Genomic DNA, 57,671 nt, shown 5'->3' on the forward strand with positions numbered 1-57,671 from the left:
AACCGATGTTTTATTGAACTGCATCGAACTGATTGACTTTCCAAGCGGAACCGGACTTATAGAAGGTAACCGTTCTTTTTACTGACTCACCGTCGACTGTAGGTACAGTTAAATTGTATGACCTAACGTTTTGTTTTTGATAGGCCAATTTAATTTTGGCTTTTTTCCACTCTAACATGCTAAAGCCATCTCCGACAGGACGTGCTAATTTCCCTTTATGGGTAATGTAATTATATTTAGTCAGTCCTTTTTCAATTGCATTATTAGTAAATGTCTCTGCTAAGTAGGCAGTCAATTTATCTTTTGTATTAAACTCTTGGCAAAGGTATGAATACTCTGTCCCTTTATAATTGAAAGTTTTTTGTGAACATGAACGGGTTTTGTATCCATGTAAAGCATTCCAAAAATGTTTGCTGGCATTATCGGCTATCTTTAATGCATTTGCGTCAGACAATGATGTCGTTTTTGCGGTAACCGGACCACTTAATGTGAAAAATAAAATGATAATGGATAATAACATACCTAAAAGTTTTTTCATATCATATCTCCCCAATCCCTAATAGGATACTTATGTAACGAAATTTTAATAAATATTACAATTGTTACATTTATATTACAACATGTTTGGCATAAGTAAAAGAGAAATTTTGTTAATTTTTAAATATAATTTTAGGTTTTATCAAATATTCATAGTTTGTTCACTATATTCTTTTTGAAAGGGCGTTCACAGATTTGCAATAGAATGAGGTTACATACTTCCTATTCCACGAACTGGCCTATTTAAAACCTGGCAGTTCATTCTTTCACTGGACAAGTTCATTCATTATATTTTCATTAATATCAAGATATGTTCAAAGAACTCGAATTACCCAGGCAGATCCGGAAAAAATAAAATATAAAGGTTTGACAAACTTTCTAATTCTACCGTATTATAAATTATATACTTGAATACATTCTCCAAAGGGGAGTAGCTTTTACAACAATGTCGTCATTACGGAGCTCTTTGCTCTCGGTGTTGTTGGCAGCATATCGTTGTTAGCCAGACCTTACCTATTGGTAAAGGTCTATTTTGTTTTAGTAAACCTTTACCAAAGTGGTAAAGGTTTTTTTTGTAGTCCCCTTAAGGAAATGTATAAACATGTAGGTTTTAATAGAAAAACAAATAAATATAAATGGAGTGTATTCTTTGATACTTAGAAAATCTTTGCTACTTTTAGGAATAGGTTCTGCACAAATAGATTTAATCCTTCCGAAAAATACGTATAAATCCGGTGAATGCATAAATGGATATTTTTTGATTAAGGGTGGTACCCTTGCGCAAAGAATAAGAAGGATTGAATGTGATTTGATCATGGATACTCATTCTACGGGAATGGAAGAGATCCTTAAAACGAGCACCATTTTGTCTACAAGGGAGATAAATTCAGGGGAAAGCAACGAAATTCCTTTCAACTTTTGTCTGCCTATTTTGAAGGAGCCTTATAAGCGAGGGGTATCCTATCGCCTTAAAACGAGACTTGTCCTTGATAAAGGGATAATCGGAAAGGATGATGACTGGATTTTAATCGAATCTGAATAAACGTGAAAATGGAGGTGAAAACATGAATATCTTGAAATTTTCTGAGCTTGCTGTGGATTACTGGGAAGAATTTTTATTATTGAGGCTTTTCATATTGGCTATACTGTTATTGGCTGTTTATTATATTTTGAATAAACTGGTTGAATGGTTCTTTATAAGATCCAATTTTTTCGACGAAGAAGTCGAAAAAACGATACAGGGGGTTACCCGTTCTTCTCTTAGGTACGGTATATCCGGGCTTTTCCTTATATATTTGATTGGACAGTTTATAGACCTAAAAGGAATTTTAGCCGGAGCTGGTATTTTAGGGGTCGTGATCGGATTTGCCGCTCAGCAAATGCTTAAGGACATCTTATTGGGATTTGTAAGGCTTTCGGATAATGAATTCCGAGTCGGGAATTTCGTGACATTCAACGGGACAAGTTCCGGGACGATTGAGGAAATCGGCATCCGGTTCATGCAGATCAGGGAATGGTCAGGAAAATTGCTGACCATCCCACATAGTGAAATCAGGACGATTCAAAATTTTAATAAAGGGAGAATGCGAATCATTGAACGAATTACAGTAAGTTACCAGGAAAATCCTGAAAAGGTAAAACGGCTGTTGGAGGATATATGTATTATCTGTAATGATAAGTATGGTGAAAGCCTTCTAAGGCTAGAAGATGGTACACCGGAAGAGGATTTTAGATACATAGGCATTACGGATTTAAATCCGAATCTAAAATATGTTGGATATGAACTATGCATAGTGGGACTTGTGAAACCTGATGATTACTTTGAAACATCGAGAAGCGTGAGGTTTGAAATGATGACTGCTTTACATGAGCATCAAATTCTAATGCCATCTTCCCATTTGCTTGTACAGGGCAATCCAAATCAAGAACGTTTATTGGAGAACTGAAAAGAAGAAACACATTCGCTTGAGATAATCCGGGAAAAGGTCATGAAAAAAATGATGGATAAGGTAACGAAGGGCAAAAGCCATATTCGGCGGCAGCCCTTTGAAGCTTAAGGATAGTAAGGGGCTTTCTTTTAAAGGAAGTCCATTTTTTATATTAGAAAAATAGACAAACCCATCCCAAAAAATAGTTTTATTTTATTAATTTCCCCCTTGATTTATCAGATTAAATAAATTATTATGAAAATAACATAAAATGGAAGGGTGACCTTTAAACAATGATCATTTAATCCTATTTTTTAAGAAAAAATGCGTGCTTAATACGAATTTTTTTTCTGGATAGGATTAGTCTGTACATTAAAATACAAACAGAGATCATTGTGTCCTTCGAATAGGGATATTTTGCCTTGTTAAATTTGTATTGTACTGCCTCCTGTCCAGATATTTCACAGGGGGTTTTTATATTGGCGAATAACACATCTGAAACATTAAATAATAAGGAACCTAACATTTTTAAAAATCGAGTGTTCCAGGCCATTATCTTCTCAGGGCTGTTTTTACAAATAGGGATATGGGTACGGAATTTTGCCGTTTTGTTATTCGTCATGGAGAAGACAAATGGAGATGCCTTTGCCATTTCCATGATATCAGTAGCAGAATTCGCACCCATTTTTATTTTTTCATTTATTGGAGGGACGTTTGCTGACCGCTGGAGTCCGAAAAAAACGATGGTTTGGTGTGATATTTTAAGTGCAATATCCGTATTTGCTGTGCTTATCTCACTAATCTTCGGCAGTTGGAAAATGGTTTTCTTCGCAACTTTAATTTCGGCGATACTTTCTCAATTTTCTCAGCCATCGGGCATGAAGCTATTTAAGATGCATTTGCCAGAAAGCCAAATCCAGACAGGGATGTCAGTTTATCAGACCGTCTTCGCAGTATTTATGGTTTTAGGTCCGATTCTCGGTACATTTGCCTTCCAATCTTTCGGGATAAACACCTCGATTGCGATTACTGGCCTGGCATTTCTACTTTCAGCTGGCGCACTCGCCTTTCTTCCAAAAGATCGCAAACTGAATGAGGGGACAGCAAAAACAACATTATGGCAGGAAATGAAAAGCGGTGTGAGCTACGTATTACGAAAAAAAGAACTGAGTTTGCTTGGTTTATGTTTTCTGGCTGCTGGGCTCGGACTGGGTTTCATTCAGCCGCTCTCGATATTCCTTGTTACAGAACAACTGGAACTGCCTAAGGAAAATCTCCAATGGTTATTTATGGTGAATGGGTTTGGTATGATTTTAGGCGGAGCCAGTGTAATGATTTTTGCCAAAAAGGTGGCACCTCAAAGATTATTAGCTTTCGGAATGCTTGTGAATGCCATAGGATTGGCGGTAATGGGGCTTTCAACAAATCTTTGGATTACACTTACTGCCGAGTTCTTTAATGGGCTAATGCTTCCTTGTATCCAAATCGGAATCAATACATTGATATTGCAGAGGACCGAGGGCGAGTTCATCGGAAGGGTCAATGGAATCTTAAGCCCATTATTCACTGGTTCGATGGTATTGACCATGAGTGCGGCAGGCGTGCTGAAAGAGCAATTTTCACTCGTCGCCATATTTGAAACCGCCGCTTTCTTTTTTATTCTAGGAATGTTTTTCATATTGCCATTGTACAATCAGAAGGCCGAAACGAAACCTCTGGAAGTTCAATCATAAGCATTTTGCGGTGTTCCAACACCTAAATACAGCTACAACCAAAAGAAAAGCAGCCAATTTTGGCTGCTTTTCTTTTTTTCTTTTTACTGTCATTAGAACTAACAAATTCTGGATTGACAATTATTTTGGGAGTACTGGTTCATACTAAAAATGGGCTTATTGGTACTTATGCAAAAATTAGTGAAAAGCTTACAAAGGAGAAAAGTTAATGATCCTTAAAGACATATTGAAAGAAGCGATAAACGGGGATTTGCCGAAGGACGTTGAACATATATCCATAACAGGTGTAACCGATAACTCTAAAGAAATAAAAAAAGGATTCCTTTTTGTTGCCGTAACCGGATATAAGTCCGATGGCCATAATTACATCAATGATGCAATTCGCTTAGGGGCATCGGCTGTGATTGGCAATCGCGATATTAAGGATTTGGAAGTTCCTTATTTAAGAGTGGAGAACAGCCGTAAAGCATTAGGACAAATCGCCAAAAGGTTTTATGGTGATCCCAGCAATCAAAAAATAATGATAGGAATTACGGGTACAAATGGAAAAACTACAACTAGCTATATGCTTCAGCAAATATTAGAAGAAAATGGAGTAACCTGTTCAGTCATTGGTACGATACAGCATATTATCAATGGAAACAAAGTCGATTCCCATAATACGACTCCAGGTACCATGGAATTGAATTCCTTGCTGGCTGAAAGTAGGGACATGGTTGTCATAATGGAAGTGTCTTCACATGGATTAGCTCAATACCGTTTAGAAGGAATTGAATTTGATTTCTGTGTCTTCACGAATTTGTATCATGACCATCTCGACTTCCATGGTACGATGGAGGATTATTTCCTGGCAAAATTACTGCTTTTTGAAAAATTGAAACCTAGTGGTCTTGCGATTATTAATGGAGATGATTTCTGGGGGGGAAAACTGCAAGAATACTTATGGGAGAAGAATGTGAGTGCCTTTGTTTTTGGAAAATCCAATCGCTGCGATTTAGCCATCACCAATTATAATACCGCAAGGAACCCCTTTATTTTATTGAATGAGAATCATGACTTTGTGAAAATTGAGTTACCTTTACCTGGACTTCATAATTTATATAACGCAACAGCTGCCTATTCCGTAGCGAAGATGTTTCCAATTTCAAAACAGGAAATTCTCACTTCACTGAAACGATTTTCCGGTGTACCAGGAAGGTTTGAAATATATAAGAAAGCTTCTGGGCCGACTATAGTCATCGATTATGCACATACTGCAGATGCCATTCATCACATGCTTCAAACGGCCAAAGAGTGTGGGGCCAAAAAGATTTTTCATATCTTTGGTTTCCGAGGTGGACGGGACACAACCAAAAGGGCTGAAATGGTTAAAGTATCATCGGAGCATAGTGATGTTTTGATTTTGACAATGGATGATCAGAATTCGGACGGAATTGAGGGGATGGAATCCACACTAAATAAACTGCTTAGCGATTACTCAGCTGGAAATGGGAAGGTTATTCCTGATCGTACCTTTGCTATCCAGGAGGCGTTACAAGCAGGAAAGGAAGGGGATTGGATTATCATTACAGGTAAAGGGATTGAGAGGTATGATCAGAAATTCGGACTGCCAACCATTTCTGACAAAGAAACGGTATTATATCTGCAAAATAAGGACCAAGGGGATTTTATCGGTTATTTTGATCAATAGTTGATTATAACGAAGAACTAATCCAACTTACATCGATTCCACAGCCATAAGCGATTTTAAAATGGTGATTATTAACATTGTAACATGTGAGTAATTCAGGTATTATAACAATACAAGCTGCACTGTTCGTAATGATAATAAAGTTTTAACCTTTAAGCTGTAATAGGGAGTTTTATATTGAAACAGGAATGTTATGCCTCGTCACTGACTTGGACAACAGGATTTTTTCTGCAAACACCCACTTTGAGGAGTGGTGGTTTAAAACTTTCTTACTGAATACGGCATTGGCGGCTTATATCTTAAAATGTTGAAGCCGGTCTCGTTCTGAGGCCGGTTTTTTGCTTTATTTAAAATTGCGTACCGAAAAAAAGTATGTACCGTTTTGCCGTCTGAAAATTCCCAAACCATATTGTGCAATTACATATTTTTGTAAACATTCACTCTTGTTTTGTATAACGGTTGGCATAACTTGAAGCTACGAAAGCATCCGGTTTGATTTTTGGTTCTACCCCCATGGATTCCATCCTGGCTACCATTTCTTTTACAAACTCACTGGTTTTGTTTCGCTTTCCAACCCCGATATCAATGTGACCTTCCATTGTGAACGTCGCACCTTGATATACAGCAGGCAGGACAATATCGATTAACTGATTTTTTCTTTCTTCCGTAAACAGTGATACGATTTCCTCTGTTAACGACAACTCTTGAGAAATACGTTCATGTAAATGCAGCATCCTTCTAGGGATCATCACTTTTCTTATACAACCCCATACACCATTTCCGACCTGCCGTATTACGATGCCTGTAATGAAAACCGTATGTTTTTTATGTACTTGCGAATCTGTCCCGACCATTAATTGATAGTTACCGGAAGGATTTAATTCCATAAACTCAACAATATGAACGAATACCTCTTCAAATGACATATCCTTTTTCTGAAGATTTTGAAATGGGGTGTTCTGAAATGGATATTGCTTCATATTATTGCACCTAACCTTTCCCTGGATAGAATCAGATTATTAAATATCTCATGCCGTTCATAACACATCATATGAAGGAGGTCCTTGTTTCGTGCCGTGGGAAGAACCCGCCTCTAAAGAAGAGGCAGTCATCATTTAAAGTTGATCTCGCTGAATGGATATCACCTCAAGTTTTATTTCTTCTATTTTAAACAAAGGCTCTTTTCGTAAAGATTGTTGTTTTTAAAACGAAACTATTTAAGGGTGATTGGAGCGGAAGTGCGAGACTCCTGCGGGAGCAGCGGGACAGGTGAGACCCCACAGGCGTTTACGCCGAGGAGGCTCACCGCCCGCCCCGCGGAAAGCGAGCATCTGGAGGGGAAATCAACCACACCGCACTACTTAGTAAATAGCAACAAAGTATGCGAAAAAAAAGACTGTAGGCAAAAGGAGTTCTATCTTATGTTAAACAAAGTTGTTTGGGAGCGGGTGGCTGGAATGAATTAACGGACAAATATAAAACTGGAAACAAACTCCATTATAGTCGGGTTTATCTACAGGCTGGAAGAGAAGCTTAAGCATTAGGCTTCTCTTTTTTTGTATGGAGAATATTTCAAAATGTTATTGGAGTTTATGCCGGCCATAACTGAAAAGTTAAACAAGCCTGTAACTTTACATCACCTAAGTAAACCACAATATCATGCGATTTATATAAGAAAAAGGAAATGAATTTATTAAATTTTGACCAATACCTACTTTAAAGTATTCACATTTAATAACTTACAAAAAAAGTGTGTGATGTTTTCTTACATAAACAAAGAAATCTTACTTTTATAAGAGTAAAATAAACGAATATTCAATTAATAAAGTATTGGAGAGATGAAAAATGAAAATATCTGAATTGAAAAAAAGCGGTCATGCTCCGTCATTATTAGCTTCATTCCTTTATTTTGATATCAGTTTTATGATTTGGGTATTATTAGGGGCACTCGGTGTCTATATTACAAAGGATTTCGGACTTTCCCCAGCTGAAAAAGGCTTGATTGTGGCTATTCCGATTTTGGGAGGCTCGTTTTTTCGAATCGTCCTTGGTTTTTTGACTGACCGCATCGGCCCGCGGAAAACCGCAATCGGCGGGATGCTTGTAACGATGATTCCACTTTTTTGGGGATGGTTATTCGGTGAAAGTTTAGCGGAGCTTTATTTAATAGGGATATTACTAGGGGTGGCAGGAGCAAGTTTTGCTGCAGCACTTCCAATGGCCAGTCGTTGGTATCCCCCGCATTTGCAGGGTCTTGCGATGGGCATTGCAGGTGCCGGTAACAGCGGAACTCTTTTTGCGACATTGTTCGGACCTCGTCTTGCAGAATCTCTTGGCTGGCATAATGTTATGGGATTAGCTTTGATTCCTTTAACCATCGTGTTTATCATTTATATTTTAATCGCAAAAGACGCGCCATCTCAACCGCCGGCAAAACCACTAAAGGAATATTTCAACGTATTTAAAATAACGGACACTTGGTATTTCTGTATTCTTTACAGTGTGACTTTTGGGGGCTTTGTCGGGTTCACTAGCTTTTTAAGCATCTTTTTTGTTGATGAGTATGGGTTAACACGAATAAGGGCGGGGGAATTTGTTACATTATGTGTCATCGCCGGAAGTTTCTTTCGTCCCGTCGGAGGATTTATTGCCGATAAAATAGGTGGAGTTAAACTGCTTATGTTTCTATTTATTGGACTCACTATATGTATGTTTGGGATTAGTTTTCTTTATTCTCTTACTGCCGTTACGATCCTTCTGTTCACCGGAATGCTATTTCTCGGTATGGGCAACGGAGCTGTCTTTCAGTTAGTTCCACAGCGATTTTCTAAAGAAATAGGTTTTATCACAGGGATTGTGGGAGCTGCTGGAGGTGTTGGCGGATTCTTGGTTCCAAACATACTAGGTACGTTGAAACAGATTACTGGCACATATGCTACAGGATTTTTAGTATTTTCCGCAGTTGGAATCGTGGCTTTGCTTATCCTAGGCCTAGCTCAGCTTTCATGGAGAAAAACGTGGGTACTCGGAAAGAATTCAGTTAAGATCTAGAACTTTGATTACTTAGTTTGGCTTTTTACAGTACTTGTTTTTGGGGGGGATAAAATGTATAAACAAAAACTGATCTTAGTAGGGAACGGAATGGCAGGATTACGTTGTGTTGAATCCATCATTAGTAAGGATCCGACTGCCTTTGAGATTACTATTTTCGGAAGTGAACCGCATGTTAACTATAACCGAATCTTATTGTCGACTGTGCTTCAAGGCAACACCTCTTTTGAAGATATTACGATAAATGATCGAGACTGGTATACGGAGAATAATATCCAATTGTTCACAGGTGAAACGGTAGTAAAAATCGATAAAGAGACTAGGAAAATAAAAACAGACAAAGAACGGGAAGTTTACTACGATAAGCTGATAATTGCCACAGGTTCTGTCCCGTTCATTCTTCCTGTCACAGGTGTGGATAAAGAAGGCGTCATTGCATTTCGGACGATTGAAGATTGCCAAAAGATGATTGAAACTTCACGCAAACATAAAAAAGCAGTCGTCATCGGAGGCGGTTTGTTAGGTTTGGAAGCAGCGAGAGGCCTGTTAAACCTTGGTATGGAAGTGCATGTCGTTCATATCGCAGACTATTTAATGGAAAGGCAGCTCGATTCAACGGCATCACTTTTACTGCAAAAAGAGTTGGAAAACCAGGGAATGAACTTTCTTTTAAAAAAGGAAACACAGGAGTTAATCGGTAACGAGCGTGTAGAGCGCGTCCGTTTTAAAGATGGAACGGAGCTGGATGCAGATTTGGTCGTTATGGCTGCGGGAGTCAGACCGAATATTCAGTTGGCCAAAGAAAGCGGAATTGATACAAATCGTGCGATTATTGTAAATGACTATTTAGAAACCAGCATCCAAGATATTTATGCGGTTGGCGAATGTGCTGAACATCAAGGCATGGTTTATGGGCTTGTTAAACCTCTATACGAACAAGGTGAAGTGCTGGCAAAGCATATTTGTGAGATGAAATGCAGCGGATACCAAGGCTCGGTCCTTTCGACCCAGTTGAAAATATCAGGAGTTGAGCTATTTTCTGTTGGTGATTTCCTTGGTGACGAAACAACTAAATCCATCACAACTTTTGACGAATTGGATAGTGTTTATAAAAAGTTGGTTTTTCAAGGAAGAAAAATCATAGGTGCTGTGCTTTATGGAGATACAAACAACAGCTCACGATTACTCGATATGATTGTAAAGCGGCAAGAAATATCATCAGAGGAAAGGCGTTCAATGTTCCAGTCACCAAAAACGGCTGAGGGATTAATCGCTTCGATGGCAAATCATGAAATCATTTGCCATTGTAATGCTGTTTCAAAAGGGAGAATCATTGAAGCGGTTCAAAATAAGGGATTAACGACAGTGGAACAAGTTAAACAATGCACAAAGGCTTCCGGTTCTTGCGGCGGATGTAAGCCGGCAGTGACCGAGCTTTTGACCTATATTCAAAGTAATCTTACTACTCAGGAAGAGAAACAAACTGCATTTTGCTCATGTACGAAATTAACGGAAGATGAAGTTGTGTATAAAATGCAACTCCAAGACGTATCGACTGTCCAAGAAGCGATGGATGCTCTTGAATGGGAAAATACAAAAGGTTGTTCAACTTGCAGGCCTGCATTGAGCTATTATTTAGGGATGATTCATCCAGAGTACGAGATCAGACAGCAAACTCTTTTCATAAACGAAAAAAAGAATGCAACAGTTCAAAGTGATAACCGATACTCAGTTATCCCGCAAATGTACGGCGGGATGACGAATGCAAAAGACTTGCGAAAAATTGCTAATGTTGCCGATAAATATAAAATATCCCAGGTTGCGATAACAAGTGAACAAAGGATTCATTTAATGGGGGTGAAAAAAGAAGATCTCCCAGGTGTGTGGGCTGATTTAGATATGCCGTTAAGTTCGAAATATGGTAACACCGTTCAAAACGTCAAAACATGTATCGGTGAACATGTTTGCTCTTGTAATAAACAGCAATCCCTATTACTTGCTGTAGATTTGGAAAAAAGATTGGAGCAAGTATCTACACCATACCGTATAAAGATGGGCATATCCGCTTGTATGCATAACGGTGCAGGATCAACAACGAAAGATATAGGTGTTATGGGCATTGACAGGGGCTGGGAAATATATGTGGGCGGAAGCAGCGGGCGTGATGCACGTGCAGGTGAACTGCTATGTGTAGCCGGCACAAATGAAGAAGCCATTGAAATCATCATCGGCTTTATTCAATATTATCGGGAAACAGCCAACTACTTAGAACGGACTTGGCAATGGATTGAACGATTGGGATTAATTCATGTTAGAGAAATATTGTTTGATAATGAACTTAATCAGCAACTATCTCAACGATTGGAACTGGCCTAGATCAGGGAATGAACAAAGGGGAAAACTAGATGCAAGACTTAGTAAGCGGTTAAATGTTTGTACCATGAAAAATCCATAGAAATCCATGAGTAAAGGGTGAGGAGCCTTGACCGAATTATTATTAAAGTATTTCCGCACGAAGCAACAAGAGGTCCAATCAGAAAAACGATATGATACACAATGTCCATTTTGCAGCATGCAATGTAAGATGCAGCTGCTGGAACAAACAATAGTAACAAGAAAAAAGTATCTGACGATTGGAAAAGATAATCCAACCTCAGAGGGGCGCTTATGCATTAAAGGAATGAATGCACATCAACATGCTTTGCATAAAGATCGAATTAAATACCCATTATTGAAAAAAAATGGGGAATTTGTTCGAATATCATGGGAGGAAGCATTAAGCCACATTAAGGAGAATTTCACTAAAATACAAGCAGAAGATGGTGTAAATGCATTATCTGTTTATGGGAGTGCATCCATTTCAAATGAAGAAGCCTATTTGCTTGGGAAATTTGCAAGGGTGGCTTTAAAAACAAAGTATATAGATTATAATGGCCGTTTGTGCATGTCTGCAGCTGCTTCGGCAGCCAGCCAAACATTTGGTATGGATAGGGGCCTGACCAACAGCTTATCAGAGGTTCCGTTCACAAAGTGCATAATCTTGGCGGGTACGAATATCGCGGAATGCCAGCCGACAATCATGCCGTACTTTGAGCAAGCGAAACAAAATGGGGCATATATCATTGCTATAGATCCCCGGGAAACAGCAACAACTAAAATGGCCGATTTACATCTAAAGGTGATACCTGGGATGGATGCCGCCTTGGCAAACGGATTATTGAAAGTGATCATTGAAGAGGATCTTATTGATGAAGCGTTTATCCGGGAACGTGCAAATGGCTATAAAGAAGTTAAAGAGTATGTTACATCTTTAGAGTTGGAGGAAATTGCAGAAATGACAGGGGTTCCAAGTGACCAAATCCAAAAAGCGGCTGCCATGTTCGGGAAAGAAGAATCAGGAATGATTTTTACAGCAAGGGGAGTTGAGCAGCAAACAGATGGTTCGGCCGCTGTCCGTAATTTTCTTAATATTCTTATTGTTACAGGGAAAATTGGAAAAGTGAATTCGGGCTATGGGGCCATTACCGGACAGGGAAATGGGCAGGGAGCAAGGGAGCATGGCCAAAAGGCAGACCAGCTGCCAGGGTATCGCATGATTGAAAATGAGGAACATAGATTACATATTGCAAGTATATGGGGAATTGATGAGGCTGAATTGCCACGTAAAGGTGTCTCGGCATACGAGATGATAGAGAAGATAAATGAAGGTGAAATTACCGGCATGTTTTTAATGTGTTCCAATCCCATTGTTTCTAATCCAAATGCTAACTTTGTCAAAAAGGCATTGAAAAAATTAAAGTTTCTTGTCGCGGTAGACATGTTCGTTTCTGAAACTGCTAGATTGGCTGATTTGATTTTACCTGCTTCGTCTTATTTAGAGGATGAAGGAACGATGACAAATTTGGAAGGACGGGTAACGTTGCGGGAAGCGAGTTTTTCATCACCTGGGGAAGCGAAGCATGATTGGCAAATCATTTGTGATATAGCTAAAGCTCTTGGGAAAGGGGAGCATTTTCCCTTTCAATCTGCAAATGAGATATTTGAAGAACTAAGAGTGGCAAGCCGCGGGGGAACCGCCGATTATTATGGTATAACGTATGATCGCTTAAGAAAAGAAGGAGGCATTTTGTGGCCATGTCCATCCATTGACCATAAAGGGACAAAAAGGTTATTCGAATCGTCTTTTGCCCACCCGGACGGAAAGGCGGCCATGGTTGTGGTTAATAACGTGCCCCATGTTCCAAAAGAAAAGCCATGTACGGAATTTCCGCTTTATTTAACAACAGGAAGAATCATGTCACACTATTTAACAGGAGTACAAACGAGAAAAAGCTCATCATTAGCCGCAAGAAATTTTGAATCATATATGGAAATCCATCCGGAAACAGCCAAGAATTATCATATTTTAGACAATACTTTGGTGAAAATTGAATCAAGGCGCGGAAGTATTGTTGTAAGAAGCAAATGTTCCGCAACGATTCGCCATGATACTATATTCGTTCCTTTTCATTGGGCAGACTCCCAAAATGTCAATCGCCTCGTTTCACAGGATTTAGACCCGACATGCAAAATGCCCGGGTTTAAAGTCAGCGCTGTAAAAGTACATCCTATATTAGAGTTAACGTCTCATTAAGGGGAGGGTATCTTCCCTTCACCATATTTTTTTTTGTTTCAATCATAATCGAAAAATGGAGCCTAATCACATTTCATGACTAAACAACAAAAGGGGATAAAGGATGGAAAAAGGTAAGGTCTATATTGTTGGTGCCGGACCTGGTGATCCGGACTTAATTACTGTCAAGGCAATCAAATGCATCGCGGCAGCGGATGTCATCTTGTATGATCGATTGGTAAATCGTGAATTGCTTTCATACGGCAAACCTGGAGCTGAATACATTTATTGCGGTAAAGCGCCTGGTATACATTGTGTCCCTCAAGAGGACATTCATCAATTGTTAATAAGTAAATCAATGGAGGGAAAAACGATTGTTCGTCTAAAAGGGGGAGATCCTTTCATTTTTGGTCGTGGCGGTGAGGAAGCAGAAGTGCTAGCAAAGCACGGAATTCAATTTGAAATAGTCCCTGGAATCACATCTGGAATCGCTGCGCCAGCTTATGCTGGAATTCCCCTGACTCACAGGGAATGGGGGAGTTCCTTCGCAATTGTCACAGGACACTGCGTGACCGGCAAACCTGATAACATCAACTGGCATCATTTAACACATGGTGTTGACACCATTGTTATTTATATGGGTATAAAAAACCTTCCATATATCTGTAGACAATTACGCACCTGCGGAATGAAGCCTGAAACTGCCATTGCAGTCATCGAACAAGGAACGACAGGTTTTCAACGAACTATTACAGGAACAATCGATTCAATAGTGGCGATCGTTACAAGAGAGCAGGTTGCCAATCCCGCCATGATCGTAATAGGAGAAGTGGTGAATTTATCCGAGAAATTATCATGGTTTTCCGAGAAGACAAAAGATAAGGAGTTCGCTTAGAAAAGGAATGATTACCTAGAAAACTTTTACTGTAATGAAAATGGAAAACTGGAAAGTCATCATGTCTTCAGTTTTTTTGCTTGTACAAATTTGGACGTTGATTTCCACTTCAGGCACTCGCTTTCCGCGGGCGGTCCGGGAGCCTCCTCGGCGCCTTTGCGCCTGCGGGGTCTCCCCTGGACTCGCTTTTCCCGCAGGAGTCTCGTACCTTCCGTTCCAATCAACTTGTTTTAACTTTTAGATAGTATCCTTTTGCCTAAAGTCTTCATTGTTTTAAAATAGCATTAATAAAACTTGAAGTGATCAGGATGCTTTCTTAACATGATTCTATTTAATGAGATCAACTGGTGCCAGCGAACCATTTGGTTCGTAAAATGGGGCTGCCATTGACTTTTCTTTCATTTATGATTTGGTGAAAGATATGTATTCAGAGGTAGGATGCTCAAGTATCGACCCGGTTATAGTAGTTAAACTGACTTCATTCAATATACCTTCGGAATTCGATCAATGCGTAAAACAATTATGAAGTTGAAACAAAAATGGCTTAACATAGTGGCTCGATGAGACCAAATCTCTTAACCTTTGGTCAAAATTCTAAGGGAATTTTAAAAGGGGTTCGGGATTTTTTAATTCCGAACCCCTTTTGTCTGCAAACTAACTGGACAAGAAAGTCATCATGTCCAGTTTAACAATGTTAACTACTATTTTAAAAAAGACAAGGGTTTATGGACAGTTAAAGTACATCGGTTAATTATAACGGTTGCTTAGAGAATCAATTACGCAGGCCAAAGTGTGCATTTAATTGGCCCTGCAGCATTTTTTTTCGCATTTTTTCCTGTTCAATTTTTCTTTTCTCTTTTAATTTTTCCTGTCTAATTTCATGGGTTTGCACTCCATCCTCTATTTTATCGGCGATTTCCACTAAAGCCTTGACGTCGGAAAAAGAGTATTTACGGTTACCACCCTTAGACCTTTCGGGGAAAACGAGTTTTCTTTCTTCATAATACCGGATTTGCCTATCGGATAGTCCGGTTAATTCTCTGACGACTCCTATGGAAATAACCTTTCTATCTATATAAGATTCTTTTTGCTGGACGATGAAAATCACCTCATTTTGGATTTATGCTGAATCAATAAGGATATTATATCCTAATTTTCTGAATATTTGTAATAAAAACTAACATTAAATATCAATTTTTAAAAACTATGTAAGATTTTATAACACACTAGTGGCAATAAAAAGTGACGTCACCTATAATCAATCATATCATCCTTTCAAAAAAATCTTATTGGAGGACAAAACATGTCTAAGCAGAAATTAGCACTAATTGGGAATGGTATGGCTGGAGTAAGATGTATAGAGGAAATTTTGAAAATTCAACCGGAAATGTTTGAGGTGACTGTCTTTGGTAGTGAGCCGCATCCGAATTATGATCGAATCCAACTATCGAATGTATTGCAAGGGGCTACGACGATAGATGATATTACAATAAATGATTGGAACTGGTATAAAGAGAACAATATTACACTTTTTTCAGGTGAAACAGTCACGAACATCGACACCACTAAGCAAATCATATATTCAGATGCTAATCGCGAAGTCGCATATGATCGATTGATTTTAGCTACCGGATCAATCCCATTCATTCTGCCGATAAAGGGGGCTGATAAAAAAGGAGTGACAGCCTTTAGAAATATTGAAGACTGCGAAGAGATGATTGAATATTCTAAAAATAATAAAAAGGCAGCTGTCATTGGTGGAGGATTGCTGGGTCTTGAAGCAGCAAGGGGGCTTTTGAATCTAGGTATGCAGGTAGATGTTATTCACCTTTCGGAATATTTGATGGATAGGCAGTTAGATCCAGCAGCAGGAAAAATGCTGCAAAGGGAACTTGAAAGCCAGGGAATGAATTTTTATCTCGGGAAACAGACTCAGGAGGTTTTAGGTGAAATTGATGTCAAGGGATTACGCTTTAGTGATGGCGAGGAAATCAGCGCTGACTTAGTGGTCATGGCAGTTGGGATTAAACCAAATGTTGCAATGGCCCAAAATTCCGGCATCCCTGTCAATCGAGGAATTATCGTGAATGATTATATGGAGACAAAGATCCCGAATATTTTTGCGGTTGGTGAATGTGCGGAACACCGTGAAATGGTGTATGGTTTGGTCGCTCCCCTATATGAACAGGGCAAAGTATTAGCCAAAAGGATTTGCGGACTGGAAAGCAAAGCTTACGAGGGGTCCGTGCTTTCTACTAAGTTAAAAATATCTGGTGTTGATGTATTTTCGGCTGGAGAAATTTTCGAGGATGAACAAGCCAAATCAATCAAGGAATTTAATGAATGGAATGGTACTTACAAAAAAGTAATGATTCGAAATGGGAAAATTTCTGGTGCGGTATTATTCGGGGATACAAAGGAAAGCAATATCCTATTGAGCATGATCAATAAAAATGCCGACGTTTCGGAATACTTGAATGCTGGAACAAGTGAACCCAGTGTCAGCCTTGTCACTTCGATGTCAAATGAAGAAATCATCTGTGGTTGTAATGGTGTAACGAAGGGTGATATTGTGACGGCTATCGAATCTAACGGTTTAACAAGCATTGAGGAAGTAAAAGGCTGCACAAGTGCTTCGAGATCATGCGGTGGTTGTAAGCCGTTAGTCGGTGATATTCTCGAGCTGACATTAGGCACTGATTTCAGTAAGTCAAACCAGAAGGAATCCATATGTACGTGCACCACTTTATCAAGAGATGAGGTTGTTGCCGAAATACGCGAAAAAAATCTGACACATACTCGTGAAGTCATGAATGTTCTCGGCTGGAATACAAGTGATGGGTGCTCTAAATGTAAACCGGCACTGAACTATTACTTAGGCATGATCCATCCTGTTGACTATGAAGATGAAAAAGAATCCCGCTATGTCAATGAAAGGCTTCATGCAAATATTCAAAAGGATGGTACATTTTCCGTTGTGCCAAGAATGTATGGCGGCGTTACAAATCCCGATCAATTACGGAAAATAGCAAATGTTGCCGATAAGTATAATGTTAAGTTACTTAAGGTAACAGGCGGTCAAAGAATAGATTTGTTCGGCGTTGAAAAAGAGGACCTTCCAAGCGTATGGGCCGACCTGGATATGCCTTCCGGATATGCGTATGGAAAAACGCTTCGAACTGTGAAAACATGTGTCGGTGAAAACTTTTGCCGTTTTGGCACCCAAGATTCAATCGGTCTGGGTATTGCCATGGAGAAGAAATTCGAACGTGTTGGCACACCGCATAAGGTTAAGATGGCTGTGTCGGCATGTCCTCGTAATTGTGCTGAATCCGGTATCAAAGATCTTGGTGTTGTCGGTGTTGACGGTGCATGGGAAATTTATATTGGCGGTAATGGCGGTACTCATTTACGAGCTGCTGAATTATTATGTAAAGTGAAAACAAGTGATGAGGTAATTGAAATTACGGGTGCGTACATCCAACATTATCGAGAGACTGCCAATTATTTAGAAAGAACGTCGGTCTGGGTTGAGCGTGTCGGGTTCGATACCATTAAGGCGATTATTGGTGATAAGCAAATAAGGATGGAGCTTAACCAACGTTTGGATGAGGCCTTATCCGTATTGCAAGAACCGTGGAAAGAAATCATTGAGAGCAATGCGATCCAAACCGGTTTATTTCAAAAAGTGAAAATTCCGGCTATATCAAATAAATGAATATGGGGGCAGCCTAAATGGGGAAAACACTTCAAAAGATAAAGATCTCAACCGTAAATGAAATGCCAAAAAACCTGGGGAAAACAGTAACGATAGGATCTCATGAAATTGCTCTTTTTCATTTAGCAAATGGTGAATTCCGGGCTATTGAAAATCGTTGCCCACACAAAGGTGGTGTTCTGGTGGAAGGCATTGTTAGTGGTGATCACGTATTTTGCCCGATGCATGACTGGAAAATCAGTGTCAAAAATGGAGAAGTCCAAAAACCTGATAATGGTTGTGTAAAGACATTCCATGTTGAAATAGAAGATGGTAATGTTTATATAGTTTTATAACCAGCTGCTCTGGATAGTCTCTTAGACTATCCATTTTTTCTTTGTCGATTTTTAAACTAAATTCCTCCGATGAAATAATTGATAAATATTTCCATAACAAATATAATTCTAGTAAAGGAATGAATAAAAAACAAAAAGATGTAAGCGTTTTTGGTGATGAACCGAAATTTAAACAAATAAAGTTATAGGGGAAAGGTTGGCGTTTCATGAACAAATTATCTGTTGGCGTTTTTACCTTTATGCTGTATTTTGTTCCTTTATCAAATACACCTGGAATGGCAGAAGTACAACCAGATTACAAGCTTTATGTGATGGCCCCATTGGGTGAAATAACAGATTGGGAGGCATTTAAAGCAGAGCTGACCCAGTTGAAGGAAAATGGAGTATATGCAGTTACGACAGATATCTGGTGGGGATTGGTCGAGAGTAAAAAAGATAATCAGTTTGATTGGTCCTATTATAAAAAATATGCTGAAACCGTGAAAGCTTCCGGTTTAAAATGGGTGCCCATTTTATCTACGCACCAATGCGGCGGTAATGTGGGGGATGATTGCAACTATCCCATCCCGAGTTGGCTCTGGAATAAAGACACTGCCGAAAACATGGCTTTCAAAAGTGAAAGTGGTTTCTGGAATAAGGAAGTACTTGCTCCTTGGTGGGAAGGCACAGCCGGTCAGTATAATGAATTGTACAAGTCCTTTTCAGAGAACTTTGCTGATAAGAAGGATTTAATAGCAAAAATATATCTAAGTGCAGGACCGGCAGGGGAATTAAGATATCCCTCCTACCAGAATGCAGATGGCTGGGGTTATCCCGAGAGGGGACAGCTTCAAGTTTATACAGAAGGAGCAAAACGGGATTTCAGGCTTGCCATGAGAGAAAAATATTCCACGATAAAAAAATTAAATGCTGCTTGGGGCAAAACGTATAAAAACTGGAATGAGATTCAGCCGCCAGCAAATGGGGATGAATTTTTCACCAGGGGCGGAGCAATCGACACTAGATTTGGATACGATTTTATGCAGTGGTATCAAGGAGCACTCGAAAAGCATCTTGCAAAAATCTCGAAGTTTGCCCATAAACATTTTGATGAAGTCTTTGGCGTGCCAATTGGAGCTAAAATCTCAGGAGTCCATTGGAAAATGAATGATCCAGTAATGCCGCATTCTGCAGAGTATAGTGCCGGGTACCATAACTACTCCAAATTATTGAATCAATTTAAGAAATCGAATATGGCCCTCACATTCACCTGTCTGGAAATGGGAGATCAAGACGCACATACTGCACCGTCCTATAGCGCCCCTAAGACTTTGGTGACCCATATTGCCTCTTTAGCTAATGAAAAAGGAATTTCTTTAAACGGGGAAAACGCACTCCCTCTCATCGATAATGAATGGGGCTTTGACAATGTGGCAGAAATGGTTTTTAACCATGGTTTTGAGGGATTTACATTGCTTAGGATGTCTTATTTATTCGACGATGAAGGAAATCCAACTAATGAGTTCAGGATGATGGCTGATAAATTGGAAGGCAAGTCGATTCCCGTTACATTCACAGTTGAAAATGTACCTGCCACACAGGGAGTTTACTTAATTGGGGACAGAGGGGAAATCGGCCGATGGAATCCTGAAGATTACGAATATAAACTCACTCAAAACACAGAAGGCAGCTGGAGTGGAACATTTCGCTTAGCTGCAGATCGATTCTATGAATTCAAGTTCGTCTTAAAAGATGAAAATGGCACTATTACTTGGCAAGATGGCGAAAATAATAGGTATAAAACTCCTTTGAATGGAAAAGGAAACTATAAAACTTCATGGTAGATGGGTTAATAGGGCTATTCAGACGACAAAAGGTGGTTCGGAACGCTCTCACAACCATGATTGGTAAACGTAATATCCTTCTGTTTTTTTACTGCTTTGTATACATCAATCCCTGAATAGATTAAAGAAATTTGCGACAATCCTGCCGAATAACTGTTTGCCAAGCCGCTTTGCTTTGATGCGGCTTGGCAAACAGTTGGCGGAAAGGGAGCGGATTTCTGAAATCATCTGGAATATTTTTTTAGGTTTTAAAGCCTGAAGAGGTGATCAACGTTCAAATTTTACAGTATGACTAACTAAGCAGGACTTGTGGGAAGAATATAAGGTATGGAAAATCATCACAAGTTAGGGTATAAAAAATCCAGAATCCAAGTGATGTATATTTGCATACTGACCCCATTACGGCAATATTTTTTAATACTTAAATGATATAAATTTACATTAATTGAAATGTGGTCCATTTTTAGAACAAAACAACAAGAAAGGGAGGAATCGAAATATATGAAGACAATGATTACATGGACAGGGGAACTGGCCTTTTCTGGCACAACTCCGTCGGGACATGAAATAAAGATGGATGCCGCCGAAGAAGCAGGAGGAAAAAATAGTGGAGCAAGACCCACAGAATTACTTTTACACTCTCTTGCCGGCTGTACAGGAATTGATATTGTAATGATTTTAAAGAAAATGCGATTTGAAACAAAGGCCTTTCAAATAGAAATAGAGGGGGCACGGTCAGAAAATCATCCTAAACGTTTTACCGATTTTCATATCCATTATTTATTAGAGGGAGATCTACCTGAAGATAAAGTCGTCCGTGCGATTCAATTATCCAAAAATACGTACTGTTCTGTGTATCACTCATTAAATGCCAACATTAAAATCAGCTATTCAATAAATGGTGTTAAAGGAAAACAAGACATATAATATGTAATTTAAAGGACTATTGTTTAACAGGAAGTTGTTTTACATCCGTATAATAAAAACAGCCCCATTTTTGAAAATGGGGCTGTTTTGACTGAAATGAACATCCTCATTTCACCAAAACGTGCAAACCACAGAAAATAATCCCTCTCATGTTAATCCAAGGGTATTCTTTCGAAAATATCAATCTAAAATTGGTTTTCAAGGTTAGCGAACTCCATTTTACGGAAGGAAAGGGATAATTCAGTAAGCAAGTAATCAAAATGTAATGGTTTGTCATTGGAATGCCCTTGATGTTAGGAGTTTATCCATATAAACTTTAGATACTATTGAGGAGTGGTTAAGTTGAAAGAGATAACAATTGACAAATTAATTTTTAAAAATCATTTATCGATGATTGAGCAATATTCATTGAAAGATTTCATGTTTAAGTGGCTCGGCAGCCCCGAAGAAGGTTTAGATGATCTTCTCCCGCTTACATACACAGATCAAGTTTTTGCAAAAATGGAAACGACATTGGAGACTAAAATCAAGATTCATGGAGAAGAAATTTTCAGATATGTCACCATTACGGAAGATAATCAAATTGTAATAGGGGGCTTGGACTCGAATCAAGAGTTAAAGTTTAGAATTGTGTCCCTGGAAGAGCGTTTGAAAAGCTACTAAAACTGAATCATAATTTTCAAAAATAAAAAGGCCGTTCCTGTGGAATGGCCTTTTTATTTCATCACGTTAAGAGAGTCGTCAATACCACATGTTAACTGTACTCGAAAGTAATTGATAGCCTTATCTTATGCAAGCTAAAAAGCGAGTAACTCTTTAAACTCGCGATGTTTTTGGATTAATTTAACAAAATATAAATGTTTATTGGTTTGTCTTAGTATATTATAGAGTAATGAAGTCGACTAAACATTTGGGGGGAATTGAGATGAGCGAGACGTTGGCAAGTTCAATAAAAACGCTTTTGAAGGAAACGTTTGAAGGACCGGGAAATGAAGGGAGCTATTATACTGATTCAAAACCGAATACCGGGGTTTTTGGTACACTTGATGGCTTAACCGCAGAAGATGCTTCACGTTCCATAAACGGATCGACAATTGCGGCACACTCAGACCACACCCGGTATTATTTATGGGTGATCCGATCGATGATCAATGGCACAGACTTTGAAAAAGATTGGGAAGAAAGCTGGACCATTGCTACTGTTGATGAGGTGAAATGGGCTGAAATCAGAGAGGAATTACATAAAGAATATGTATCTCTTTTCGCAGAAATCGAAACAATCGATTTAGGAAAATGGCTGACAAATGTAAATGCGATCATTGCCCACTCAGCTTATCATCTTGGAGCGTTACGGCAAATGATAAAAAGCCTTGAAATAGAAAAATAATATAATATATTGAGAGTTTTTAAACTGATTGGAACGTATGGCACTCGCTTTCCGAAGGAAGTCCGCCCTCGGCACTCTTGCGCCTGGATTCTCCTTTCGACACGCTTTTTCCGCGGGATTCAGGTACACGCGTTCCAATCAACTTTGTTTGAAAAACCCAGATAGATACTTTTAGTCTTAGTCGATAAGAGGGGTTGAAATGATCTCATCCCTAAGTTGAGGGTTTATAATATCAGATAGTTTATTTCCTTTTTCATATTTTTGAATGAGTCATTATTGATTTATACTTACTTCGTCCGAATCTCGTGCCGTAATTCCTCTCCTTCAATTCCATTTGCCTGTCATTTGCTTTTTTACTTTCTTGCTCAGTCCATATGAAAGCAGAGTTAAAAATTGGGCCTCCTTATAAAATCCCAAGTAAACACCCATATCTCTGAATTTCCGCAATCAAAAGTGTCTCTTTTTTAAGTACCATACATAATATCTGAGTTAAGATCTCAAGTAATATACTTCCATTCTCCGAATGAATCATCATAATCCCTACCCAATCCGTCTAGTGAATCAAGGAATAGTAAACGCCTTCACGAATGATTAAGTGCATCCCTGATAAGCAAACCTGTAAAACTCTTTTCCGCTTTGCTTATCAATGAAGATATAATTCCAAAATACTCCTTTGCTGAAACACGAGCATATCCAATATTCAAAAATAGCAATTGATCATATATGAATCACTTTAACTAACGGGGCCAATTTAGTTGTAAAAGGATTTAATAATATACTTGATGATATTAGAATAAAACAAATAAAGTGTGTCAATAATAAAATTGACAGGACACCAATCAGTGTCATATAATAAAAGACACCAATTGGTGTCTAGTTAAAAGGGTGGGTGATTTTGAACGAGAAAAATCAAGAACGTGATATTTATGTAGCCATCGCTGACCCAACAAGACGTAAATTGCTACGTTTGTTGGCGGACGTGGAGGAATTGCCACTAAATGAGTTGACCGTACATTTTGAAATGGGCCGTACTGCGGTTTCAAAGCATTTGGCAATCCTTAAAGAGGCAGGTCTAGTAATCAGCAGAAAAGTCGGCAGGGAAACCCGTTATCGACTGAATGCTGGTCCGTTGAGAGAAATTGAGGATTGGGTATCGTTTTACAGAAGATTCTGGAGTGAAAGAATATCACTTTTAAATCAAATATTAGAGGAGGAATAAAAATGAGTTTAACAGTAACACAAGATTTTAATTTTAAGAGCCCGATCGAGAAGGTATGGCTTGCCTTAACGGATGCAAATACTCTTGGGAAATGGGTAATGGCTAATGATATTAAACCTGTCGTCGGACATAAATTCCAGTTTCGAAATGAACAGTGGAATTTAATTATTGATTCCGAAGTTCTTGAAGTCGAGGAGCCTTATAAGTTATCTTACACCTGGGTAGGTGGCGGTATAAACACTACAGTCACATGGACCTTAAAGCACGAGGATGGAACAACCCACTTACATCTCGAACAAACAGGATTCGAAAAAGAAGATCAAGCGTTCAATGGTGCGAAATATGGTTGGGCGAAAATGGGCGAAGAACTTAATAACGTGTTAGAGGTATTGTAAGACCAAACCTCTGCCTTGTTTTTTAGTATTTAGCTAACGTATAAGAAAAAAGCAAACTGCTCGGAAAGAGGAGTGTTCCGTGATGACAAAAAGTAGAACGAATCCTAAGGTTGATGAATTTTTAGGTAAAGCTAAAAAGTGGAAAGAAGAATATGAGACGTTAAGAAATATCGTTCTTAACTGTGAACTGACCGAAGAATTTAAATGGATGCATCCCTGTTACACGTTTGAGAATAAAAACATCGTTTTAATACATGGATTTAAAGAATATTGTGCGCTTCTGTTTCACAAAGGTGCCTTGTTACAGGATGCCCACGGGCTTCTAATTCAACAAACGGAGAATGTACAGGGAGCGCGCCAGATTCGGTTCACTAATGTTCAAGAAATAGTTGCAACGGAATCCATTCTGAAAGCCTATATTCATGAAGCCATTGAAGTTGAAAAAGCCGGGTTGGAAGTGGAATTTAAAAAGAACGAAGAATTCATAATTCCTGAAGAACTTCACAATAAATTCGATGACATCCCTGCCTTAAAAACTGCTTTTGAAGCATTGACACCAGGAAGGCAAAGAGCATACATCCTTTATTTTTCACAAGCCAAACAATCCAAAACCCGAGAGTCAAGAATCGAAAAATGCATGCAGAAAATTCTCGATGGGAAGGGTTTAAAAGATTAATATATTTGATGAGAAAATATATTAATTATGTTTTAGATTTCACCCCACTTTGCGTTCATTCGAACTCCTTTTTGGAACGCAAGTAACCACTCAACCGAATAATAAAATGGATAAAAAACAAAAAAGTGATCCATAGAGTGTAAGCGATCTGCCGTGAAAAAGCCTACTTGTTGCAGCTAAGGAAAGAAAAAAAAAAAACAAAGTGTACCTTGTTTTTTTGCTTAAAGGTCACTTTTTTTGAGCTAACGGGTGCTTATCTTAAGTAATGCTTTCAACATACCATTAATAAAATATGGTACTTTTAAGGAGTAGCAAAAAAGCCTAATTTCTCAATTTTATTACTGAGAAATTGGGCTTTTTTAGAATATTTCAATTCAGGAAAATGCTAACGACCATGGCCCACTTCGCGTATCATCTTGGACCGTTAAGACAAATGATAAAAACCCTTGAAATGGAAAAAAAGATAACAATTTGATGGTTAACATGATTGGAAAATTGGGCAATCTTTGTATTCTTGGGCACGCTTTTCCCGCAGGGTTCTCTAACACCCGCCCCAATCAACTTTGTTTTTGAATATAGAACTCGTCTTGTCTGCAGTTTTTTTAAAGTCGGTGTAAAAATTAGATCTCCACTCCTGGCACTCGCTTTCCGCGGGCGGTCCGGGAGCCTCCTCGGCGCCTTGCGCCTGTGGGGTCTCCCCTGGACTTGCTTTTCCCGCAGGAGTCTCGTACCTTCCGTTCCAATCAACTAACGTGTTTTAAATGAAAAAAATGCAGGCTGATCTTATGCCGAACCATGTTTAAGACTAGTTTATCCTTCATGTTTTTCTCCTGTAATCCTTAATGGATGGAAGAAATTTGCGACACTCCTGCCGAATAACTGGCTTGACGAGACTCCACAGACGCTTACTTTGATGTGGCTTGGCAGACAGTCGGCGGAAAGGGAGCGGATTTCTGAAATCAACTGGAACTTATTCAAAGAAAAAACTCCAGGCAAACGCGTTTTCTTCGTATATGTCTAAAAACAAGACAAGAGTAACCTTCATGTTTTTTTACTGTAATCCTTAATGGATGGAAGAAATTTGCGACACTCNGGCGGAAAGGGAGCGGATTTCTGAAATCAACTGGAACTTATTCAAAGAAAAAACTCCAGGCAAACGCGTTTTCTTCGTACTTATCTAAAAACAAGACAAGAGTAACCTTCATGTTTTTTACTGTACTCCTTATTGGATATGGCAGCTTATGCATTCAGAAACACACTCTTTTGTAGGTTATTGTTATATTGTGTCAGATTATACTAAGAATTCTTTACATATTAAAGGGTTCAAGTCTTAATTGGAGAAGTATATAATCATGATGTTTTTAGCAAAGGATTACTGACCGCAAGGATTTTGACGTAAAAGGAGGGCTCTTAATTAAAAGGCAGCTGTTTAAACTAAGTATATTTTGCTTTATAATCTTTGTTCAAACATTATGGTCTCCCGCTGTTTTTGCTGAAGAAAAAACATTTATAATTGCTGGAGAAAGTGCCCTTCCACCATTTTCATTTGAAAATGAAGCTGGTGAACTGACAGGCATCAATATTGATTTAATGGAGGAAATAGCGAAATATAATGACGTAGATTTCGAATATATTCCGATGAGGATGGAAGAAGCCGAAAAAGCCTTAAGTAACGGAACAATTGATGCAATTGTTGGAAGTACCTATAATACCGAAAAAGATAACCAATTTGATTTCACGCAATCCTATTTTACGATGTCCCAATCCATAATCATTCCTAGTAAAAGGAAACAGGATATTCATACGTTAACGGATCTACGTGATTCACATGTTGTCCTTGACCATAACACACCAGTTATCAGTACATTTCTCAATATGAGGAATACAAACTTAACGACCGTTTCAAATCAATACTCAGGAATTTTAACATTATTGAACAACCGAGCTGATGTGTTCATCGGAAACAAATGGACTGCTGATTTCTATTTAAAAAAATTCCACCAAGAAAAGAATTACATCATTCTTGATGAAGTCATTGAACCTGCGGATTATACGATTGCAGTGAAAAAGGGAAATCAATCGCTTCTTTTCATGATGGACAATGCACTCACAGAACTTAAGGCAAACCGAAATATCAATGGGATAATCGATAAATGGGTAATGCCGCAATCCAATCAGAAAATTGCCAGACTTGAACAATTCATATTTTGGTTGATCATAATCTTAACTGCCGTGGCCCTTATCCTTCTAATCATTTACATATGGAATCAAAAGCTAAAAAAATCCGTACATAACCAGACTTTGAAATTACATTTATTAAATAAGGATTTAGAGAAACAACGGCAAAACATCGCTAATGCTGAAGCGTTCAAAGATCAAATCTTAAACAATATCAATAATGGCATCATAACATTCGATCTAAATTTCATGATTACCAGCTGCAATTCAAAAGCATCGGACATTCTTAACATTTCCAAGGAAATGATTCTGAATCTTACGAATCATTCGCAATTGATGAAGAATTTCGAAGCTTTACATCAAGAACAAAATGATAATAATTGTATGGGTTCTTTTCGAATCTTGGTATTAAATGAGGAAAATGAACAGAAGGTGATTTCTTATTCGATGCATAAGATGTTCAATACTGAAGATATACAAACCGGATACTTACTTTCCATGAATGATGAGACGGAAAAGAAAACATTGGAGAAAAAATTGGTCACACAAGAAAAGCTGCACGCTCTAGGTCAACTCGTTGCAGGTGTCGCACATGAAATTAGGAATCCTTTAACATCGATTAAAACATTCATTGATTTACTTCCGAGTAAATATGATAATCCTCAATTCCGACAAGTTCTAATGGAACACTTACCTACTGAAGTTAACCGCTTGAATGGGATTGTTACCGATTTAATTGAATATGCACGTCCGCGGCCGCCAAATATTACAAATTGCCACGCTCATGAGCTTATATCCTTACTTGCTTTTCATAAGGTGACGATGGAAAAAAACCAAATAAATTTCGAGCAGATGATTGAGGAGGACATTATATTTTATATAGATTTACAACAAATTCAACAAGTACTTCTTAACTTGGTGTTGAATTCGATTCATGCCGTTGAAGAAACAAAGGAAAAGACCATTAAAATCACCATTGATAAAGTGAACGAAAAGACAGGGCGGATTGCCATATCGGATACGGGAAGAGGGATGAAGCAGGAAGAACTGAACCATATTTTTGAGCCTTTTTTTACAAATAAAGAAAAGGGCGTTGGTTTGGGACTTACGTTATCGTATAGGCTTATTAAAGAAAATAACGGAGATATCCATGTGAAAAGTTATCCTAATTCAGGAACGACATTCACCATTTTACTACCTATATATATTGAATAGAAGCCTGGAAAGAGGAGGAGTCATATGAAAATGCAAGTATTGGTGATTGATGATGAACCTGCTATTTGCACCGCTCTTAGCTTTGCATTGGAAGATTCTTATGATGTCATGACAACTACGGAACCGGATGAGGGTCTACGGAAAATAGACAATCAGCACTTTGATATTGTGTTACTTGATTTGAGAATAGGAAATAAAAGTGGACTTGATGTCCTACAGAAAATCAAACAAATATCACCTAACGTAACAGTCATCATGATGACTGCCTATTCATCCATTGAAACTTCCATTGAGGCCATAAAAAAAGGAGCCTACTACTATATTGAAAAGCCAATTAATATTGAAGAACTTTCTTTGTTGTTGATGAGGGCAGCCGAATTCAAACAGATGTCCAATCAATTGGAGACATTACATGAAGAATTAGAGATTCAAAAGGGGTTCGGTAACTTCCTTGGTAACAGCAAGGCGATGCAGCGTATTTTCTCAATGATCGAAAGAGTGAAAGATATTGATTCCAGTGTTCTCATCACAGGAGAAAGTGGTACTGGAAAGGAGCTTGTAGCCCGAAATATCCATACGTTGGGAAGAAGGAAAAACAATCCAATGCAGATCGTCAACTGTGCAGCAATTCCTGAGATGCTGCTGGAATCTGAATTGTTCGGTTATGAGAAGGGAGCATTTTCAGGTGCAACTCAGAGGAAGGAAGGGAAATTCGTTGCTGCTAATGGAGGCATCCTTTTTCTGGATGAGATCAGTGAAATGCCCCTTCCACTTCAAGCCAAATTATTAAGGGTATTGCAGGAACGGGAAGTGACGCCTCTGGGATCCAATACAAAAATCTCATTGGACGTCCGTATTATAAGTGCAGCCAATAAAAACCTGGAACAAATGGTGATGGAAGGGGAATTTAGGGAGGATTTGTTTTTCAGGCTAAATGTAATTCCCATCTCGATGCCGCCACTAAGAGATAGAAAAGAAGATTTACCGATCCTTATGGATTATTTTATAAAAAAACACGCGAAGGATATGAATCGTGAAGAAAAGATGTTCTCGGCAACTGCACGTCGGATTTTACTGGATTATCATTACCCTGGGAATGTCCGGGAGCTTGGAAACATTATAGAATATGCTGTTGCCCTATCAAACTCAAAAAAAATGGAAGAAACCGACTTGCCGCAATATGTTCAAGAACAGAAGTTCATTCCCCAGCCGGATGGCCCTGCCGATGATTTTAACAGTTTCAGGATTCCCATTGGGATTTCCATGAAAGAGATAGAAGAAAAAGTCATAACGGCCACACTTCAATATTGTAATAACCATCGGCAAAAAACAGCCCAAATCCTAAAAATTTCTGAAAGGAGCCTTCGTGATAAAATCAAGCTCATTTCAAAAGAAGAATAAAGGGTTCATCGTGTTAACCGGCAATTTTTTCTGGAAAACCGGAAAAAATTGCCGGTTTATCCTTGTATAACATTCTTGAAATCGGCAGGATTTGCGTTTTAAAGCAGAAAATCGACTTGGCATGGCATTTGCATCTAAATTCATTAAGAAAGGAGGATCACGATGAAAAATGGAGCACTCTTTATAAAAGTCGCTTTGTTATTTTGTTTCATGACAGGATGTTCTTTTATGAATGAGCAGCAGGAAATATCTAAACCTGCTACTACCTTGATCCAAAGGCAACTAACTTCTGAAGGACAGGATTTAAATAACAGGATGTTAATCATTGGAACCGGAGATATGACAGGTGTTTACTTTTCATTGGGACAAAGATTATCAAATATGTATGAAAAATACAACGGGGCTGTGTCAGGTACCCAAGTCACCGATGCTTCCATCGAAAATACTGAATTGGTTAGCCGTCATCGGGCAGAAATTGGTTTTACCTCAGTGGATGTACTGGATTTGCCTGAAACGGATAAATCCAAGTTAAGAGCTTTAACGGCCCTATATTCCAATTATGTTCAAATTGTTTCTACTAAACAAAATGATATTGATTCCTTGGAAGATTTAGTGGGTAAACGCATTAGTGTAGGGACGGCTGGAAGCGGTACAAGGCTTATTGCAGAGCGGATACTGTTAGAATCCGATTTACCGACTGATCAATTGAATTTATCCTATCTTTCTTTTTCTCAATCTGCAGAAGCATTACGAAATGGTACCATTGATGCAGCTTTCTTTTCTTCGGGAATCCCTAATAATGAAATCGCTTTCATATCCAAGCAGACGGAACTAACTTTCATTCCAATACCGGGAGACATCATTGAACGCCTTCAAAAACAATATGGAGTTTATACTCATAATGAAATTCCTAAAGATACATACAGGGGGATGAAAAAAAATGTCCAAACGATTTCAATTAAAAATGTCCTGGTAACCTACAAGGAAATGTCCGATCCTCATGCTTACAGCCTTGTGAAAACATTATATGAACATCTGCCTGAACTGCAGCATACACATCCAGCTGCTTCTGATATTTCAATAACGGAAGCAACTAAACAAGTTCCCTTGGACTTTCATCCAGGGGCCGTGAATTATTTCACTGAACAAGGAATTATTGGAAATCAATGAAAAACGGGAGGTAATGATTATGAAAAAGCTGATGAGTCTTTTATCAATAATAGTATTGATTGCTCTTGCGGGATGTGGTAATCCTACTCCGCAAAAACCGGGGGAATCCGTACAAACGGGTGCTGGTGAAAAAGGAGAGAAAAAAATAACGATAGCCGGTAATGGCGGTGTCATCGAAAGTGCCATCCGAGATGTGATTGCCCCAAAATTCAAAGAAGAAACGGGAATCACGGTTAATTATATTTCCGGTTTATCAGGTGAAATCCTATCCAAAGTGGAATTACAGAAGAATGCTCCGCAAATAGATGTTGCCCTTTTTGTACCGGTTGATGTTATACGCGCTAAGGAGAAGGAACTGATCGTACCAATTGATGAGTCCAATGTTCCCAATATGAAATCGGTGGATTCACGGTTCATTCCGGTTGAAAATGCCGCCGCTCCAGCATTTGGTTTGGTAATTGCACCAGCTTATAATACGGAAACCTTTAAAAAGGAAGGCTTAAAATCAATTGAATCATGGAATGATCTTGTCTCTCCTGATTACGAGGGTAAAACGGCATTTTCAGATATTACGAATGATTGGGGTTTCAATACCCTTAATGGTCTGGCGATTTCAAACGGCGGCAGTACGGAAGACATGGAACCAGGTCTCGAAAAGGCAAAAGATCTTGCAGCGTATTCCAATACATTTTATAAAAACTCAACGCAAATGATGCCAGCGATCCAACAAGGAGCTGCTGACGTAACGGTCATGGGAAGTTATTCCATCGGTGAATTAGCCGTTTCAGGTATTCCGATTAAGATGGCCGTGCCTAAAGAAGGCGTGCCGCTTCAAGCTTTCAGCGCTGGTCTAGTGAAAAATACGCCAAATAGCAAAGAAGCCCTAGAATTCATCAACTATGTAATCAGTGAAGAAGCACAATCATTAATTTCCGAAAAAGGATTTTATCCGACAGTGGAAGGCATGAAAATTCCAGAAAAATATGAAGAGTCAATCGGGCTTAAAGCAGGTGATAAAACATTCAAACCTGATTTCGCCAAGTTTGCCGAGATCCGCGCAGAGGTGTCAGACAGATGGGCGAAAGAGGTTACTCCTGAATTAGGGAAAAAACTCAAATAAAAAGGAGCGTGTTGATCACATGGAAGTATTAAAAAAAGATGTGGAAATTAATAAGCAACACCTGGAGGCAGTTCAGGGGGTTGGCTCAAATAAAAATGATGTAGAGATAAAAGGCGCGTTTAAACAATTTGGAGCGAATGTTGTCCTGAATGGCATTGATTTGGAGGTGAAACAAGGAGAGTTACTCACTCTTCTTGGTCCTTCCGGGTGCGGAAAGTCCACAACCTTAAACCTTATTGCCGGGTTCCTCGATCCGGATCGGGGCGAGGTCCATATTAAAGGCAATAATGTTACGAAGGTTCCGCCTTACAAGCGTGATTTAGGAATGGTTTTTCAAACCTATTCGCTTTTTCCCCATATGACAGTCTATGAAAATCTCAGTTTTGGCTTGAAACTGCGCAAAGTCGGGAAAGCTGAGCAAAAAAAGAAGATTAGTAAAGCGCTTGAATTAGTGAAAATGTCAGGATTGGAGAATCGTTATCCAAGGGAATTATCAGGAGGTCAGCGTCAGCGTGTAGCGATTTCAAGGGCACTTGTTGTTGAACCGGAGCTCCTTTTGCTTGACGAGCCGCTTTCAAACCTTGATGCAAAGCTGCGTCATGAACTAAGGGCCGAGATTAAGCGTTTACAAAAGGAAATTGGCGTAACGACCATTTTTGTGACTCATGATCAAGAAGAAGCTCTATCCATGTCTGATCGAGTCGTGGTCATGAATGCAGGTAAAATTGAACAAATCAGTACTCCGACTGAAATATACAATCATCCGAAGACAGAGTTCGTCTTTCAATTCATCGGGAAATCGAATTGTTTTGAAGGGAATGTGTCTGCTGTCGATAAGCGGAAAGTTGCAGTCAAGATTGGTTCTGATATCACTCATGTCGACACAAATAACGTCATGGGAAATGAAAGTGATCTGAAAACCGGGGATGAGGTAAAACTTTATATTAGACCGGAAAAACTGCAAATTGTTTCTCTCGATGAAAAATCTTCATCTCCATTGGATTTCCATCGTGCCAAGATCAGCCAAATGAACTATCTCGGTACCTCATGGGAAATCAATGTTCTGTTACAGGGGAAAAGTATTCAAGTATTGACTTCCGCTTTCGATTCATCATGGCAAAATGGAAGTGAGGTGTTGATTGGATGGAGCCCATCAGAAGTTATGCTAGTCAAGAAATAGAACAGCAAACGAGTCCTATTGAACCGCAAAAGAAGCCTAAAAGCAAGAAAAGGAAAGTCTGGGTGCCGGGATTACTTCTTTTAACGCCGATTCTACTTTTCATATTTGGTTTCTTTGTCATTCCGATGTTATACATTTTATATTTAAGCTTCATATCCACAGATAATCTTGGAGGAACGGAGGCAGTTTATAGCATAAAAAACTATACACAATTATTTTCCGATAGCTATTACTTATCTTCCTTATGGCTGACAGTGAAGATCAGTTTATATTCGGTCTTGGTTGCTTTATTTCTAGGATATCCAGTAGCTTTGACAATGGCCAAAAGTTCAGCGCGGATCAGAGGGTATATCACTCTCTTGATCGTGTCACCGCTCTTGGTGAGTATAGTTGTCCGTAATTTTGGCTGGTACCTTTTGCTCTTGCCTAATGGAACGATTAATCAAACCTTGATGGCCCTTGGCATAATAGATGCACCATTGAAACTATTGTTTTCGGAGATAGGAGTTGTGATTGGGCTTTCCAATGCATATCTTCCTTTCATGATCTTATCCATCGTAGCAAGTCTTTATAATATCGATCCTTCTCTTGATAAGGCAGGAGCCATTCTTGGGGCAAGCCCATTCAGAAGGTTCTTTTCCATTACATTGCCGCTAAGCATCCCAGGTATCGTATCTGGCTGCATTCTCGTATTCAGTTTGTCAATGAGTGCTTATGTTACGCCTGCACTAATGGGGGGAGCCAACGTGCCCGTGATGCCTGTTGTCATCTATGATCAAATTAATAACCTGCTGCATTGGACATTCGGATCTGCTCTTTCTTATATTCTATTAGCAACCACTGTCATATCGGTAGCCGTCTTTACCAGAGCGTTTGAAAAAGGGAAATTCAAGGAGGTATTCCGATGATGAAAACGTTTGGCGGCCTTCGGGTTGCAGTAGCCGTTTTGGCCATTATCTATATCTTGATCCCGCTCATTGTCGTTATTCCCGCTTCTTTTACAAGTGCCAATTATCCAAGTTTTCCGGCTGAAGGCTTTTCACTGCAATGGTATGCCAAGATTTTGGAGCGCCCTGAATTTTTGGAAGCATTTTTGAATAGTGCGAAGTTCGCAGCATTAGCTGCCCTTTTCTCCGTCATATTTGGTACTTTGGGTGCCCTTGGCATCGCAAAGTATGATATTCCGGGAAAATCGTATATTACGGCCCTTTTAACTTCTCCATTAAGTGTACCGCAATTAGTCTTAGGGATCGCACTCTTAATGTACTTTACACCAATGATGCTTGCCGGTACGTCTACAGGATTTTTAATTGCCCATATCGTGATTTGCATACCATATGTCATGCGGCTCGTATTAACCGGTTTAAGTGGATTTGATTATAATCTCGAAAGGGCTGCGGCCATACTTGGAGCCAATCCACTAACGGTATTCATGAAAGTGACACTGCCGCTAATTGGATCCGCGGCCATCTCAGGGGGATTATTCGCATTTTTGACATCATTTGATAATGTAACGGTCTCTCTTTTTATGGTATCACCTGAAATGAGAACGCTGCCGATCGAGATTTTCTCGCAAATGCAGGATGCCTACAATCCAATCGTCGCATCCGTGTCGAGCGTGGTTATTTTCATATCAGTCCTTCTGATTGTCATACTTGAAAAAATTCAAGGTGTAGGCAAAGTTTTTGGCGGTTCGCATCATACAAACGGTTAAAAAACGGTATATATGATGTGACATACGATCATGCTCGCAAAGTTATGATTTTTTCGAAGAAAACTCATGTGTACATTCCATTCAAATGGGCCAAACACCTTTTCGCAGCCAATAACGGCGCCGTTAGGACAGGGACAGAGGGATTAACCTGCTTTGCGATATGTTCCATACTATATTGTGAAAGCAAAATCACTTCTGTCTTTCCATCCAATTGTTCCACCATCTTTTTAACCCGATCGTCATGTTCCTTTCTTTTTCCTTGTGATAATAAATGGATGATTCCGGGATCGACCAATGACTCGATCATACAGTCCGGATTCTTATTTAATAGGTAATTTTGAAGGGCGATCGGCGTTTCTTTTACGGTGGAAACCAGGCCAATGCGAGTATAGCGAAGAGCTTCATCAAGCATGGCCTCATCTGAACGAAATAACTTTACAGAGTATATAGGCTGTAGAATTGCAGTGATGTCATTAAAGGCAGAGCAAGTAAGCTGGATGCATGAAACATCAGAATCATAAGCTAAATTCACTAATGCAGAAAAGCGGCGGATGATTTCAGGAGTTAACTTGCCGCTCTTTTCCATCAAGGAGAGAAGGGACGTGTCCATGAAATGAAGGAGTTCAATGTTCGGTGCAACCGTCTGAAAGGCAATTTCAATTGGTTTTAGTGCAGTTGTGGTTGCATGAATCAGTGCGATTTTCAAAAAAACCCTCCTTTTTTTTTCATCATTATACCTAGTAGAATCCTAAAATGCCATTATATTACATACGGGTAGACCTTACCATATTTCTATTAAGAAAGGAAGTGGGAAGCATGGAGAAAGAAGCCTTGGTCGATCTTCGACAGGTAATTCCAGGTGACAGAATGTTTCTTGATTTGGCAGAAAGGTATTGTTATAGCTATGACGCTTCTTTTGGGGAATATTTACCCGAAATCGTCATCCAGCCAAAAAACGCGGAGGAAATCAGTGCAGTGGTTAAATTGGCTAATACTCACAAAATACCTGTTTACCCTAGAGGATCAGGAACTTCGCTAAGCGGCGGCCCTTTACCTGTTAAAGGGGGTATGGTTCTTGATATGACCCTTTTGAGGGATAAATTGATCATTGATTGGGAAAATATGCTTGCTATAGTCTCTCCAGGTGTGATTACGGCAGATATTCATAAAAAGGCTGAAGAAGCCGGCTTATTCTATCCGCCGGATCCAAGCAGTTCCAATGTAGCCACTATAGGCGGGAATCTATTAGAAAATTCCAGCGGGCCAAAGGGATTGAAATACGGAACGACAAAAGAATACGTGATAGGTCTGGAGGTTGTCACCCCGACGGGAGATATCATTCGTACTGGCGGAAAGACCGTAAAAAATGTAACTGGGTATGATTTGACCCGATTGATCGTAGGATCGGAAGGTACTCTGGGCATCGTAACTGAGGCAATCATCCGCTTAATACCAAAACCTCAATCTAAACAAACATTTGTCGCCCACTTCAATCATTTGATAGACTCTGGACATGCCATTACCAGCATTTTATCATCAGGAATTCTACCCTCTGCCCTGGAATTGATGGATAATGCGTGCATCCGTGCTGTTGAAAGCTACCGTCCTTCCGGGTTGCCTCTTCAGGCAGAAGCGATTCTTATCATAGAAATAGATGGACACCCATTGGCGATTGAGGAAGAAATCAATAAATGCGCCGATATATGCAGGGCAGAGGGTGCTTCATACGTCAAGATAGCGGAGACAGAGGAAGAGCGCCAAACGATTTGGAGTGCGCGTAAATTGGTTTCCCCGGCCATTACACAAATGGGTCCTACAAAAATTTCTGAAGACGCGACCGTTCCACGCAGTCAAATACCGGCAATGATGGAGAGATTAAACAATATCAGGGAGAAATACGGGTTGAACTTGGTTGTATTCGGTCATGCAGGGGATGGGAATTTACATCCGAACATCATTACTGATAAACGAAATATTACGGAAATGAAAAAAGTGGAGCTTGCTGTCAGTGAAATTTTTGAAGCGGCAATCGAATTAGGCGGAACACTTTCAGGGGAACATGGAATCGGTACTTTAAAGTCACCATATATGGAAATGGAATTAGGAATAACCGGAGTGAATATGATGAAAAAAATTAAAGAAGCATGGGATCCCAATAATATCCTGAATCCAGGGAAGATTTTTCCTGACAAGGGACAGACAAGGGTCGTGTTGGTTCCATGAATCTACCCGCCAAACCGAATGAGTCAAATGCCGCGGTCCAAAATTTATATTCAGATGCCTATGATTGGACAAATCAATGCGTAAAATGCGGATACTGTTTACCTGCATGCCCTACATATGAATCAATGGGTGTGGAATCCGCCTCTCCACGCGGTCGTATCAATCTAGTGAAAATGGCAGCCGAAGGAAAAATAGATTTCCAAAAAGATTTAGCTGAACCAATCGACTTATGCTTAGGCTGTCGTGCTTGTGAAACAGCATGTCCTGTTGGTGTGCCATACGGACATATACTGGAAGCGGCTAAAGAAGCCATTGAAAACTCCCCGTCAGCAAACCAAAAAAACAAAATGACAAGAATCAAAAAACTGGCATTGGTTCATCTTTTTCCATATCCAAAACGAATGAACAGGATTGGAAGTGCAGTGCAGCTCTATCAAAAAACCGGCTTATCCAAGCTTATCCGTTCATCAAATATATTGCAGAAGGTTTCCCCTGCCCTTGCACATTTAGAACAGGCACTTCCAGACATCGAGACTTCTTCCAAACGTATCCGGCCAGGTACGATTATGCCGGCAAAAGGGGAAACGAAATTAAAAGTGGCATTTTTTACAGGGTGTATCATGGATTCCATGATGTCACGAATTAACCGTCTTTCCATTGAGCTGCTTACCATAGCAGGGTGTGAGGTCATTCTCCCTGAAAATCAGAATTGCTGCGGTGCTCTGCATTCCCATCAAGGTGAAACAATACAAGCGAAAGCATTGGCAAAGAGGAATATCCAAGCCTTCATGCAAACGGATGCTGATGTAATCGTAAATAACGCAGGAGGCTGCGGTGCTTCGCTTCTTGAATATGGACATCTATTGGCAGAGGATCAAGAATGGGCTGCGGCGGCAAGGGCTTTCTCGGAAAAATCAAAAGATATCAGTCAAATTCTTCATCAATTGGGGCCGCTACCCTTCACTGAAGGATGGCAAGGCATCGTTTCCTATCAAGATTCATGTCATTTACGCAATGTACAAAAGGTCCAAAAGGAACCTCGTTTATTATTGCAATCCATACCAGGAGTTTCCTATGTCGAAATGGAAGGGTTTGACCGTTGCTGTGCATCTGGAGGCATATACAATCTTCTCCACTTTGATGAATCCATGAAAATTCTTGATGAGAAAATGAAGAATCTTAACGAAACGAAAGCAACTACCATTGTTACGGTTAACCCAGGATGCCAAATGCAAATGAGCATTGGCATCCAAAGGGAGGGAGCGGCGAACCAAATGAAAAGTTTGCACCTTGTTGAAGTACTTGCCAAGGCTTGCGGCTTGGATTGACAAAAAGGGATACTTCAAACTTCATAGGACATTACTTCGTCAGTATTTCCTGCACCTATGGGAAAATACTGACGTTTTTGTTTTAAATGATGAAGACGGAAAAATCTTTGCAGTCAATAAAGCAGTGCCATATGTATAATTAAAAAGATATCGGTGCCGATTCGTAAATGAAAAAAACCGTTCAATTATCTGAACGGAATGTGTGAGTAAATGAATTTAAATTCCTGTTTTTATTCCAAAACCGATTAAAATTAAGCCAGTTGACTTTTGGAATGCTTTCTGGAATTTGGAATTGTTCATCCATTTTTTTGCGTAATCAATTAGATAAACAAGAAATAGAAACCACAGTACAGCGAGCAAGGTTAAGATGAAGGCTAATATAATCAATTGCTGGTTTACATTTCCGTTCAAATTGATAAATTGCGGCATGATTGTGATATAAACTAAAACGGTCTTTGGATTCAGAATATTATTAAGTAATGCTTGCATGAAGGAATCTTTATTGTGCCGGTTTGAATACTTAACAGGTGTATTTGCTTGTGCTTGAATTTCTTTTAAGGAAAAAACGCTTTTAGCAAAAAAACTTTTTATCCCTAAGTAAATTAAGTAGGCGGCTCCCAAATATTTGATTGTACTGAAAAGAATCACAGACTTTGCAATGACAACAGATAGTCCAAGAATGGCTATAAGCGTCCAAAAAGAAAGTCCCGTTGCCATTCCGAGAACGGTATAACGTCCCGCTTTCGGACCATGGCTAAGCGTGTTTTTCACTAAGAGCATTGTATCTGCTCCCGGTATAATAACCATCATCGCCACTATTGATATGTATGTAAGTAAGCTGTCCAAACTAATTCCCCCTCCCACTTTCATAGTGGTTACTAAAGTAACTACTTAATAAGTATATTAGATGAAAATGGAAAACGTCAACAGATTTTGCTAAAATATTAGTTACAAAGGTAGCGACTACGGTTGTGTTGGAGGGTTTATGAAAGAAACCATTTTAGAAACATTAAAAAATCTGAATTTCACCGAATATGAAGCGAAAGCATATCTTGCCTTATTGGAAGAATCGCCATTAACAGGCTATGCAGTAGCAAAAAACTCCGGTGTACCACGTTCAAGAATATATGAAATTCTGGATAGTCTCGCCATACGCGGAGATATTCTGGTCAGTCCTGGAAACACACCACAGTATACTCCTGTTCCTGCAAAGGAGCTAATAAAAAACCGGCGGATGAAAGCGGAAGAGAATTTTGAACTGGCAGAAAAATCATTAGCGGAGTTCGAACGATCTGCAAATGATCGTGAAAATATCTGGAATATCATGGGACGCAATGAAATACTCGATAAGGTTAAAGCTTGTATATTATCTGCTAAAAAAAGAATACTCTTAGAGATTTGGGAAGACGAATTCGAAGAATTAGAACCTGAACTAAGACAGGCCGCAAATGGTGGGGTCAATGTAACAATTATTGCCTATGGGGAAATCGTCTGTGATTTTGCAAATGTTTACCTCCATTATATGGGTTATGAAATTACAGAAGAGTATGGTGGACGATGGCTTGTTATCAGTGGCGATGATTCTGAAGTAGTCGCGGGTATAGTCTCTCTTGGTAAAGATAGCCGTGCAGCATGGACCATGCATGTAGGTTTAGTGATGCCCATTACAGAAGTCATGATTCATGATTTGTATCTCATGGAAATCATGGAGAAACATAGGGAACTTTTAGAAGAAAGTTTTGGTGTAAACCTCGTCAATTTACGTAAAAAATTTTCTATTCATCCAGATAATAAAAAACATTACGTGGACTAGATTTGTACATGTTCAATAATAAAAGCATCCTTCAAAGTGGCATGAATCCAGACAGGATTTATGCCTTTTAAAGTTGAAGTTGATAGGCGCAGGTAAATTGAAGACAAACAAAGCATCTCGTCCCGGAACCCGGGTGATTGACGATACGGCAGATAAATTTAACTATATTAAAATATGGAAAAGGGTATAATGAAGAAGGAATAAGCCATTTTGGTAATGGGATTATTATATCGGATACATGTTTGATATCCGGATCACTAAGACAGAAGGAGAAATGATTCATTTGAATAACAAGGAAACAAAGGGTATCGAGTTACCTGCCAACTATGAGGAATTAAAAAAATCTGCCAATCGCAAATCTAATTGGAGAGAACGTTTAGATGCAATCGAAGAATTAGGTCAAGCAAAAAATAAACAAGTAATCGACATTCTCACACATATCATGAATAATGATTCTGTATATAAAGTTCAAGAGGCAGCCTACCGTCAATTGAAAAGTTTAGGCGAAGATGTTAAAATGCCAGCAAGGAAAAAGGGCGAGTTGATCAAAGGTTTGACCAAAATCTTAGTGAGGATCAAGAAGAGTTTACCTGAAAATCACACATATCACGAATTCAAAGACAAACTCCAGAAGATGAGAATGGATATATATGATACATATGAGGGTGAAAAAGGAGCAGACTTTGATAAATGGCTTGAAAATACGTGGTCAGCTTTATCGAAAAGATAAAAGTTTTTAGAAAAATAAGCAATATGGATAAAGGAGCAAAGTTTTTGCTCCTTTTTCTTATGTGTAAAACAAAGTTTTAGCTATGGTATGCTAATATATTTAAAAGAGGAAGTATTTGGCTGTTTGCTTTAATTTGAAAACCGATAACTACATACGAATTCAGGGGAGAAAAGATGACAGATTATATTGAACTTTGGAAAGAGGCAATGACAGATCATACAGGGAAGATACCTAACAGGCTAAAAGATGATGCTGCAGAAGAAGCTTTTTGGGCTTCCAAGGTTGCAATGAAAAAACAACATAAAGCGGACCCTTATGCAAAAATTGTGCAGCAAGAATTATTGGCATTATTAAAACAGGATGATCATGTTTTGGAAATCGGCCCTGGATGGGGCAATTATACATTTGATATTGCAAAAGAAGTCAGGAAGCTAACTTGTATAGATAGTTCCAAAAGCATTATCAATTTTTTGGAATCCCAGGCAAACGAAAAAGGTTTCGAAAACATGGAGTTAATTCATGATAAGTGGGAAAGTGATAACAAAAAAGTCAAATATGATGTAGTATTTGGTTTTAATTGTTATTACCGAATGAGTGAAATCGGTCATACCTTATTAAAAATGAATGATTCTGCAGCTCGTTTAGCGATAATAGGTATGACAACCGGACCAGAAAAACCTCACTATATGGAATTGAAGCAACGAGGATATACGATCAATTTAAGAAGACGGGATTACATACACATCTTGAATGTTTTGTATCAACTTGGAATACTGGCGGACTGTAAGATCGTTAAATTGAAAAGTAAAAAAATCTATTCCACCTATGAAGAAGCGATCCGAGATAATACAACAAAAATTCTGGATGAACATTTTTCCTATGATGAAGTAAAAACGATCCTAAATAAATATGTGGTGGAAAAAGAAGGAGTTTTCGAATACGAATATCCGTTTCATGCAGCTTTGATGTATTGGAATCCAAGGTTAAATTAACAATTTTAGTACCTTTTTCTCTGGCCCTTCAGGAAAAAGGTATTTTTTCGGTTGGATATTCGCAAAATAATAGTAACAAGGCTACAAATATGATGAAAAAACGGAGTGTGAATGATAAATGAAAGAAATATCCGAAAAGAGATTTTGTGAAACTTGTAAAAAAGAGACAGTTCATACAGTAACTGAAGATGCATTGGAAATAGAATATTCATGTAATGAATGCGGTAAGCACCAAGATATTTTCAAGACATTTTTTTAGAAACACAAATTTCACGTGAAAATAATCAGTAAAGTGAAGTAGTATCCAAATCACTCGCGGAAAATATCCAATATTTGCTAATGTCGGAAGCAATAAACTACAAATGCCGTTAGTCTCAATCTAGTGTACTAAGAATTTCAAAATACATACAATGGTATACAAAAAAATAGAACTTTATTTTTAAACAGTGAATCGTTGTAAATTTAAAGCTCGAGGACTCATGATAGAAGGATTACTTTCACCATCGTAAAGAAGTGTTTTTAATATGGAAGGATTCCCTTTTATTATGTGAAAAGATGCTTGATGTTATATTAAAGGACCCAGATTTAAAATGTTCTATAATTCCTTCCGACGGTATGCAATATGTGATATATTGCATATTATATATCTGTATTTTAAGGAGGTATAGCCGTTGAAGCATTCATATTCTTCACAAAAAATTAAACGTACGTCTGTACGTGAAGAAGCATACATGATATTGCGGGATTGGATTGTCCAGGGGATCCTGACGCCAGGCCAACAATTACGCGACAAAGAATTAGCCGATCAATTGGGAGTAAGCAGAACCCCTATTAGAGAAGCACTTTTAAGGCTTGAGGATGAGGGATTTGTCGAGACCAAGCCGAGCCGTTCAACTATTGTTTCCCCTATTCGATTCGAAGGGGGATTAAACATATATTCCCTTGTTTGGACACTGGAAAAGCTGGCTATGGAACAGGCTTTTGATTTCATTGAAGAAAGACACTTAATGGAAATGGAAGTCATCAATCATGAAGTTAAAAACGCAATCGACGAGGGAAATCAAATAGTGGCCGTCCAGAAAGATAATGACTTTCATTCCATTTACATCAATCTTTCAACAAATGATGAGTTGAAGCGGATTCTATCGGGACTCAAACAAAAACTTATACGAATGGAACTGTTTTATTTCAATCAGGTAAGTGATGTTCACTTTTCCGTTGATGAGCATGATCAGATCATACAGGCAATCAGGGGGGGAAATCTCACTATGGTGCTTAAGGAGATAGAAAAGAATTGGAAAGAAAGTTACTTTAGAATTCAAGCCCATACGGAACGTGTAAAAAGTGGGAAAGAAAAAAATGAATAATGATACTTTAGTTGCTATATCACCTTCAAGAAATAAAGGGATTGCACTGGTACTGACTGGCGCTGCGTTATGGGGAGTGTCAGGAACGGCAGCTCAATATCTATTTCAGCAGCAAGGTTTCAGTCCTGAGTGGCTCACTGTTGTACGCTTGTTGCTTTCTGGAATCATTTTATTGGGGGTCGCTTACAAGAATGAAAGACTGAAAGTTTTTGAGATTTGGAAAACTAAAAATGATGCGCTTCAAATTATCCTTTTTGCCATTCTGGGCATGCTCGCTGTTCAATACACATATTTTGCAGCAATTGAACATGGCAACGCAGCCACTGCCACTGTCCTTCAATACTTGGCCCCGGCACTGATCACTTGTTATTTAGCCATTCGTTCCAAACGTTTTCCAAGCATTACGGTGAGCGTAGCTGTGATCATAGCGATTTTAGGCACTTTTTTGCTTGTGACGGGAGGAAGCATACGTACACTCTCCATTTCCGGGTGGGCAGTATTTTGGGGAGTAACATCAGCCTTTGCCTTGGCATTCTATACATTGCAGCCTTTTAAACTCCTTTCAAGATGGGGTTCAATGATTGTTGTGGGTTGGGGCATGTTGATTGGAGGCATATGCTTTAGCATGATCCATCCCCCATGGGCATTTGAAGGCAAATGGACGTTACCTTCATTTTCAGCGGTTTTATTCATCATCATTTTCGGTACGATCATTGCTTTTTATTTTTATTTGGAAAGTACAAAATTCATATCTGCTTCAGAGGTAAGCTTATTGGCTTCCGTTGAGCCATTATCCGCAACCTTAATATCCGTTTTCTGGTTGAATGTAACGTTCGGTTTTGCCGAGTGGCTCGGCACACTCTGCATTATAAGCACCATTACGATACTATCCATCGTAAAAAACAAGTAATGTCATTGTAAACCGGGGAAAATCTGCTGTAGTTTATTTTTACTTGGCGATAAAAAACCATAGTCTACACTATAAGGGGATGGCCCGAACATTAACGAAAGCTTAATTAGCATGGGTTATATCCATACACTTCTTTAAAAAGCAATTACACTGCATGTGAATTGCTTTTTTTGTATCTTACGGGTTTTACGCATACATTGAGCCATTCAAAATTCGTTAATTAGACTGTTAAACTTATACAGCAACACTTATAGCCCATGTATTTCAACTAATAAAAGGAGAAATGGCATGGAAACCGAAATATAAATACGAGTATGGCCGCAATTTTTCAATGAAGTGAAATCATGAATTAATTCAATGAATACAGAATGGGCTTATTAAATAGCAATTGATCTTAAGACTAAAAATAGATCACAGACTGTTCGATTCCAATCAGGCTGTGATCTATTTTATTAACCTGCGTCCTATCTGTTATTGGAATGTCCCCAGTGAGAAAACTTTTATCGATTTAAGGCTGTTGTCGAGATGGTCTTACAATAAACTCATTAACGGTAACATCTTTAGGTTGATTCAAAGCAAAACAGAATCATTTCCGCTATACGGGTAGGACTAATCGCAAAAGCATCGTATAATTCTTCAAAAGGACCTTTCAAGTCTGTATCAGTAATGGTTTGCGTTAATCTCATCCTCCAAATAAAAAATTTTATAATTGTTGATAATATTCTTCAGTCACGGGTTCTAACCAAGTAGTTTCGCCTGGAGTTAAAGCTAGGTGGACAAACCAACTGTCTTTCACAGCACCATGCCAATGTTTGACATCTGCAGGGATATTTACAACATCCCCAGCCTTTAGAAGTTGTCCTGGTTTACCTTCTTCCTGATACCACCCTTCACCGGCAGTCACTAACAGGATTTGCCCTGCTGCATGAGTGTGCCAGTTATTGCGGGCACCAGGCTCGAATGTTACATTTCCGATTGGTGCATTCAAAGCTGAATCAGTTAAAAGCATTTCCAAGTATGCTGTTCCAAAGAAGTATTCATTTTCAATCGGTTCACCAATAGGAAAAATTGCGTTTTTTTCAATAGATGCTATTTTTGTCATTGTTAGATCCTCCTCCTAGTCTTGTACCACATGATTGCCCATTTTTGAAACGATGTTCACTCTTTTCATTTACTTCAATTTCCTTTTTTCTTTTGATCAATGAAAGTATCAAATAAATCCTTATCTTGATGTTCGTTTAATAATTTCTGGTATTTTGAAATTTTATGATTCATCAGTTCAAGATTCTCTTCGTAAATCTTCAGTTGTGCTGCAACTTCGTCCCGATGCTTTACCAAGATTTCCATCAATTCTTGTGCATGTTTGTCACCATTTTCATCTTTACGCATTAAGGTATACTTCTTAATATCAACAAGGGCCATTCCTGTATTTTTCATATGGAGGATGAACTCGAGCCATTCTCTATCCTCTTCAGTATAAATACGATTCTTTCCTTTACGCAAAGGTACTACTAAACCTTCTTTTTCATAATAACGAAGAGTATGTTCACTAACACCCAATAGTTTGGAGAGTTCTCCAATTCGATACATGATTGATCACCTCCGTCATTACTCATACCACTTTACAACTTAGAGTCAACTCTAGGTCAAGCATTAAATTTATTGTTTACATCAAGAAGGAGCCAATGCAAAAAAAGCATAAAAGATAACTGTTTACCCGGAAAAATCACCACAGAAAATTGATAGATCTGGGTGGCTAGAAATGTCTTAGGAAACCACCAAACTTTATTAGGCGATAGGGCAGGGGGGAGGATAGTAACTTTAATATTACATATCTCATATGTGCGAAACGTTAGGTGAACCAGGTATGAACTTCTTCTTGTCGGTACAATGCTATGGGAGCTGCACTGCCAGAAGGAAAAGTAATTCGATTTTTTATTCTGGAAATAGTTCACTTTACTTTCCATGTTAAAGGGGTAAAGTTGTTCACATGGGGATGATGGCGAAGTGTGCAATGAAGATATTCGATTTTCTTAAAACAAAGCAGAAATACAAAAAAAGCAACTCAGATTAAAGTTGCCCTTTCGATTTACTATTTATCTAACCTACGGTCTAATGTAAAAACAATGGGTGACATGTAATTGAGATTGAGTAGGGGTTACCGTATATCTATATAATGTTGCAGAACCTTTGACGGGAAGAATTTGAGGGGCAATGGTCGTAAGGATACGATAATGGCAGGGGGCATAGTTAAATTCCGTTGTGCTTGCTTTAAACAGTTGTACATCGCTTTACCGCCAACTGAATTGGCAGAGTGAATAGTAATGCGATTAGCAAATAGTTTTTCTTTCACCATCATTTGAACAAGCATAGAACCATTCCTGGTTTTATTTAATAAATCATGGTCCAAAGAGAGATGTTCAATATCAAAGTTTTGCAATAGCTCTAAACATTCGTCAATAGTCTCGACTAACACATAGCCATCGGGTGCTTTCCGATAGTCATCCAAAAAAACGCTGATTTTCTCCATTTCCTTCACTCCTTTGCTTATGCAAGTGTGACTATGAAAAGTCAATTAAACCCAAGAAAATATATGGTTTTATCATTTAAGTCTAACACAATAAGGTAAGAAGGGGGCATATTCGACGTTTAATACTACTATACGACAGCCTTTTTAATAAATATTCTATATAATGATCGTCGTGTTCTTCAACTAACGGACCTTTACTATAAGAAGGAACTGTTACTGAGCAATCCCTTGTGAATATAGTACAAAACATCCACTTATAAGTTAACGATTGTAATAATTTGGGTAAAAGGTAATATCTTGATTAAAAGGAGAAGTGATATGTTACATCCAGACGAGATTTACCTTATATTAAGGGACAAAACGCTGCTGTTGGAGTTAAAGGAACAAATTAATGACTATCATATTTCCTACTTATCAATGATTAATGAACAGCTTTCATTGATTGATAATGCTCTAAAAGTATGTAACATTGATTCCTTCACTATGTCAAAAGGATAAAACAAACATTTACTTATATAGGGGATCAATTACTTAACTATATTAAACCAGCTTAGCGCCCTCTGAGAAAGGCGCTTTTTTTATTGGGCAAAGTAGTGTCAATTAATCGGCCAAGGTTAAAAAATCACTTAGTTGATAATTTTAGAGGTGTAATTCCATATTGGGTTAATCATATTGAAAGCGGAACTTTATTTTTCACCTGGATAAGCAGCAATTTTGGCATCTTCTCCAATGCTTTCAAGTGTAGCCGCAGCCATCTGCTCTCTAATGCGAATGATATGGGCATTCATTAGTTGCTTGGCTTTGTCCGCGTCCTTTAATGCGATGGAATAGTAGATTTCTTTATGTTCTTGAAGCGTTTCTTGAAAATGACCTGGTTTTGCGAAACGATGCCGTCTGGTGGCACGAATCGTATTTTTCATTTGGTCACTTAGAGTATGAACCAATCCAGCATAAATGGAATTATTTGTGGCTTGTGCAATACTATGGTGAAAAAGCAGATCTGCTCGCAAGCCTAATTCTTCATCATGTTCCGAGCGTGCCATTTCTTCTAGAGCCTTAAGGATATTTTGTAAATCAAGAGAGTTTGCTCTTTGCGCAGCAAGAAAAGCACACTCCGTTTCAATTACTCGACGGACTTCAAGCATTTCATAGACCATGTTGTCCTCAGCCTTGATGATTGAGGTGGATAGCTGTTCGATTAGTGATTGAACATCAGATTGCCTGATAAATGTTCCATCACCTGGTCTAATCTCAATGACTCCGTTAATCTCCAATACTCGAAGGGCTTCCCTGATTGATGTTCGACTCACTTTAAAACGGTTGGATAATTCGCGTTCAGGCGGTAATTTATCTCCAGGTTTCAATTCACCGCTATTAAAAGATTCCTTAATTTGATTGAAGATGATTTCGTACACTTTGGGAGATTTAACTGGTATTGAATCCATTACTTTCTTCACATCCTTCCATGACAACCCTAACAACATGCTGGTACGACTATTAGTGGAATCATTCTAACAAGCATTCATTTATGAAGCAAGGGGATAATCCTCAATATTAAAATTAAAATAAATAACTGTTGAAACAATCTGATATTTTAATTGGTTAGACCAATATTATAAAAATATAATGTCTAAATTCAATCAAATTACGTTCACATGGCTATTAAAGGTCATTTGGGTTTTGTCATAAGGATAAAAATCCCCTATAAATATTGAGAATAAAGCATTTTTTTATGGAGAAAAGTATAAAACGGATAATTGTTGAAAAAGTCAAAAAATTTAGTATAATGAAAATTGGTTAGACCAATTATCCGATAAAATGGAAACGATATCTTTTTAAGCTATTAAAGAGAGGGAAACCATCTCTTGATACTACAGTTGAAGAATTGTAGTAGAAACTAATTCTTGATATAGGTGCGACCAAAGTTTTTGATATGACAAAAACGGATGTTATAGCAGAAAGAAGGAGAATAGAATGGAAGCGGCTAATGTAAATTTAATCAACGATTTAAAGCAAATCCTTTCGGAAAGTCAAGTAACGGAAAACCAGACAGTAAGAGAATTACATGGCAGAGATGAATCCTATCATACTGTAAGTCTTCCTGATATTGTTGTATTTCCGGAAACAGCACAGCAAGTCAGTGAAGTTGTGAAATTGGCAAATAAGTACAAAATTCCGATGGTTCCTTTTGGGTTGGGATCAAGCCTCGAGGGACATGTCATACCGTACAACCATGGCATAACTATTGATTTTTCATTAATGAATAAAATCCTGGAAGTGCGTGAAAACGATTTTCTCGTAAAAGTTCAGCCTGGCGTAACGCGTTCGCAACTAAACAAAGAATTGAAAAAATACGGTTTGTTTTTTTCCGTTGACCCGGGAGCTGATGCTACTCTTGGAGGAATGGCGGCAACCAATGCCAGTGGAACGACATCAGTTAAATATGGTGTGATGCGTGATCAAGTCCGTGATCTTGAAGTGGTACTTGCAGATGGTTCGATTATACATACTGGCAATTTGGCCGCTAAATCGTCATCAGGCTACCATCTAAACGGTCTTTTTGTTGGATCAGAGGGAACGCTTGGCTGCTTTACGGAATTGACGTTAAGAGTTTACGGAATTCCTGAGCACGTTATGGCGGCAAGGGCATCATTTCCGACATTGACACATGCGGTGGAAGCTGTTGTATCCATTTTGCAGTCAGGTGTTCCAATAGCAAGGGTGGAACTTGTCGATGAACCATCAATGAAACAGGTTAACCTTTATAGTGATACAAGCTATAACGAAGCGCCTACACTATTTTTGGAGTTTCATGGCAATGAAGCCGGGTTGAAGCAAGACGTAGAGTTCACTAAGGAAATAGTAGCTGAACATAATTGTCTCGATATTGAATTTGAAACAGATAATGCTGCCAGGAACCGCCTATGGGAAGCTCGCCATAATCTTGCCTATGCTTATATTCATGGCAATCCTGGGAAAAAACTGATGGTGACTGATGTCTGCCTTCCGATTTCAGAACTGTCCGGTGCCATTCACCACGCAAGGGAAGCTGTTGATCTCCTTGGCCTTACCGGTGGGATCGTCGGCCATGTAGGCGACGGGAACTATCACGTACTTTTAATGATCGATAACAATAATCAAGAAGAGATTAAAAGAGCTGAAAAGCTAAATGAACAAATTGTCCTGTATGCCCTTGAGCGTAAGGGAACATGTACAGGCGAACATGGTGTTGGGGTCGGTAAACAAAAATATCAGATAAAAGAACATGGGGACGCCCTGTTTGTGATGGAAAAAATCAAAGTGGCCCTTGATCCAGATAATTTATTAAATCCAAATAAAATATTAATGCTAGAAAGAGTGTGATGGAATGAAAGTATTAGAAGCATTAAGCGCAGTAGCCGGAAAATATTTTGCTGTTTGGGTTATCTTAATATCCGTCATTGCCTTTATTTTTCCTGAGCCATTTTTGGGATTGGGGGGATTTATTACAATATTGCTTGGCGTTGTCATGTTTGGAATGGGGCTCACTTTGAAGGCAGTTGATTTTAAAATCATCATTACTAAACCACTGCCCGTGATAATTGGAGTTTGCGCCCAGTTTATCATCATGCCAATTGTGGCATTCCTAATTGCTAAACTCATGAATTTACCAGCCGAATTAGCTGCAGGTCTGGTATTGCTTGGCTGTGTACCAGGCGGAACAGCCTCTAACGTGATGGTATATCTTGCAAAAGGGAATGTACCTTTATCGATAGCTATGACTTCGGTATCAACTTTACTGGCTCCAATCATGACACCGCTGCTTCTGCTTTTGCTGGCAGGACAATGGATGCCGGTTGATTTTTTTGATATGTTTAAGTCCATTGTACAAGTCATCCTTCTTCCGATTGTTTTAGGATTGGCCATTAAGCGGTTTTTCCCAGTAACAGTTGAAAAAAGCTTGACCGTTTTACCTCTTATTTCGGTAGCAGCCATCATTACTATTGTAAGCGCAGTAGTCTCAGGCAACGCAGCTAGCATTGCTGCTTCCGGGTTCCTTATTTTTACTGCCGTGATGCTTCATAACGGATTTGGGCTACTTTTTGGTTACTTAGCAGCAAAAGTGCTTGGACTTGATGAAGTGAATAGAAGAGCGATTTCGATTGAAGTGGGCATGCAGAACTCCGGGTTAGGTGTTGCGCTTGCCACTGCACATTTCGGCCCGCTGGCAGCCCTTCCAAGCGTCCTGGCTGCTGCATGGCACAACATATCCGGACCAATTCTCGCGACTTACTGGTCAAAAAAACATGCTGGCGACAGTATAGAGGAACCGAGAGTTCATCCGGTGGAGACCAAGCTTTAATTATATGTAGACAGCAAAAAAGATCCCTTACTTAGTGCAGGGATTTTTTTTCTGTTTACAAAACCCTGCACTAAGTAAGGGTTTTAACTTTCCACTAATTGCTTGTTACCATTTTGCTTAAACGCCTTTTGAAATATTGAAGCAGGTCATAAGAAATGTAAGACATCGTAATTATAAGGAGTGTCTCAAGTAGTTTTAAGAAAAGATTGTCAGCTATATGATCCATTCTTAGTGCCGATATAATTAAATCAAAAATATCGATGAAGACTACATGAACAATGTATATCCCCAGGGCTCTTCCTCCTACTTTAGTAATGAACAAATCCTTCCCCAATGTTTTATTATTCAATGCAAATAAAAAAAGAAATGCAGTTAAAAAGATAGTAGAAATAAAATATTCCCCATGACTTCCCAATAATATCTTTTCTAATAAGTATCCTTCTACCACTTGGATAGTAAAGAAGATAAAAATTAAAGATAAATTGGTTTTGGCTGTTATTGCTCCCGACTTTTTAAAGAATTTATCATCCGCAAAGAAGAATCCCAAAGTTGTATAAAAAAGACCAATGAATAAAGCATCCCGTGTACTCAGAGGAAGATCATAGAACACCGAATACGATTGTCCGAAAAGACCTAACAGGTTGAATATTAGGCTAATGGGTAAAAAAAGCCTTGCTTTTTTTAACTTAAAAAAACCGAATAGAATGATAACACTCCAAATTAATGCGGTTAAAAACCACAATTGGTATCCGCTAGTCCCAGTTCCGTAATATATAAGATCAAGAAATGAAAAATGATTAATGTATTGCGCAAATTCCTTTGGTACATCTGCAGCATCTTTATAAAGAATTAGAACATCATACATCATATAAAAGAAGAGCCAGCACAAATACAGTTTCAAAATTTTTATAATATACCTTTTAAAATAATCAAAGGAATCCCTTTTATGTATCATCTTTTGACCGAACAAATAACCAGATGCAGTAAAGAAGAATGGCACCGCAAACCTTGAGAAGTTATCGAGAATAAATAGACCAATTTGGCTATCCCTAGGGAATACATGAATGACCACAACAGATAATATGGCAAAAAATTTAATAAAGTCAATCGCGTTATTTCTTTCCATTTGTTCACCCTTTTTCATAACACTTTTACTATCATTGGTTATTACCTATATTATGTACACCAAAGAAAAATTTATTTTTTTCTTTCTGATTCCAATTACAAGATACTGTAAGACTTAATTAATGAACAGCTAATTGTTCAGGAGGGTGGACTGTTTGTAGTAGTAGCTTCACTATACGGATAGTAATCATATGAATGCCTATGTTTTTGTTAAACTGGGTCTTACAGAAAAAAAACTATTATCAAGCCTTTTGACCAAGGGAAATGAAGGGACTTTCTGATTGCAACTTGCAAATTGATATTTAATTATCATTGCTTGGAGCACTGCACACATGCTGGAGCATAAGTCCTGCTGATATATTAAAAACATTTAATTTTTGCTGCTCTAGAATGCTTAATAGTTTTGGTAAGACAATGGGATGAAGGGGGAGGAGGCGTTCTTATTTTCTACTTTCTCTATTAACTTGCTCCCATATTAAATTCACTAATTCTTGCGTCTCATTCCTGAATTTTCAAGTAATTCAAACATTAATTCATCATATTTCAAGCACCAATGCGACGTAGTTGTGTCTGTGTATTAATATCATGATTGATGACCCGATTTTATACAAAACAGCTTACATTGGACGATGTGAGTCCATCTAATTCCAATTTAATATAAACATGGTAAGTACAAGCAATTTTATGCATATAAAAATCGCATATATCAATAATAAAAAAGAACTTTTTAACTTTGGGAGGAGATGGTTTTATGAAAAAATTACTGTTGATGGGATTTATTTTATTATTTCCTCTAAACATGGTGGCCGGAACAACTAGCGCATACGCTAAGCCACAGGTACAACGTATTAGTCAATCTGAGGTAAACTTCGAAAATGAATTCAGGAGACTTTGGATTGATCATGTATTATGGACAAGTAATTATATAACAAGTGCAACCACCGCTGGAGCGGAGGATCAAACACAGGTACTGGCTAGACTTCTAAAGAATCAGGAGGATATTGGTAATGCTGTAAAGCCAGTATACGGAGAGAAAGCTGGTAACAAACTTACGGATCTGCTTAAGGAGCATATTGTTATTGCGGGAAAGATTGTAGATGCGGCTAAAAGTGGAAATGATGCCTTGGTGAAACAGCTAAACAAAGAATGGTATAGAAATGCTGATGAAATTGCAGCTTTCCTTAGCGGTGCCAACCCCCATTTAAAAAATGAAGATCTAAAAAATTTCCTGTATATGCACCTGAAATTAGTGACAAATGATTTATCTGCAAGCTTAGCAAAAGAATGGAACGCTAGAATCATTGCAATTGACGAAGGAGTCACACATATAATCTTAATGGCAGATACTATCTCTGCGGGGATTATAAAGCAGTTTCCGGATAAGTTTAAATAATAATCTTAAGAATCCTCCAGCATCTGTTGGAGGATTCTTACTCCACTAGTGAGTAACCAAAACCACCACGTTCAGTAAATCGGAAAAAGCCCACAACATCTAGGTTAGGGCTCTTCTTGCTCCTATTTAATGACTTCGGCAGCTAGTTGGCGATTTTTGTGACTACTAAAGATGGATACCTATACATTACATTGGCAGATGCAGTAATAACTCTAATGCTTAGCCTATCGTTTGCGGATAAACGACGTTGGATTGTTCTTCCTATCGTGTTTCTAGTTTCAACTTGCGATGGTTGACCGCCTGGACCGCCAGAAATACGATTAAAGGATTCAAAAGTACTTTCAAGAACCGGGGTTGTGTCATTGATGAATAACCTGAACTGCACTTCGGTATTAAACGTCAAGTTAGAAGCATTAATCAATCTAGCTGTTAAATCCATGCTAATCTCATATACCCCAGCAGTCAGAACCTCAATATCAGTATAAGGTCCAAGACCAGGAGGAAAAGGAGCTGTTCCTAATAACGGCCCAGGAGTTGTGAAAACAACCTTCTGCCCCAGAGCAGGGGGATTTACCGTAGACACTGCGACAAAATTTCCAGACGGATCGTACAATGATCCATAAGCCAAAGCACCCCCTGGTCCTGGGGGTCCAGTTTCTCCCTGAGGTCCTGGAGGTCCTGGAAGTCCTTGAAATCCTTGAGGGCCTGGAGATCCTTGAGGTCCCCGAGGACCTTGTTCACAATCCTTACATTTTTTATGATCGTTTTTATTGACGAAATCATCTTTTTTATTAAAGAAATCATCTTTTTTACATTTATAGGTCGTGTCAACAAATTTACGACCTTGAATTGGCTTATCTATTTTACTCACCCTTTTTCTCATTGTTCACTTTCCGAAAACTCGAGCAATGAAGCTTTTTTCTGTTTTTTCCGCTTCTCTTTCTGCTTAATAGTTTCTATTTCCTCTTTAGCGGAGGATACAAGGGGTCCTATACGTTTTACAATAAGTGACAGAGATCTATAAGAAACACTTCCACTCACATTTTGAATAAACACAAACACGTTTTCTCCTGCATTTAACTCCACTTGGATGGTCTTACCTATAGTGTTAACCATGAAGGTTCTCCAGTTTGATATGTCAATCCTGTTACGATTTCGAAAGAGGAACCTGGAATGGGACCTATGACACTTCAGTTAATCGTGAATTGAATAATGAAGTTTCAAGTTCATTAGTAACAACAACAAGGTCGGCACTTATTTCATAGACACCACTTAGAGAGACAGTGATCTCATTTGTTTCCGGATTCGGGATTGTATTTAAACTAAATCCTGGGAAATCAAAATCTATAAGACAAAATTCCCAGACGGAATTTACAATGATTAAGCCAAAGCACCCCCTGGTCCTTGGTCCTGTTTTCCGCAGTGTGATTCTTTGCAACAATTATTATCGTGATCGGCCAAGTTAATCACTCCTTTCTACACTATATATGCCGATATAAAAAAAAGGCTTGGATATTAAAGTTTGATTTTTAAATTAGGCTTTGTTTAAAGTTAAAATTGAGGACGTACTATTATGAACGATAGCTGAATATCGTTTGGGCAAGACGTTTTAAAGAAAGAGCTAGAATGCCGATTTATCAACTTTATGTATATATAACGAACATAAAAAAACCTATAAATGTGCTTGTTGAAATACCATGAAAATTAATTTCTGGGGAAAAAAGCAATAATGAAGAAGACGCATATCATTTGTAAAAGGGGAGAGCGTCTTATTTATGGAATCGGATTGGTTAACTGAATTAAAAAGCCTCCGGTTTTGCCAATGTAACCGTGAAGCCTAAACTTTCAAGTCTTCCAAGCGAATTCCGAACAATGGATTGTTGCCCTATGAGTAATATGATTTTCGTAAAAAGAAGTATTGTCGAGTCTCATTGCATGTGGAAAAACAATGGATTTCTGATTTGAATCACCTGGGGGGTATATTTGAAAAGTTTAGATTCATGAATAGGATATTTTGTAAAGATTTGTGAATTATTTCGGGAATAAGGAAATGAATCAAATAATAATCGGTTCAACAAGGATATTTATCAATTAGATAATGATTTTAAAAAGAAAGTCTTGACAGGAATTTAGAATTAATCATAAAAGGAAAATAGAGAAGCTAAAACATTCGTAAAAATGATTTTCCGTATGGATTTCTATAGGTCAAGGGTAGTCGTTGTTTAAAATGTTTAATAGATGAGGGGCGGTAGACATTAATTAAAGGAAAGAACCATTTTTATTAAACATTTTTTCTAGTTTACATAATATATATTATAGGAAGTTATATTTTTAATGTTTATTTTGTCTCATATCTTAAGAATACTTAACTTAGTGAGACCGGATATGGATTTTTTATATTTAATTTCATTGCCATTATTTATCTATAATTTTTTTATTAATTAGTCATTGTTAACTTATACTTTAAACTTAAATAAATATTGTTCTAATTAAAATGATTGATCTTCAATTAAAAATTCGGTCTAAATTAGCAATAAGATTTTTTGGATTTAAGCTAATTTCACATCAGTTACGGTCATTAAAATTTTCTTGATTTATAGATAGAATTTTAATTTATCTGCTAATTGTTTACATATTTCGTTTTCAGTCATTTTTATGCTATAGATCGGATTATTCAATTAGTATTTATCATCCTTAGTCATTTCACTCTAAGGATCTCTAATTGCTTGGTTGTGGTAATCAAATCTATTTTATTATTTCCCTTCATGTATAAACGGAAGCGCCCTCACTTTTCCCCTTTTTCCATCCGGTCGCTTTAAGGGCCATTGCATACCCATAGGGAATGCCGTCTTCTTCAGAAGCCCTTGACCATTCATATCTATTTCCTTGTTCATTTAACTGAACCAATTCAGCATTTTTAGGTACAGGGAATTCATTTAAATCTTCTGTAGCTGTGTATAAAGAAATAGAAATTGAGTAATAAATGATTGCCCCTCCTATTAAAAAAGCAGCTAGGGTAAGTGCACAACTAATCTTTTTCTTCATATTGCTTCCTCTCTCCTTTCATAAAGACCTATTCAAAGAATAGTTATCTAATAACCTGTAGTAATCTAAATATCCCGGTTTTATTTACATTTTTTATCATTTTTATTATTCTTATATATAAATTAAATGGCGAAATGAGAAAAATCACGGGTTAACACTTATGAAAAGTTATATAAATATAATTTACCTCAATGACAATTCAAAAGGTTTTTTATCATGCAATTTCCGCTTTCTACCTGAAATTGATGATAGCTCCTCCATTTAGCCACATAATTACAATATAAGCTTTCTTAATTAACCTCATAGCAGCCTTTAGCATGAGAATGAAATAAAATCGTAAAAGCCGATTTTTACATTTTATATAAAAAGATTTAAAAGTTTCAGGAATCAAAAATGCCAGAAGAAATTAGAATGGTTTTAAGATCTCAAGCTTTATTTAATTTAGCTGAATAAAAATATTATGTAAACACTCAAAAATGTTAATTACCTTTTTCTTTGGTTTTTTACTTGTGAAAGTCTTTATTAAGAAGCTGCTGAAAGTTAGTTAGCAAGTAATTGATCGGCTATGTAGCTTTTTTCTATTGAATTGGCCTTTCGCGTTAGAGTTATAAATCATTCTTCTGTTATAAATAACGGTCATGCATTTAAAAAAAAGTCTATTCTTGACCACCTATGGAACTTTATGTTTAATAGATAAAAAAAGGAACACGAAATCACTATTGATCGCATGTTCCAGTTAGGTTATTTATGTTCGAATGGATTCGATACGGCTTTGGATGAATTCGAACGAGTTTTTTGCTTCTTGGACGATTTGTTTGATCAGTTCATTGACGGTCAATATTTCTTTTATGAGTCCTACGGATTGACCGCATGACCAGATGCCTCCGTCCAAATTTCCTTCAAAGTATACTTTCTTGCTTCTTTGTCCCGTAATTAGCGGAATCAATTCCTCTATAGTGGCACCTTCAT

Annotated in this window: 50 protein-coding genes, 1 other RNA gene and 1 pseudogene (1 of these 52 running past the window's edge); 37 read left to right on the forward strand and 15 right to left on the reverse strand. The window is 38.3% G+C overall.

Annotated features, from left to right (window positions below):
• Nucleotides 1–10: 10 nt before the first annotated feature.
• Complete coding sequence (locus ACFX4H_RS05885; protein ID WP_034306791.1) at nucleotides 11–538, reverse strand: IseA DL-endopeptidase inhibitor family protein; 528 nt, start codon at nucleotides 536–538, stop codon at nucleotides 11–13.
• A 648-nt stretch (nucleotides 539–1,186) separates the two neighbouring features.
• Here ACFX4H_RS05885 and ACFX4H_RS05890 point away from each other — a divergent pair.
• The 5 genes from ACFX4H_RS05890 (at nucleotide 1,187) to ssrS (ending at nucleotide 6,186) form a co-directional block, all read left to right on the forward strand.
• Nucleotides 1,187–1,579 carry a sporulation protein gene (locus ACFX4H_RS05890; RefSeq protein WP_063591109.1) on the forward strand — a complete coding sequence of 131 codons (393 nt, stop codon included), beginning with the start codon at nucleotides 1,187–1,189 and terminating at the stop codon, nucleotides 1,577–1,579.
• 22 nt (nucleotides 1,580–1,601) lie between these two features.
• A complete protein-coding gene (locus tag ACFX4H_RS05895) occupies nucleotides 1,602–2,483 on the forward strand; it encodes a mechanosensitive ion channel family protein (RefSeq protein ID WP_063591110.1) in 882 nt (293 codons plus the stop codon).
• Between the two features lie 461 nt (nucleotides 2,484–2,944).
• Entirely contained in the window at nucleotides 2,945–4,198 is a 1,254-nt protein-coding gene (locus tag ACFX4H_RS05900) for an MFS transporter (RefSeq protein WP_377434469.1), read from the forward strand.
• Between the two features lie 208 nt (nucleotides 4,199–4,406).
• Nucleotides 4,407–5,888: a UDP-N-acetylmuramoyl-L-alanyl-D-glutamate--2,6-diaminopimelate ligase gene (locus ACFX4H_RS05905; protein ID WP_249597900.1), complete on the forward strand. Its 1,482-nt coding sequence runs from the start codon at nucleotides 4,407–4,409 to the stop codon at nucleotides 5,886–5,888.
• Between the two features lie 111 nt (nucleotides 5,889–5,999).
• Nucleotides 6,000–6,186: non-coding RNA, 6S RNA (gene ssrS, locus ACFX4H_RS05910), on the forward strand.
• 139 nt (nucleotides 6,187–6,325) lie between these two features.
• Here ssrS and ACFX4H_RS05915 read toward each other — a convergent pair.
• Entirely contained in the window at nucleotides 6,326–6,868 is a 543-nt protein-coding gene (locus ACFX4H_RS05915) for a ribonuclease H-like YkuK family protein (RefSeq protein ID WP_249597901.1), read from the reverse strand.
• 865 nt (nucleotides 6,869–7,733) lie between these two features.
• Between ACFX4H_RS05915 and ACFX4H_RS05920 the strand changes: the two genes are divergently transcribed.
• The 5 genes and pseudogenes from ACFX4H_RS05920 to ACFX4H_RS05940 all read left to right on the forward strand — a co-directional run.
• Nucleotides 7,734–8,939, forward strand: coding sequence for a nitrate/nitrite transporter (locus ACFX4H_RS05920; protein ID WP_377434473.1), 1,206 nt, complete (start codon nucleotides 7,734–7,736; stop codon nucleotides 8,937–8,939).
• Between the two features lie 54 nt (nucleotides 8,940–8,993).
• Nucleotides 8,994–11,315, forward strand: a complete 2,322-nt coding sequence (gene nirB, locus ACFX4H_RS05925) for a nitrite reductase large subunit NirB (protein ID WP_377434476.1) — start codon at nucleotides 8,994–8,996, stop codon at nucleotides 11,313–11,315.
• Between the two features lie 106 nt (nucleotides 11,316–11,421).
• The gene (gene nasC / locus ACFX4H_RS05930) at nucleotides 11,422–13,572 is read left to right on the forward strand and encodes an assimilatory nitrate reductase catalytic subunit NasC (protein ID WP_377434479.1); all 2,151 of its coding nucleotides are present in this window, start codon (nucleotides 11,422–11,424) and stop codon (nucleotides 13,570–13,572) included.
• A 103-nt stretch (nucleotides 13,573–13,675) separates the two neighbouring features.
• Nucleotides 13,676–14,446 carry a uroporphyrinogen-III C-methyltransferase gene (cobA, locus tag ACFX4H_RS05935; RefSeq protein ID WP_377434481.1) on the forward strand — a complete coding sequence of 257 codons (771 nt, stop codon included), beginning with the start codon at nucleotides 13,676–13,678 and terminating at the stop codon, nucleotides 14,444–14,446.
• A 344-nt stretch (nucleotides 14,447–14,790) separates the two neighbouring features.
• Nucleotides 14,791–14,980: pseudogene (locus ACFX4H_RS05940) on the forward strand (transposase); the annotation flags it as partial.
• A gap of 238 nt (nucleotides 14,981–15,218) precedes the next feature.
• Here ACFX4H_RS05940 and ACFX4H_RS05945 read toward each other — a convergent pair.
• A complete protein-coding gene (locus ACFX4H_RS05945; RefSeq protein ID WP_034311054.1) occupies nucleotides 15,219–15,545 on the reverse strand; it encodes a MerR family transcriptional regulator in 327 nt (108 codons plus the stop codon).
• A gap of 204 nt (nucleotides 15,546–15,749) precedes the next feature.
• Between ACFX4H_RS05945 and nirB (ACFX4H_RS05950) the strand changes: the two genes are divergently transcribed.
• From nirB (ACFX4H_RS05950) to ACFX4H_RS06025, 16 genes are all read left to right on the forward strand, one after another.
• Complete coding sequence (gene nirB / locus ACFX4H_RS05950; RefSeq protein ID WP_249597905.1) at nucleotides 15,750–18,164, forward strand: nitrite reductase large subunit NirB; 2,415 nt, start codon at nucleotides 15,750–15,752, stop codon at nucleotides 18,162–18,164.
• Between the two features lie 17 nt (nucleotides 18,165–18,181).
• Nucleotides 18,182–18,499, forward strand: coding sequence for a nitrite reductase small subunit NirD (gene nirD, locus ACFX4H_RS05955; protein WP_034306766.1), 318 nt, complete (start codon nucleotides 18,182–18,184; stop codon nucleotides 18,497–18,499).
• Between the two features lie 206 nt (nucleotides 18,500–18,705).
• The gene (locus ACFX4H_RS05960; RefSeq protein WP_328138029.1) at nucleotides 18,706–20,322 is read left to right on the forward strand and encodes a family 14 glycosylhydrolase; all 1,617 of its coding nucleotides are present in this window, start codon (nucleotides 18,706–18,708) and stop codon (nucleotides 20,320–20,322) included.
• Nucleotides 20,323–20,823: 501 nt separating this feature from the next.
• Nucleotides 20,824–21,249, forward strand: a complete 426-nt coding sequence (locus tag ACFX4H_RS05965) for an OsmC family protein (protein WP_034306763.1) — start codon at nucleotides 20,824–20,826, stop codon at nucleotides 21,247–21,249.
• 342 nt (nucleotides 21,250–21,591) lie between these two features.
• On the forward strand, nucleotides 21,592–21,912 hold the full coding sequence (locus ACFX4H_RS05970) for a hypothetical protein (protein WP_034306760.1): 321 nt from the start codon (nucleotides 21,592–21,594) through the stop codon (nucleotides 21,910–21,912).
• Between the two features lie 262 nt (nucleotides 21,913–22,174).
• Nucleotides 22,175–22,636, forward strand: coding sequence for a hypothetical protein (locus tag ACFX4H_RS05975; protein ID WP_249597907.1), 462 nt, complete (start codon nucleotides 22,175–22,177; stop codon nucleotides 22,634–22,636).
• A gap of 895 nt (nucleotides 22,637–23,531) precedes the next feature.
• The gene (locus ACFX4H_RS05980; protein WP_034306755.1) at nucleotides 23,532–23,855 is read left to right on the forward strand and encodes an ArsR/SmtB family transcription factor; all 324 of its coding nucleotides are present in this window, start codon (nucleotides 23,532–23,534) and stop codon (nucleotides 23,853–23,855) included.
• A gap of 2 nt (nucleotides 23,856–23,857) precedes the next feature.
• Complete coding sequence (locus ACFX4H_RS05985) at nucleotides 23,858–24,250, forward strand: SRPBCC family protein (protein ID WP_063593577.1); 393 nt, start codon at nucleotides 23,858–23,860, stop codon at nucleotides 24,248–24,250.
• A gap of 82 nt (nucleotides 24,251–24,332) precedes the next feature.
• Entirely contained in the window at nucleotides 24,333–24,926 is a 594-nt protein-coding gene (locus tag ACFX4H_RS05990) for a YdeI/OmpD-associated family protein (RefSeq protein WP_241636125.1), read from the forward strand.
• Nucleotides 24,927–26,438: 1,512 nt separating this feature from the next.
• Entirely contained in the window at nucleotides 26,439–28,319 is a 1,881-nt protein-coding gene (locus ACFX4H_RS05995; RefSeq protein WP_377434753.1) for a transporter substrate-binding domain-containing protein, read from the forward strand.
• A 24-nt stretch (nucleotides 28,320–28,343) separates the two neighbouring features.
• Nucleotides 28,344–29,720, forward strand: coding sequence for a sigma-54-dependent transcriptional regulator (locus tag ACFX4H_RS06000; RefSeq protein ID WP_328138026.1), 1,377 nt, complete (start codon nucleotides 28,344–28,346; stop codon nucleotides 29,718–29,720).
• 162 nt (nucleotides 29,721–29,882) lie between these two features.
• Nucleotides 29,883–30,890: a TAXI family TRAP transporter solute-binding subunit gene (locus ACFX4H_RS06005; RefSeq protein ID WP_249597910.1), complete on the forward strand. Its 1,008-nt coding sequence runs from the start codon at nucleotides 29,883–29,885 to the stop codon at nucleotides 30,888–30,890.
• A gap of 19 nt (nucleotides 30,891–30,909) precedes the next feature.
• Nucleotides 30,910–32,010, forward strand: coding sequence for an ABC transporter substrate-binding protein (locus tag ACFX4H_RS06010; protein WP_328138025.1), 1,101 nt, complete (start codon nucleotides 30,910–30,912; stop codon nucleotides 32,008–32,010).
• Nucleotides 32,011–32,029: 19 nt separating this feature from the next.
• Entirely contained in the window at nucleotides 32,030–33,190 is a 1,161-nt protein-coding gene (locus ACFX4H_RS06015) for an ABC transporter ATP-binding protein (RefSeq protein ID WP_249597911.1), read from the forward strand.
• Complete coding sequence (locus tag ACFX4H_RS06020; RefSeq protein ID WP_283867817.1) at nucleotides 33,154–34,098, forward strand: ABC transporter permease; 945 nt, start codon at nucleotides 33,154–33,156, stop codon at nucleotides 34,096–34,098. The genes ACFX4H_RS06015 and ACFX4H_RS06020 overlap by 37 nt, the downstream gene beginning before the upstream one ends.
• Nucleotides 34,098–34,904, forward strand: coding sequence for an ABC transporter permease (locus tag ACFX4H_RS06025; protein WP_095678476.1), 807 nt, complete (start codon nucleotides 34,098–34,100; stop codon nucleotides 34,902–34,904). The genes ACFX4H_RS06020 and ACFX4H_RS06025 overlap by 1 nt, the downstream gene beginning before the upstream one ends.
• A 64-nt stretch (nucleotides 34,905–34,968) precedes the next feature.
• Here ACFX4H_RS06025 and ACFX4H_RS06030 read toward each other — a convergent pair whose 3' ends face one another.
• The gene (locus tag ACFX4H_RS06030) at nucleotides 34,969–35,610 is read right to left on the reverse strand and encodes a hypothetical protein (protein WP_377434489.1); all 642 of its coding nucleotides are present in this window, start codon (nucleotides 35,608–35,610) and stop codon (nucleotides 34,969–34,971) included.
• 110 nt (nucleotides 35,611–35,720) lie between these two features.
• Here ACFX4H_RS06030 and ACFX4H_RS06035 point away from each other — a divergent pair, with 110 nt between their 5' ends.
• Both ACFX4H_RS06035 and ACFX4H_RS06040 read left to right on the forward strand, forming a co-directional pair.
• On the forward strand, nucleotides 35,721–37,127 hold the full coding sequence (locus tag ACFX4H_RS06035; RefSeq protein WP_377434492.1) for an FAD-binding oxidoreductase: 1,407 nt from the start codon (nucleotides 35,721–35,723) through the stop codon (nucleotides 37,125–37,127).
• Nucleotides 37,124–38,455, forward strand: coding sequence for a (Fe-S)-binding protein (locus tag ACFX4H_RS06040; protein ID WP_377434495.1), 1,332 nt, complete (start codon nucleotides 37,124–37,126; stop codon nucleotides 38,453–38,455). The genes ACFX4H_RS06035 and ACFX4H_RS06040 overlap by 4 nt, the downstream gene beginning before the upstream one ends.
• 216 nt (nucleotides 38,456–38,671) lie before the next feature.
• On the opposite strand, the gene ACFX4H_RS06045 is transcribed toward ACFX4H_RS06040, so the two are convergent.
• On the reverse strand, nucleotides 38,672–39,301 hold the full coding sequence (locus tag ACFX4H_RS06045; protein WP_034306727.1) for a homoserine/threonine efflux transporter: 630 nt from the start codon (nucleotides 39,299–39,301) through the stop codon (nucleotides 38,672–38,674).
• Nucleotides 39,302–39,440: 139 nt separating this feature from the next.
• Between ACFX4H_RS06045 and ACFX4H_RS06050 the strand changes: the two genes are divergently transcribed.
• From ACFX4H_RS06050 to ACFX4H_RS06070, 5 genes are all read left to right on the forward strand, one after another.
• On the forward strand, nucleotides 39,441–40,268 hold the full coding sequence (locus ACFX4H_RS06050; protein WP_034306726.1) for a TrmB family transcriptional regulator: 828 nt from the start codon (nucleotides 39,441–39,443) through the stop codon (nucleotides 40,266–40,268).
• A gap of 274 nt (nucleotides 40,269–40,542) precedes the next feature.
• The gene (locus ACFX4H_RS06055) at nucleotides 40,543–40,998 is read left to right on the forward strand and encodes a HEAT repeat domain-containing protein (RefSeq protein ID WP_241636105.1); all 456 of its coding nucleotides are present in this window, start codon (nucleotides 40,543–40,545) and stop codon (nucleotides 40,996–40,998) included.
• Nucleotides 40,999–41,171: 173 nt separating this feature from the next.
• The gene (locus tag ACFX4H_RS06060) at nucleotides 41,172–41,990 is read left to right on the forward strand and encodes a methyltransferase domain-containing protein (RefSeq protein ID WP_377434500.1); all 819 of its coding nucleotides are present in this window, start codon (nucleotides 41,172–41,174) and stop codon (nucleotides 41,988–41,990) included.
• A 671-nt stretch (nucleotides 41,991–42,661) separates the two neighbouring features.
• Nucleotides 42,662–43,357 (forward strand): GntR family transcriptional regulator, encoded by a 696-nt coding sequence (locus tag ACFX4H_RS06065; protein WP_377434503.1) that lies wholly within the window; start codon nucleotides 42,662–42,664, stop codon nucleotides 43,355–43,357.
• Complete coding sequence (locus ACFX4H_RS06070; RefSeq protein WP_249597920.1) at nucleotides 43,350–44,267, forward strand: DMT family transporter; 918 nt, start codon at nucleotides 43,350–43,352, stop codon at nucleotides 44,265–44,267. Before ACFX4H_RS06065 ends, ACFX4H_RS06070 begins: the two co-directional genes overlap by 8 nt.
• A gap of 560 nt (nucleotides 44,268–44,827) precedes the next feature.
• Here the strand turns inward: ACFX4H_RS06070 and ACFX4H_RS06075 are convergent.
• The 4 genes from ACFX4H_RS06075 to ACFX4H_RS06090 form a co-directional block, all read right to left on the reverse strand.
• A complete protein-coding gene (locus ACFX4H_RS06075) occupies nucleotides 44,828–44,953 on the reverse strand; it encodes a hypothetical protein (protein ID WP_283780650.1) in 126 nt (41 codons plus the stop codon).
• A gap of 17 nt (nucleotides 44,954–44,970) precedes the next feature.
• Nucleotides 44,971–45,360 carry a cupin domain-containing protein gene (locus ACFX4H_RS06080; protein WP_262869042.1) on the reverse strand — a complete coding sequence of 130 codons (390 nt, stop codon included), beginning with the start codon at nucleotides 45,358–45,360 and terminating at the stop codon, nucleotides 44,971–44,973.
• A gap of 83 nt (nucleotides 45,361–45,443) precedes the next feature.
• Nucleotides 45,444–45,857, reverse strand: a complete 414-nt coding sequence (locus tag ACFX4H_RS06085; protein WP_241636100.1) for a MerR family transcriptional regulator — start codon at nucleotides 45,855–45,857, stop codon at nucleotides 45,444–45,446.
• Between the two features lie 568 nt (nucleotides 45,858–46,425).
• Nucleotides 46,426–46,797: a cyclic-phosphate processing receiver domain-containing protein gene (locus ACFX4H_RS06090; protein WP_034306719.1), complete on the reverse strand. Its 372-nt coding sequence runs from the start codon at nucleotides 46,795–46,797 to the stop codon at nucleotides 46,426–46,428.
• Between the two features lie 318 nt (nucleotides 46,798–47,115).
• Here ACFX4H_RS06090 and ACFX4H_RS06095 point away from each other — a divergent pair, with 318 nt between their 5' ends.
• Entirely contained in the window at nucleotides 47,116–47,295 is a 180-nt protein-coding gene (locus ACFX4H_RS06095; protein WP_034306717.1) for a hypothetical protein, read from the forward strand.
• Nucleotides 47,296–47,483: 188 nt separating this feature from the next.
• On the opposite strand, the gene ACFX4H_RS06100 is transcribed toward ACFX4H_RS06095, so the two are convergent.
• Nucleotides 47,484–48,242: a FadR/GntR family transcriptional regulator gene (locus tag ACFX4H_RS06100; RefSeq protein ID WP_241636097.1), complete on the reverse strand. Its 759-nt coding sequence runs from the start codon at nucleotides 48,240–48,242 to the stop codon at nucleotides 47,484–47,486.
• 529 nt (nucleotides 48,243–48,771) lie between these two features.
• Here ACFX4H_RS06100 and ACFX4H_RS06105 point away from each other — a divergent pair.
• Both ACFX4H_RS06105 and ACFX4H_RS06110 read left to right on the forward strand, forming a co-directional pair.
• On the forward strand, nucleotides 48,772–50,160 hold the full coding sequence (locus tag ACFX4H_RS06105) for an FAD-binding oxidoreductase (protein WP_377434509.1): 1,389 nt from the start codon (nucleotides 48,772–48,774) through the stop codon (nucleotides 50,158–50,160).
• Nucleotides 50,161–50,164: 4 nt separating this feature from the next.
• A complete protein-coding gene (locus ACFX4H_RS06110; protein WP_249597924.1) occupies nucleotides 50,165–51,139 on the forward strand; it encodes a bile acid:sodium symporter family protein in 975 nt (324 codons plus the stop codon).
• Between the two features lie 94 nt (nucleotides 51,140–51,233).
• On the opposite strand, the gene ACFX4H_RS06115 is transcribed toward ACFX4H_RS06110, so the two are convergent.
• On the reverse strand, nucleotides 51,234–52,265 hold the full coding sequence (locus tag ACFX4H_RS06115; RefSeq protein ID WP_377434512.1) for an acyltransferase: 1,032 nt from the start codon (nucleotides 52,263–52,265) through the stop codon (nucleotides 51,234–51,236).
• Nucleotides 52,266–53,015: 750 nt separating this feature from the next.
• Between ACFX4H_RS06115 and ACFX4H_RS06120 the strand changes: the two genes are divergently transcribed.
• On the forward strand, nucleotides 53,016–53,657 hold the full coding sequence (locus ACFX4H_RS06120) for a glycosyltransferase (protein ID WP_241636089.1): 642 nt from the start codon (nucleotides 53,016–53,018) through the stop codon (nucleotides 53,655–53,657).
• Between the two features lie 142 nt (nucleotides 53,658–53,799).
• Here ACFX4H_RS06120 and ACFX4H_RS06125 read toward each other — a convergent pair whose 3' ends face one another.
• The 4 genes from ACFX4H_RS06125 to ACFX4H_RS06140 form a co-directional block, all read right to left on the reverse strand.
• Nucleotides 53,800–54,528 carry an exosporium leader peptide gene (locus ACFX4H_RS06125; RefSeq protein ID WP_377434515.1) on the reverse strand — a complete coding sequence of 243 codons (729 nt, stop codon included), beginning with the start codon at nucleotides 54,526–54,528 and terminating at the stop codon, nucleotides 53,800–53,802.
• Nucleotides 54,529–54,536: 8 nt separating this feature from the next.
• On the reverse strand, nucleotides 54,537–54,773 hold the full coding sequence (locus ACFX4H_RS06130; protein WP_377434518.1) for a hypothetical protein: 237 nt from the start codon (nucleotides 54,771–54,773) through the stop codon (nucleotides 54,537–54,539).
• Nucleotides 54,774–56,420: 1,647 nt separating this feature from the next.
• Entirely contained in the window at nucleotides 56,421–56,702 is a 282-nt protein-coding gene (locus ACFX4H_RS06135; RefSeq protein WP_377434520.1) for a hypothetical protein, read from the reverse strand.
• A 745-nt stretch (nucleotides 56,703–57,447) separates the two neighbouring features.
• Nucleotides 57,448–57,671, reverse strand: the end of a protein-coding gene (locus ACFX4H_RS06140) for an NAD(P)H-dependent flavin oxidoreductase (protein WP_057277652.1). Its footprint extends 754 nt past the window's final position; 224 of the gene's 978 nt are visible here — the last part of the coding sequence; its start codon lies beyond the right edge, outside the window — the gene reads right to left on this strand; its stop codon occupies nucleotides 57,448–57,450.

The sequence above is a fragment of the Peribacillus sp. YIM B13477 genome (assembly GCF_042787955.1).
Lineage (GTDB): Bacteria > Bacillota > Bacilli > Bacillales > DSM-1321 > Peribacillus > Peribacillus frigoritolerans.

What these genes read in the sequence shown, in the direction of transcription:
- ACFX4H_RS06055 (WP_241636105.1), top strand. Translation starts at nt 40,543, where the DNA reads ATGATTCATTTGAATAACAAGGAAACAAAGGGTATCGAGTTACCTGCC.
- ACFX4H_RS06000 (WP_328138026.1), top strand. Translation starts at nt 28,344, where the DNA reads ATGAAAATGCAAGTATTGGTGATTGATGATGAACCTGCTATTTGCACC.
- ACFX4H_RS05895 (WP_063591110.1), top strand. Translation starts at nt 1,602, where the DNA reads ATGAATATCTTGAAATTTTCTGAGCTTGCTGTGGATTACTGGGAAGAA.
- ACFX4H_RS06025 (WP_095678476.1), top strand. Translation starts at nt 34,098, where the DNA reads ATGAAAACGTTTGGCGGCCTTCGGGTTGCAGTAGCCGTTTTGGCCATT.
- nirB (WP_377434476.1), top strand. Translation starts at nt 8,994, where the DNA reads ATGTATAAACAAAAACTGATCTTAGTAGGGAACGGAATGGCAGGATTA.
- cobA (WP_377434481.1), top strand. Translation starts at nt 13,676, where the DNA reads ATGGAAAAAGGTAAGGTCTATATTGTTGGTGCCGGACCTGGTGATCCG.
- ACFX4H_RS05905 (WP_249597900.1), top strand. Translation starts at nt 4,407, where the DNA reads ATGATCCTTAAAGACATATTGAAAGAAGCGATAAACGGGGATTTGCCG.
- ACFX4H_RS06020 (WP_283867817.1), top strand. Translation starts at nt 33,154, where the DNA reads ATGGAGCCCATCAGAAGTTATGCTAGTCAAGAAATAGAACAGCAAACG.
- ACFX4H_RS06090 (WP_034306719.1), bottom strand. Translation starts at nt 46,797, where the DNA reads ATGGAGAAAATCAGCGTTTTTTTGGATGACTATCGGAAAGCACCCGAT.
- ACFX4H_RS05885 (WP_034306791.1), bottom strand. Translation starts at nt 538, where the DNA reads ATGAAAAAACTTTTAGGTATGTTATTATCCATTATCATTTTATTTTTC.
- ACFX4H_RS05985 (WP_063593577.1), top strand. Translation starts at nt 23,858, where the DNA reads ATGAGTTTAACAGTAACACAAGATTTTAATTTTAAGAGCCCGATCGAG.
- ACFX4H_RS06050 (WP_034306726.1), top strand. Translation starts at nt 39,441, where the DNA reads ATGAAAGAAACCATTTTAGAAACATTAAAAAATCTGAATTTCACCGAA.
- ACFX4H_RS06060 (WP_377434500.1), top strand. Translation starts at nt 41,172, where the DNA reads ATGACAGATTATATTGAACTTTGGAAAGAGGCAATGACAGATCATACA.
- ACFX4H_RS05915 (WP_249597901.1), bottom strand. Translation starts at nt 6,868, where the DNA reads ATGAAGCAATATCCATTTCAGAACACCCCATTTCAAAATCTTCAGAAA.
- ACFX4H_RS06035 (WP_377434492.1), top strand. Translation starts at nt 35,721, where the DNA reads ATGGAGAAAGAAGCCTTGGTCGATCTTCGACAGGTAATTCCAGGTGAC.
- nirD (WP_034306766.1), top strand. Translation starts at nt 18,182, where the DNA reads ATGGGGAAAACACTTCAAAAGATAAAGATCTCAACCGTAAATGAAATG.
- ACFX4H_RS05975 (WP_249597907.1), top strand. Translation starts at nt 22,175, where the DNA reads ATGAGCGAGACGTTGGCAAGTTCAATAAAAACGCTTTTGAAGGAAACG.
- ACFX4H_RS06005 (WP_249597910.1), top strand. Translation starts at nt 29,883, where the DNA reads ATGAAAAATGGAGCACTCTTTATAAAAGTCGCTTTGTTATTTTGTTTC.
- ACFX4H_RS06120 (WP_241636089.1), top strand. Translation starts at nt 53,016, where the DNA reads ATGAAAAAATTACTGTTGATGGGATTTATTTTATTATTTCCTCTAAAC.
- ACFX4H_RS05965 (WP_034306763.1), top strand. Translation starts at nt 20,824, where the DNA reads ATGAAGACAATGATTACATGGACAGGGGAACTGGCCTTTTCTGGCACA.
- ACFX4H_RS06040 (WP_377434495.1), top strand. Translation starts at nt 37,124, where the DNA reads ATGAATCTACCCGCCAAACCGAATGAGTCAAATGCCGCGGTCCAAAAT.
- ACFX4H_RS06085 (WP_241636100.1), bottom strand. Translation starts at nt 45,857, where the DNA reads ATGTATCGAATTGGAGAACTCTCCAAACTATTGGGTGTTAGTGAACAT.
- ACFX4H_RS06130 (WP_377434518.1), bottom strand. Translation starts at nt 54,773, where the DNA reads ATGGTTAACACTATAGGTAAGACCATCCAAGTGGAGTTAAATGCAGGA.
- ACFX4H_RS06105 (WP_377434509.1), top strand. Translation starts at nt 48,772, where the DNA reads ATGGAAGCGGCTAATGTAAATTTAATCAACGATTTAAAGCAAATCCTT.
- ACFX4H_RS06115 (WP_377434512.1), bottom strand. Translation starts at nt 52,265, where the DNA reads ATGGAAAGAAATAACGCGATTGACTTTATTAAATTTTTTGCCATATTA.
- ACFX4H_RS06110 (WP_249597924.1), top strand. Translation starts at nt 50,165, where the DNA reads ATGAAAGTATTAGAAGCATTAAGCGCAGTAGCCGGAAAATATTTTGCT.
- ACFX4H_RS06010 (WP_328138025.1), top strand. Translation starts at nt 30,910, where the DNA reads ATGAAAAAGCTGATGAGTCTTTTATCAATAATAGTATTGATTGCTCTT.
- ACFX4H_RS06075 (WP_283780650.1), bottom strand. Translation starts at nt 44,953, where the DNA reads ATGAGATTAACGCAAACCATTACTGATACAGACTTGAAAGGTCCTTTT.
- ACFX4H_RS06095 (WP_034306717.1), top strand. Translation starts at nt 47,116, where the DNA reads ATGTTACATCCAGACGAGATTTACCTTATATTAAGGGACAAAACGCTG.
- ACFX4H_RS06100 (WP_241636097.1), bottom strand. Translation starts at nt 48,242, where the DNA reads ATGGATTCAATACCAGTTAAATCTCCCAAAGTGTACGAAATCATCTTC.
- ACFX4H_RS06070 (WP_249597920.1), top strand. Translation starts at nt 43,350, where the DNA reads ATGAATAATGATACTTTAGTTGCTATATCACCTTCAAGAAATAAAGGG.
- ACFX4H_RS05960 (WP_328138029.1), top strand. Translation starts at nt 18,706, where the DNA reads ATGAACAAATTATCTGTTGGCGTTTTTACCTTTATGCTGTATTTTGTT.
- ACFX4H_RS05920 (WP_377434473.1), top strand. Translation starts at nt 7,734, where the DNA reads ATGAAAATATCTGAATTGAAAAAAAGCGGTCATGCTCCGTCATTATTA.
- ACFX4H_RS06015 (WP_249597911.1), top strand. Translation starts at nt 32,030, where the DNA reads ATGGAAGTATTAAAAAAAGATGTGGAAATTAATAAGCAACACCTGGAG.
- ACFX4H_RS05990 (WP_241636125.1), top strand. Translation starts at nt 24,333, where the DNA reads ATGACAAAAAGTAGAACGAATCCTAAGGTTGATGAATTTTTAGGTAAA.
- nirB (WP_249597905.1), top strand. Translation starts at nt 15,750, where the DNA reads ATGTCTAAGCAGAAATTAGCACTAATTGGGAATGGTATGGCTGGAGTA.
- ACFX4H_RS06135 (WP_377434520.1), bottom strand. Translation starts at nt 56,702, where the DNA reads ATGAAGAAAAAGATTAGTTGTGCACTTACCCTAGCTGCTTTTTTAATA.